At 36.6% G+C, this 57671-nt stretch carries 57 protein-coding genes and 4 tRNA genes (2 of these 61 running past the window's edge); 28 read left to right on the top strand and 33 right to left on the bottom strand.

Annotated features, from left to right (window positions below):
- The 3 genes from mhpD to HX124_RS07145 all read right to left on the bottom strand — a co-directional run.
- Window positions 1-189, bottom strand: partial view of a 2-keto-4-pentenoate hydratase gene (gene mhpD / locus HX124_RS07135; RefSeq protein ID WP_286382825.1) — the 5' end (the start) only. Its footprint begins 621 nt before the window's first position; 189 of the gene's 810 nt are visible here — the first part of the coding sequence; its start codon is at window positions 187-189; its stop codon lies off the left edge, out of view.
- 490 nt (window positions 190-679) lie between these two features.
- Window positions 680-1348, bottom strand: coding sequence for an HAD-IA family hydrolase (locus tag HX124_RS07140; RefSeq protein WP_286382827.1), 669 nt, complete (start codon window positions 1346-1348; stop codon window positions 680-682).
- Between the two features lie 298 nt (window positions 1349-1646).
- Window positions 1647-2597, bottom strand: coding sequence for an RluA family pseudouridine synthase (locus HX124_RS07145; RefSeq protein ID WP_286376008.1), 951 nt, complete (start codon window positions 2595-2597; stop codon window positions 1647-1649).
- Window positions 2598-3364: 767 nt separating this feature from the next.
- Between HX124_RS07145 and HX124_RS07150 the strand changes: the two genes are divergently transcribed.
- The 6 genes from HX124_RS07150 to HX124_RS07175 all read left to right on the top strand — a co-directional run bounded on the left by HX124_RS07150 (window position 3365) and on the right by HX124_RS07175 (window position 9842).
- Entirely contained in the window at window positions 3365-6919 is a 3555-nt protein-coding gene (locus HX124_RS07150) for an Rne/Rng family ribonuclease (RefSeq protein ID WP_286382829.1), read from the top strand.
- A gap of 208 nt (window positions 6920-7127) precedes the next feature.
- Complete coding sequence (locus tag HX124_RS07155) at window positions 7128-8969, top strand: long-chain-acyl-CoA synthetase (protein ID WP_107006879.1); 1842 nt, start codon at window positions 7128-7130, stop codon at window positions 8967-8969.
- A 193-nt stretch (window positions 8970-9162) separates the two neighbouring features.
- Window positions 9163-9238 (top strand) — tRNA-Lys (locus HX124_RS07160).
- A gap of 22 nt (window positions 9239-9260) precedes the next feature.
- A tRNA-Lys gene (locus HX124_RS07165) sits at window positions 9261-9336 on the top strand.
- 76 nt (window positions 9337-9412) lie between these two features.
- Window positions 9413-9488, top strand: a tRNA-Lys gene (locus tag HX124_RS07170).
- Between the two features lie 278 nt (window positions 9489-9766).
- Window positions 9767-9842, top strand: a tRNA-Lys gene (locus HX124_RS07175).
- A 19-nt stretch (window positions 9843-9861) separates the two neighbouring features.
- Here the strand turns inward: HX124_RS07175 and HX124_RS07180 are convergent.
- On the bottom strand, window positions 9862-10542 hold the full coding sequence (locus tag HX124_RS07180; RefSeq protein ID WP_286383665.1) for a hypothetical protein: 681 nt from the start codon (window positions 10540-10542) through the stop codon (window positions 9862-9864).
- Window positions 10543-10853: 311 nt separating this feature from the next.
- On the opposite strand from HX124_RS07180, the gene HX124_RS07185 reads away from it, so the two are divergent.
- Window positions 10854-11120 (top strand): PspC domain-containing protein, encoded by a 267-nt coding sequence (locus HX124_RS07185; RefSeq protein WP_107006881.1) that lies wholly within the window; start codon window positions 10854-10856, stop codon window positions 11118-11120.
- Window positions 11121-11201: 81 nt separating this feature from the next.
- Here HX124_RS07185 and HX124_RS07190 read toward each other — a convergent pair whose 3' ends face one another.
- Complete coding sequence (locus tag HX124_RS07190; RefSeq protein ID WP_286383666.1) at window positions 11202-12302, bottom strand: HPP family protein; 1101 nt, start codon at window positions 12300-12302, stop codon at window positions 11202-11204.
- A gap of 220 nt (window positions 12303-12522) precedes the next feature.
- A complete protein-coding gene (locus tag HX124_RS07195) occupies window positions 12523-14001 on the bottom strand; it encodes an FAD-binding oxidoreductase (protein ID WP_286383667.1) in 1479 nt (492 codons plus the stop codon).
- A gap of 62 nt (window positions 14002-14063) precedes the next feature.
- On the opposite strand from HX124_RS07195, the gene HX124_RS07200 reads away from it, so the two are divergent.
- The 6 genes from HX124_RS07200 (at window position 14064) to glyS (ending at window position 18810) form a co-directional block, all read left to right on the top strand.
- The gene (locus HX124_RS07200) at window positions 14064-14522 is read left to right on the top strand and encodes a hypothetical protein (RefSeq protein ID WP_286383668.1); all 459 of its coding nucleotides are present in this window, start codon (window positions 14064-14066) and stop codon (window positions 14520-14522) included.
- A gap of 61 nt (window positions 14523-14583) precedes the next feature.
- Window positions 14584-14895, top strand: coding sequence for a 3'-5' exonuclease family protein (locus HX124_RS07205; RefSeq protein WP_286383670.1), 312 nt, complete (start codon window positions 14584-14586; stop codon window positions 14893-14895).
- A gap of 69 nt (window positions 14896-14964) precedes the next feature.
- Window positions 14965-15102, top strand: coding sequence for a hypothetical protein (locus tag HX124_RS07210; RefSeq protein ID WP_286383671.1), 138 nt, complete (start codon window positions 14965-14967; stop codon window positions 15100-15102).
- An 88-nt stretch (window positions 15103-15190) separates the two neighbouring features.
- Window positions 15191-15658 carry a hypothetical protein gene (locus HX124_RS07215; RefSeq protein ID WP_286383673.1) on the top strand — a complete coding sequence of 156 codons (468 nt, stop codon included), beginning with the start codon at window positions 15191-15193 and terminating at the stop codon, window positions 15656-15658.
- 90 nt (window positions 15659-15748) lie between these two features.
- A complete protein-coding gene (gene glyQ / locus HX124_RS07220) occupies window positions 15749-16741 on the top strand; it encodes a glycine--tRNA ligase subunit alpha (RefSeq protein WP_286383674.1) in 993 nt (330 codons plus the stop codon).
- Complete coding sequence (gene glyS, locus HX124_RS07225) at window positions 16741-18810, top strand: glycine--tRNA ligase subunit beta (RefSeq protein WP_286383675.1); 2070 nt, start codon at window positions 16741-16743, stop codon at window positions 18808-18810. Before glyQ ends, glyS begins: the two co-directional genes overlap by 1 nt.
- Window positions 18811-18867: 57 nt before the next feature.
- Here the strand turns inward: glyS and ptuB are convergent, their stop codons facing one another.
- Genes ptuB through HX124_RS07240 form a run of 3 tightly spaced genes read right to left on the bottom strand, consistent with a single transcriptional unit; the run spans window position 18868 to window position 22119 of the window.
- Window positions 18868-19587 carry a retron Ec78 anti-phage system effector HNH endonuclease PtuB gene (gene ptuB / locus HX124_RS07230; RefSeq protein ID WP_286383676.1) on the bottom strand — a complete coding sequence of 240 codons (720 nt, stop codon included), beginning with the start codon at window positions 19585-19587 and terminating at the stop codon, window positions 18868-18870.
- Entirely contained in the window at window positions 19584-21170 is a 1587-nt protein-coding gene (locus HX124_RS07235) for an AAA family ATPase (protein ID WP_286383677.1), read from the bottom strand. The genes ptuB and HX124_RS07235 overlap by 4 nt, the downstream gene beginning before the upstream one ends.
- A gap of 1 nt (window position 21171) precedes the next feature.
- The gene (locus HX124_RS07240; RefSeq protein ID WP_286383678.1) at window positions 21172-22119 is read right to left on the bottom strand and encodes a retron St85 family RNA-directed DNA polymerase; all 948 of its coding nucleotides are present in this window, start codon (window positions 22117-22119) and stop codon (window positions 21172-21174) included.
- A 314-nt stretch (window positions 22120-22433) separates the two neighbouring features.
- On the opposite strand from HX124_RS07240, the gene HX124_RS07245 reads away from it, so the two are divergent.
- Complete coding sequence (locus HX124_RS07245) at window positions 22434-22808, top strand: hypothetical protein (protein WP_286383679.1); 375 nt, start codon at window positions 22434-22436, stop codon at window positions 22806-22808.
- 21 nt (window positions 22809-22829) lie between these two features.
- Here HX124_RS07245 and HX124_RS07250 read toward each other — a convergent pair whose 3' ends face one another.
- Entirely contained in the window at window positions 22830-23258 is a 429-nt protein-coding gene (locus tag HX124_RS07250; protein ID WP_286383680.1) for a hypothetical protein, read from the bottom strand.
- Window positions 23259-23417: 159 nt separating this feature from the next.
- On the opposite strand from HX124_RS07250, the gene HX124_RS07255 reads away from it, so the two are divergent.
- Both HX124_RS07255 and HX124_RS07260 read left to right on the top strand, forming a co-directional pair.
- Window positions 23418-24020, top strand: coding sequence for a hypothetical protein (locus tag HX124_RS07255; RefSeq protein ID WP_286383681.1), 603 nt, complete (start codon window positions 23418-23420; stop codon window positions 24018-24020).
- Between the two features lie 401 nt (window positions 24021-24421).
- Window positions 24422-25081 (top strand): hypothetical protein, encoded by a 660-nt coding sequence (locus tag HX124_RS07260; protein WP_286383682.1) that lies wholly within the window; start codon window positions 24422-24424, stop codon window positions 25079-25081.
- Between the two features lie 82 nt (window positions 25082-25163).
- On the opposite strand, the gene HX124_RS07265 is transcribed toward HX124_RS07260, so the two are convergent.
- On the bottom strand, window positions 25164-25859 hold the full coding sequence (locus HX124_RS07265; protein ID WP_286383683.1) for a TetR/AcrR family transcriptional regulator: 696 nt from the start codon (window positions 25857-25859) through the stop codon (window positions 25164-25166).
- Window positions 25860-26151: 292 nt separating this feature from the next.
- On the opposite strand from HX124_RS07265, the gene HX124_RS07270 reads away from it, so the two are divergent.
- Window positions 26152-26538, top strand: a complete 387-nt coding sequence (locus tag HX124_RS07270; protein WP_286383684.1) for a hypothetical protein — start codon at window positions 26152-26154, stop codon at window positions 26536-26538.
- On the opposite strand, the gene HX124_RS07275 is transcribed toward HX124_RS07270, so the two are convergent.
- A complete protein-coding gene (locus HX124_RS07275; RefSeq protein ID WP_286383685.1) occupies window positions 26531-27793 on the bottom strand; it encodes a hypothetical protein in 1263 nt (420 codons plus the stop codon). The two genes, HX124_RS07270 and HX124_RS07275, sit on opposite strands and share 8 nt — an antisense overlap.
- Before the next feature lie 120 nt (window positions 27794-27913).
- On the opposite strand from HX124_RS07275, the gene HX124_RS07280 reads away from it, so the two are divergent.
- Complete coding sequence (locus HX124_RS07280) at window positions 27914-28693, top strand: class I SAM-dependent methyltransferase (RefSeq protein WP_286383686.1); 780 nt, start codon at window positions 27914-27916, stop codon at window positions 28691-28693.
- 23 nt (window positions 28694-28716) lie between these two features.
- A complete protein-coding gene (locus tag HX124_RS07285; RefSeq protein ID WP_107006900.1) occupies window positions 28717-29262 on the top strand; it encodes a hypothetical protein in 546 nt (181 codons plus the stop codon).
- Between the two features lie 79 nt (window positions 29263-29341).
- On the opposite strand, the gene HX124_RS07290 is transcribed toward HX124_RS07285, so the two are convergent.
- Both HX124_RS07290 and HX124_RS07295 read right to left on the bottom strand, forming a co-directional pair.
- On the bottom strand, window positions 29342-29749 hold the full coding sequence (locus HX124_RS07290) for a protease inhibitor I42 family protein (protein ID WP_107006901.1): 408 nt from the start codon (window positions 29747-29749) through the stop codon (window positions 29342-29344).
- A 117-nt stretch (window positions 29750-29866) separates the two neighbouring features.
- Window positions 29867-30442: a hypothetical protein gene (locus HX124_RS07295; RefSeq protein WP_107006902.1), complete on the bottom strand. Its 576-nt coding sequence runs from the start codon at window positions 30440-30442 to the stop codon at window positions 29867-29869.
- A 171-nt stretch (window positions 30443-30613) separates the two neighbouring features.
- Between HX124_RS07295 and HX124_RS07300 the strand changes: the two genes are divergently transcribed.
- Window positions 30614-31234, top strand: a complete 621-nt coding sequence (locus HX124_RS07300) for a class I SAM-dependent methyltransferase (RefSeq protein WP_286383687.1) — start codon at window positions 30614-30616, stop codon at window positions 31232-31234.
- Window positions 31235-31258: 24 nt separating this feature from the next.
- Here the strand turns inward: HX124_RS07300 and HX124_RS07305 are convergent, their stop codons facing one another.
- Complete coding sequence (locus HX124_RS07305; protein ID WP_286383688.1) at window positions 31259-31729, bottom strand: Holliday junction resolvase-like protein; 471 nt, start codon at window positions 31727-31729, stop codon at window positions 31259-31261.
- A 131-nt stretch (window positions 31730-31860) separates the two neighbouring features.
- Between HX124_RS07305 and HX124_RS07310 the strand changes: the two genes are divergently transcribed.
- The 4 genes from HX124_RS07310 (at window position 31861) to HX124_RS07325 (ending at window position 34923) form a co-directional block, all read left to right on the top strand.
- A complete protein-coding gene (locus tag HX124_RS07310; protein WP_107006904.1) occupies window positions 31861-32505 on the top strand; it encodes a ParA family protein in 645 nt (214 codons plus the stop codon).
- 105 nt (window positions 32506-32610) lie between these two features.
- Entirely contained in the window at window positions 32611-33732 is a 1122-nt protein-coding gene (locus tag HX124_RS07315) for an AI-2E family transporter (RefSeq protein WP_286383689.1), read from the top strand.
- Between the two features lie 112 nt (window positions 33733-33844).
- Window positions 33845-34402 carry a superoxide dismutase family protein gene (gene sodC, locus HX124_RS07320; RefSeq protein ID WP_107006906.1) on the top strand — a complete coding sequence of 186 codons (558 nt, stop codon included), beginning with the start codon at window positions 33845-33847 and terminating at the stop codon, window positions 34400-34402.
- Between the two features lie 236 nt (window positions 34403-34638).
- Window positions 34639-34923: a DUF3817 domain-containing protein gene (locus tag HX124_RS07325; protein WP_286383690.1), complete on the top strand. Its 285-nt coding sequence runs from the start codon at window positions 34639-34641 to the stop codon at window positions 34921-34923.
- 99 nt (window positions 34924-35022) lie between these two features.
- Here HX124_RS07325 and craA read toward each other — a convergent pair whose 3' ends face one another.
- The 3 genes from craA to HX124_RS07340 form a co-directional block, all read right to left on the bottom strand.
- A complete protein-coding gene (gene craA, locus HX124_RS07330; RefSeq protein WP_286383734.1) occupies window positions 35023-36252 on the bottom strand; it encodes a chloramphenicol efflux MFS transporter CraA in 1230 nt (409 codons plus the stop codon).
- Between the two features lie 335 nt (window positions 36253-36587).
- Window positions 36588-37466 (bottom strand): pirin family protein, encoded by an 879-nt coding sequence (locus HX124_RS07335; RefSeq protein ID WP_286383735.1) that lies wholly within the window; start codon window positions 37464-37466, stop codon window positions 36588-36590.
- Between the two features lie 38 nt (window positions 37467-37504).
- Entirely contained in the window at window positions 37505-38269 is a 765-nt protein-coding gene (locus HX124_RS07340) for a nucleotidyltransferase domain-containing protein (protein ID WP_286383691.1), read from the bottom strand.
- A gap of 228 nt (window positions 38270-38497) precedes the next feature.
- Here HX124_RS07340 and HX124_RS07345 point away from each other — a divergent pair, with 228 nt between their 5' ends.
- The gene (locus HX124_RS07345) at window positions 38498-39793 is read left to right on the top strand and encodes a tetratricopeptide repeat protein (RefSeq protein ID WP_286383692.1); all 1296 of its coding nucleotides are present in this window, start codon (window positions 38498-38500) and stop codon (window positions 39791-39793) included.
- A 51-nt stretch (window positions 39794-39844) separates the two neighbouring features.
- Here HX124_RS07345 and HX124_RS07350 read toward each other — a convergent pair whose 3' ends face one another.
- The 3 genes from HX124_RS07350 to HX124_RS07360 form a co-directional block, all read right to left on the bottom strand.
- Window positions 39845-40219, bottom strand: coding sequence for a hypothetical protein (locus tag HX124_RS07350; RefSeq protein ID WP_286376031.1), 375 nt, complete (start codon window positions 40217-40219; stop codon window positions 39845-39847).
- An 81-nt stretch (window positions 40220-40300) separates the two neighbouring features.
- The gene (locus tag HX124_RS07355; protein ID WP_286383693.1) at window positions 40301-41113 is read right to left on the bottom strand and encodes a DMP19 family protein; all 813 of its coding nucleotides are present in this window, start codon (window positions 41111-41113) and stop codon (window positions 40301-40303) included.
- A 142-nt stretch (window positions 41114-41255) separates the two neighbouring features.
- Entirely contained in the window at window positions 41256-42665 is a 1410-nt protein-coding gene (locus tag HX124_RS07360) for a D-2-hydroxyglutarate dehydrogenase (protein WP_286383694.1), read from the bottom strand.
- 350 nt (window positions 42666-43015) lie between these two features.
- Here HX124_RS07360 and serA point away from each other — a divergent pair, with 350 nt between their 5' ends.
- Both serA and HX124_RS07370 read left to right on the top strand, forming a co-directional pair.
- Window positions 43016-44248 (top strand): phosphoglycerate dehydrogenase, encoded by a 1233-nt coding sequence (serA, locus tag HX124_RS07365; RefSeq protein ID WP_286383695.1) that lies wholly within the window; start codon window positions 43016-43018, stop codon window positions 44246-44248.
- A gap of 98 nt (window positions 44249-44346) precedes the next feature.
- Window positions 44347-45237, top strand: a complete 891-nt coding sequence (locus HX124_RS07370; protein ID WP_286376034.1) for an EamA family transporter — start codon at window positions 44347-44349, stop codon at window positions 45235-45237.
- Window position 45238: 1 nt separating this feature from the next.
- Here HX124_RS07370 and HX124_RS07375 read toward each other — a convergent pair whose 3' ends face one another.
- Both HX124_RS07375 and HX124_RS07380 read right to left on the bottom strand, forming a co-directional pair.
- A complete protein-coding gene (locus tag HX124_RS07375) occupies window positions 45239-45952 on the bottom strand; it encodes a metallophosphoesterase (protein WP_286383696.1) in 714 nt (237 codons plus the stop codon).
- Window positions 45945-47405, bottom strand: a complete 1461-nt coding sequence (locus tag HX124_RS07380) for a tetratricopeptide repeat protein (protein WP_286383697.1) — start codon at window positions 47403-47405, stop codon at window positions 45945-45947. Before HX124_RS07380 ends, HX124_RS07375 begins: the two co-directional genes overlap by 8 nt.
- 162 nt (window positions 47406-47567) lie before the next feature.
- Between HX124_RS07380 and HX124_RS07385 the strand changes: the two genes are divergently transcribed.
- Entirely contained in the window at window positions 47568-48437 is an 870-nt protein-coding gene (locus HX124_RS07385) for an EamA family transporter (protein WP_286383698.1), read from the top strand.
- A 54-nt stretch (window positions 48438-48491) separates the two neighbouring features.
- Here HX124_RS07385 and HX124_RS07390 read toward each other — a convergent pair whose 3' ends face one another.
- The 10 genes from HX124_RS07390 to HX124_RS07435 all read right to left on the bottom strand — a co-directional run.
- The gene (locus HX124_RS07390; RefSeq protein ID WP_107006916.1) at window positions 48492-48950 is read right to left on the bottom strand and encodes a hemerythrin domain-containing protein; all 459 of its coding nucleotides are present in this window, start codon (window positions 48948-48950) and stop codon (window positions 48492-48494) included.
- 152 nt (window positions 48951-49102) lie between these two features.
- A complete protein-coding gene (locus HX124_RS07395; RefSeq protein ID WP_107006917.1) occupies window positions 49103-49870 on the bottom strand; it encodes a sulfite exporter TauE/SafE family protein in 768 nt (255 codons plus the stop codon).
- A 24-nt stretch (window positions 49871-49894) separates the two neighbouring features.
- Window positions 49895-50800, bottom strand: a complete 906-nt coding sequence (gene truB / locus HX124_RS07400) for a tRNA pseudouridine(55) synthase TruB (RefSeq protein ID WP_286383699.1) — start codon at window positions 50798-50800, stop codon at window positions 49895-49897.
- A 330-nt stretch (window positions 50801-51130) separates the two neighbouring features.
- Window positions 51131-51502 carry a 50S ribosomal protein L19 gene (gene rplS, locus HX124_RS07405; RefSeq protein ID WP_107006919.1) on the bottom strand — a complete coding sequence of 124 codons (372 nt, stop codon included), beginning with the start codon at window positions 51500-51502 and terminating at the stop codon, window positions 51131-51133.
- Between the two features lie 172 nt (window positions 51503-51674).
- Window positions 51675-52424: a tRNA (guanosine(37)-N1)-methyltransferase TrmD gene (trmD, locus tag HX124_RS07410; protein WP_286383700.1), complete on the bottom strand. Its 750-nt coding sequence runs from the start codon at window positions 52422-52424 to the stop codon at window positions 51675-51677.
- 42 nt (window positions 52425-52466) lie between these two features.
- Complete coding sequence (rimM, locus tag HX124_RS07415) at window positions 52467-53015, bottom strand: ribosome maturation factor RimM (RefSeq protein ID WP_107006921.1); 549 nt, start codon at window positions 53013-53015, stop codon at window positions 52467-52469.
- A 28-nt stretch (window positions 53016-53043) separates the two neighbouring features.
- Window positions 53044-53301, bottom strand: a complete 258-nt coding sequence (gene rpsP, locus HX124_RS07420; protein ID WP_107006922.1) for a 30S ribosomal protein S16 — start codon at window positions 53299-53301, stop codon at window positions 53044-53046.
- 146 nt (window positions 53302-53447) lie between these two features.
- Window positions 53448-53876 carry a type IV pilin protein gene (locus HX124_RS07425; RefSeq protein WP_286383701.1) on the bottom strand — a complete coding sequence of 143 codons (429 nt, stop codon included), beginning with the start codon at window positions 53874-53876 and terminating at the stop codon, window positions 53448-53450.
- A 2-nt stretch (window positions 53877-53878) separates the two neighbouring features.
- Entirely contained in the window at window positions 53879-54304 is a 426-nt protein-coding gene (locus HX124_RS07430) for a type IV pilin protein (RefSeq protein WP_286383703.1), read from the bottom strand.
- Window positions 54304-57671 carry the 3' portion of a pilus assembly protein gene (locus HX124_RS07435; RefSeq protein ID WP_286383704.1) on the bottom strand. The gene runs 94 nt beyond the window's last position, so the window shows 3368 of its 3462 coding nt (coding positions 95-3462); its start codon lies off the right edge, out of view; its stop codon occupies window positions 54304-54306. Before HX124_RS07435 ends, HX124_RS07430 begins: the two co-directional genes overlap by 1 nt.

The raw sequence follows: 57671 nt of genomic DNA on the forward strand, positions 1-57671 counted from the left end.
CAAGCGGCGTCCTTCCTTCAGCGCACGTTGTGTATTGACTTCTTGTACAGCATAAGCAATATCAACATCTGCATTTTCAGCATCTAATTGTGGACGAACAGGTGCAATTGCAACTTTTGACAATTCAGCTTCACGGAGTGCCAAGGCAACCGATTCAACACTTGTTTTAACAACAGCAGAATTCGACATCATCTTTCCTTAAACTACAAAAATGGACTCAATACCGTTTTCATGAATCAGACCAATCTTTGCAGTTCCACTGCATCTGAACTCATCTATAAAACATGTACTTTTATGAACAGTTTAAGCATCAGGAAAATGTCATTTTTGTGCCAATACTTATTTTATGTATGGCAATAGTTAGAAGCTATAAATGCTTATTTGCATAGAGAAAAAGTTAAATATTTTATAAATTTCAAAATAAAATAATCAGAAATAGAGAAAATAAATTCATGATTTATTTTTGAGCAGATGATGTTCTACGACTAAAAGACAATAAAATGCACGACAAAATAAAGCACAAAAACTGCCGTTAATTTTTGTATTTTATGGATCAATTCGCATAAATATTCAGAAGAAAATATATGAAAGAATTAATTTGCCTAATCTTTAAACAAAAACTTAGCAAACAAAAATCTAGACGAAATTAATTCTTGATTTTAAAAATATAACAAGACGACTAAATTGCGTCTTGAAGCTGATTTTGTCGTAACAAAAACTGATGCAAAGCCTGAACATCATCAGCGATGGTTAAAGGTGCAAACTGCTGTAAAGTTTCAGGTGTATGTACACCGTAGCTCACGCCTACACGAGGCATGGCAATGTTTTGCGCCATTTCCAAATCATAAGACGTATCACCAACCATAATCGCACGATCAGCTTTTATGCCTGTGTATTGCAAAATTTCTGTCAGCATCAATGGATCAGGTTTAGATTTGGTTTCACTTGCCGCACGAGTCACACAAAACACATCCTGACTTTGGGTCTGCGCCAATACACAGTCTAAACCACGACGACTTTTTCCTGTTGCAACAGCGAGTAGAATGTTCTGACTTTTTAAGTCATGCAACATTTCAGCAACACCTGTAAACCATTGATCATCCTTGGAATGCTCCACATAATGATCGCCATAGCTTTTTAAAATATCAGTGTGCAATTCAGGCACATTCGGAAATAAAACCTGTGCCACTTCAGGCAAGCCCAAACCAATAATACTTTTTGCTGCGTCATCAGTTAAAGGCTGATCAAATTGCTGTGCAGCAAATTTTAAACTCGCCACGATCTGCCCGACAGAATCAAATAATGTTCCATCCCAATCAAAAATAATCAGCTCTACAGGTTTTTGCATTTTTCACTCTTAGTTCAATAATGCACAAACATCTTATTCACAATCAAATCTGATACACGGAAATGTCATCCGCAACTGTTTGAGACAGGACTACAATGAATAAGTAATGTTTTTGCGAAATATTAATCAAAAATAGGTAGTGAACGAGTTTTGCGGTGAGGAGCAAGGCTCTGCAAGATGGTTTTCTTGCGAAGCTTAGCTTCTCATTTTGCCGAAACAAAAGTAGGTCGAACCGAAGGTGGCTTCCAATTATATCAACTTAATTGAAAAGACTCCGTTATGCTCTATTCATTACATTTTATATCGTTGGCTTATCCGCCTTCTGCGCTCTTAACTGCGCCACCAAACTTTGCATATCTTCAGGTAATGGTGCTTCAATCGGCTCATAACCCGGAATTTCCAAACGCATCGCATGCAAACACAAACGACGTGGATTTGGACCACGATATTCAGTTTCATGCCCGTATTTATCATCACCCACCAAAGGATGTCCGATACTTAAACCATGCACACGAATCTGATGGGTACGCCCTGAAAGCGGTGAAGCATAAACCAAAGTCGCATGCATAAAGCGTTCAGCTACCTTCCATTGTGTCTTAGATTCTTTACCATCTTTTGACACACGAACACGACGTTCACCATTAGCAAGTTCATAACGCAATAAAGGTTGATCAATCAGTTGATCATCCAAACTAACCTGACCTTTGGCAATGGCTGCATAAGTTTTACGAATTTTATGCTCACGCAATAAATCTTGCAGTGTTTTCAATGTGCTACGCTTTTTACTGATCATGACCAAGCCAGAAGTATCACGGTCGATCCGATGAATCAGCTCCAGATATTTTTTACCAGTCGCAGCACGCAAGCCTTCAATCAATCCATATGCCACGCCACTACCGCCATGTACCGCAATACCTGAAGGTTTGTTTACAACCATTAAACCTTCATCTTCATAAACCACACGACTCAGTAAACTTTGTGCGACCTTATCTGAAACAGGTACAGCAGATTCATCTTTTTGTTCAAAACGAATCGGAGCAACACGAATTTGGTCACCAATCGCCAGCTTAGTTTCAGCTTTTACGCGCTTTTTATTGACACGAACTTGACCTTCACGAATCAGTCGGTAAATACGGCTTTTAGGCACGCCTTTTAAACGACTGAATAGAAAATTATCAATACGTTGACCTTCTTGATGTTCGTCGACTTCAAACCAGGTGACACTTTGCCAGTCTTGTGTAGAATTCATACAGTTACGATGACCCAATAAAAACGAAATTTTGATTAAAAACTGATCACTTAGACTATACTTTTCATACAAAATAAATGCATAGCCCATAGGCAGATGATGTAAGGTTTGCTATAGTCAGCGCACGGATACCACCGTAAGTGAAATTTATTGTGACATTTTCAAGACTTTTGAAAATTAAACACATACAAAATTCACCATAAACTCGGAAAGGTCCCAAAAGAATATGCCGACGCCGAAGGCTTTATTATATCGGCAAAAAGACAAACTGTTGCGTTTAATTGTATTTAAAGTACAGAAATCAGTTTGTTTAAAAATATATGTCGCCAACCCAGACGTTGGTTTTTAAACATAAACTGATACACGCCAGACAAGTCGCTTTAGAGTGTTATTCAGGACATAAGTGTTTGAGGCATTGGAACTGCATATTTTGTAAAGATACGACGATAATTCCGTATCAAGACGCGCTCACAAAAAACTGAGCTGCTCTTCGAGCAATATGTCAGTGAAAGACGAATCAAATCAGTCATCCAATGCACCACTTTCAGTACCAGTGAAAACCTCAGAACTTTAATTGTGCAAAGATTAAAGAAGTATTGCAGCATCAATACAGGCATCAAATCCAAACTTGTTCAAAACAAGCTGGTAAATCACTCAAGTTATTAGAAATGATTTTCAATAATTTGAGCATTGATCCAATATTAAGATGTTCGCTTCACTTATAGATAGCGAGTTGTTGGTGTGGATCACTATTAGGTGTTACACCCATGAAACGTATGTTGATCAATGCAACACATGCCGAAGAAGTTCGCGTTGCACTTATCACTGGTCACCGTCTTTACGATTTCGATCTTGAAAATCGCACGCGTGAACAAAAGAAAGCCAATATCTATAAAGGTCATGTGACTCGCGTAGAACCTTCTCTAGAAGCTGTATTTGTAGAGTATGGTGCAGGTCGTCAAGGTTTCTTGTCGATGCGCGAAATTGCCAATTCCTACTATAAAGCTGACCCACGTCAAACTTCAAATATTCGTGAACTCATCACTGAAGGCACTGAACTTTTAGTTCAAGTTGAAAAAGAAGAACGTGGTAATAAAGGCGCTGCCCTTTCTACTTATATTTCCCTTGCAGGTCGTTATTTAGTTTTAATGCCAAATAACCCAAAAGGTGGCGGTATTAGTCGTCAGATTTCTGGTTCTGTTCGTGAAGAACTAAAAGAAATGTTGGCTTCTTTAAATACTCCTCGTGGCATGAGCGTCATTGTTCGTACTGCGGGTATTGGTCGTACTCAAGAAGAATTACAACTTGACTTACAACATTTGTTAGACCTTTGGTCACAAATTCAAAGCACAGCAAGTTCTGGTCCATCTCCAATGTTGGTTCACCAAGAAGCTGGCGTTGTGACTCGTGCCATCCGTGATTATCTACGTGATGATGTTGCAGAAATTTTAATTGATTCTGAGCAAGCTTATAACGAAGCCTATAACTTTGTAAAAGCAGTGATGCCAAACCAATTAGACAAATTAAAAACCTACACCTTAAATGAACCATTATTTGCTCATTTCGGGATTGAAAGCCAAATTCAAACGGCTTATGAGCGTGAAGTTAAACTGCCTTCAGGTGGTTCGATTGTCATCGACCAAACTGAAGCATTGGTGTCTATCGACATTAACTCAGCAAAATCAACACGTGGTCATGACGTTGAAGAAACCGCATTAAGTACAAACTTAGAAGCTGCTGAAGAAATTTCTCGTCAACTCCGTTTACGTGATATTGGTGGTTTGGTTGTCATCGATTTTATCGACATGACCAAAGAACGTAACCAGCGTATGGTTGAAGCGAAACTTCGTGAAGCAACACAAAGTGACCGTGCTCGTATCCAATTCGGTCAATTATCACGTTTTGGCTTGATGGAAATGAGCCGTCAACGCTTACGCCCTTCTCTTGAAGAAGCAACGGGTTATGTTTGCCCACGTTGTCATGGCACAGGCATGGTACGTGACTTACGTTCACTTTCACTTTCAATTATGCGTAAAGTTGAAGAAATTGCTCTTCGTGAACGTCATGGTGAAGTACAAGTCGAAGTTCCTGTCGAAATTGCAGCATTCTTATTGAATGAAAAGCGTCACAGTCTTGTTTACTTAGAACAAACCTCAAATGTACGTGTGACTGTATTGCCACATCCACATTTAGAAACGCCACATTACGAAATTTCATACAACCCTGAAGGTTTCGCACCAACAAGTTATGAGCGTACTGAAGCAACACGTTCTAGCGAAAAAGAATTGGGTTATGAATCTTCTGAATGGCATTTAGAAGAAGAACATGCAGCTGCTCAACACACAACTGCACCAACTCAAAACAATAACAACAAAGTATCTAACAACCATAAAAAGCAAAATACTGCGCCAGTGGTACAAGCAACTCAACAACCACAAGTTGCTAAAACACCAACCGCAACGACAAGCCCATGTGCATGGTTAGAAAACTTGTTTGTCCAAAAACAAGCAAGCACGATTGACCAATCCCGCACAGCAAATAATGCTGCGGCTGCGATTGAACAAATGGTGAATGGTGGTGCTGTTAGTCGTGGTCAGTTTGGTCATGTCAATACAACAGCAGTTGCTGCACCTCAACAACCTGCACTTGTTGAAACCAATGCTTATTTAGGTCACGCTCCTGCTGCAAAAAATGAGCAACGTGATTACGCTGAAAAAGTGATTGAGAAAGAAGAAAAATCTCAACGTAATAACAAAAAGCGTAATAACAACAATAAGCACAAAGAAACACGTGAACAATCACATGATCAACATCATCAAGTGATTGAAGAAGTTGTCCAAGCTCCACGTCAAGAACAGCGTGAACCTCGTCAAGAACAGCAACGTGAGCCTCGTCAAGAGCAACAACGTCGTCAGCAAAAACCACAACGTGTTCAACATGAACAATCTGCTGATACACATGACAGTGTTCCACGTCGTGACCGTAACAACCAGCAACGTCCAAATCGCCCAAATCGTCATCGCGATGCGAGTGTATTTAATGATGAGCAAAATTCAGCACCTCCTGTTTCTGCACCAAGAGAAAACAAAGCTGTTGAAAAAGCACCAAGCATCAAAGTTGATTTGGTTGAAGCACCACGCAATGAAACAATGACAACTGCTTTAGTAGTGAATGTTGACCAAGCGCAAAGTGAAATTATTGCTTTAGCACCTCAGCAACATGTAGCTGCGAAAAAAGAAGTTGTTGCTCCAGTTGCAAAAGTTACAGCAAATAAAGCTGCAACAACAACTGAAACACCTCAAGCAACCGCTAAAGTTGAGCCTATCATCATTGAAGAGCAACCTGTTGCACAAGCAACTCAACCCGTAAAACGTGCAAGCAATGACCCACGTCAACGTCGCCGTCAACAACGTGAGGCTGCTACAACTACACCTGTAGTTGAAGTTCCTAAACTAGCCCCTTCACAAATCCCAACGTTAAGCCAATATACCATTGGTAGTTTAATTCGCCATGTATATGGTGAAGACTGTGCTGTGTTGATTGAACAATTTGGTTTAATTCCAACGTTCAATCGTGCATTACAAAAATTCTCTGACGAGTATGCAGCAACTTTAAAAGTTGAAAAAACTGTAGCGCCTGTTGAGAAAAAAGCAGTCACACGTGATGTTGCTATTACCAAAGCAGAGCCTGAAGCAGAACCTGCACCAGTACTTGATCTAGTACCGCCAAAACCTGTTTCAGACAACCGTGTTGCAAATGACCCACGCGAGCGTCGTCGTTTAGCAAAACTTGCTGCTGAACAAGCGAAGCAAGCACATGTTGAACAGAAACAAGTTGCTGAACCTGCTGTTACAGAGGTCGTTGCTGAAGCTGTTGAGCAAGCTGAAAAATCTGTTGAAAAATCACAGGAAATTGCACCAAGTGCAGTGGCAAATGCAGAAGTAACAGCACAAAGTGAAATTGCTCTACAAACAGAAAATGTTTCTGTTGCTGAGTTAACTACAGCTGTTGAGCCTGTTGCTCAAAAAGAAGATCAACCTGAAGTAAAAACCATTGCCGAAGTTGAAGTGGTCGTGACTGAGCAAGCACCTGCTGAAGAAAAAGCTGTGGTTGAAACTGCAAAACCAACCAAAGCACAAAGCAAAGCCAAAGCTCAGCCAAATGCTGCAACTGAGGCGCAAAGTGCAGAGGCTGTAACCAAAAGCACTAAAAAGGCTGAACCAACCGAAGACTCTGAGAAAGTAGATGGTGAAAAACCAGCACGTCCTCGTCGTCCTCGTGGTCGTCCACCAAAGAAAACAACACCACCTGCAGCAGAATGATTTGCTGAATTGCGGGTGATTTAAGAGAACCTAGCCATTTCGATGGCTAGGTTTTTTTGTTATTTTTAATGGTATTTTTATAAGTTTTGTCAAATTAGGTTGATTGCACTAGAGCACTACCGTTAAAAGGACAACTGTAAAATCACTGTAAAGTAAACTCGCAGACAAAATAGACCATATTGGATTACGAAAAATAAATAGGATGCTTATGAGCTCAAATACACAGAACGATCTTATCGGGATTGCTGATGTCGCAGCGCGACTCCCTCAATTTATCAATAAAGTCCCTAATTTACTCACTGGCCTAAAACAAGCCTATTTACGCACACCCAATACACCTTCTGGTTTAGGTTTAGCATTTGAACGCGCTGTAAAACGCAACCCTTATGGTGATGCTTTACTTTTTGAAGACCAACGTTTCAGCTATAAAGAACTCAACAATTGGGCAAATCAAATTGCACACTATTATCTTTCATTAGGTGCATCCAAAGGTGATGTCATCACGGTAATGATTGAAAATCGCCCTGAACTGATTGCTACTGTGATTGCACTAGCAAAAATTGGGGTAACTTCTGCTCTTGTGAATACTTCTCAAGTTGGAAAAGTGTTAACTCATAGCATCAACCTCGTTAATCCAATCGCGATTATTGTAGGGGAAGAATGTCGTGCCGCAGTTGATGAAATTCGCCAAGATTTAAATATTGCAGCAGATCGCTTTCATTGGTTTGCAGATCAAGAGACTTTAAAAGATATCGGTCAAGCACCTGAAGGCTATACCAACATTGCCCAAGTCATTGATGATTTTCCAAAATTTAATGTACCAACGACCCACAAAGTCACAGGTAAAGACGGTTTATTTTACATCTACACATCAGGTACTACAGGTTTACCTAAAGCCGTTATTTTTACGAATAGCCGTTGGATGCTGGCTTTTGGTACTTATGGTCATGTGCTCAATCTAAACGAAGATGATGTAATGTACTGCACACTCCCTCTCTACCATGCAACAGGAATGGTTGTGTGCTGGTGTGGTGTACTCGCTGGTGCAGCAACATTGGCGATTCGCCGTAAATATTCAACATCAGCATTTTGGACAGATGTTAAAAAGTTTAATGCTTCTGCTATTGGCTATGTCGGAGAACTTTGTCGCTATTTAATGGATGCGCCTGAATCAGCAGCAGATCGTGACCATCGTGTAACAAAGATGATTGGTAATGGTATGCGTCCAAATATTTGGAGCAAATTTAAACAACGTTTTGGCATTAAAGAAATTTTAGAGTTGTATGCTTCAAGTGAAGGTAATGTCGGCTTTAGTAATATTTTTAATTTTGATAATACAGTCGGTTTTTCACCCATTCCTTACGCAATCATCCAATTTGACAAAGAAAAAAATGAAGCTGTACGTGATAAAAAAGGATATTGCATTAAAGTCAACAAAGGTGAAGTTGGCTTATTATTAGGAAAAATCACCAAACGCTCACCTTTTGATGGCTATACCGATCCTGAAAAAAATAAATCTGTGATTATGAAAGATGTCTTCCAAAAAGGAGATTCTTATTTTATTACAGGTGATTTAGTCCGTGATATTGGCTTCCGTCATGCTCAATTTGTTGACCGTCTAGGCGATACATTCCGCTGGAAAGGCGAAAATGTTTCTACAACTGAAGTTGAAAATATTGTTAGCGAATATAGCAAAATTACTGAAGCTGTTGTTTATGGTGTCGAAATTCCAAATACGAATGGTCGCGCAGGAATGGCAGCAATTACGCTAAGTGAAAATGAAACGCTGAATGAACAAGATCTAACCAATATGGTTACGGAGTTTAAAAAAGGACTTCCTGCTTATGCTATTCCTGTATTTTTACGTATACAAGAAGCAGTAGAAACGACTGGAACCTTTAAGTATCAAAAAAATAAGCTCAAAGAACAAGCTTATGATCCAAAGAAAACTTCTGATCGCTTATATGTTTTTTTACCGAGCACCAACTGTTATTGTGAAATGACAGATGAAATTTACAAAAATATTGAGGACTATAAATATCGTTTTTAAGCCAAAACGAAGCGACAAAAACACAATTTTAGAAAATAATTGCTAAAATTGTGTTATTTATAACCGAACGTTGCAAACTTTATTAATTTTTACTTGCGCTCTATCAATAAATTGCTAAAATACGCTCCATCAAAACAAAGTAGTGTTTAATTTTATTTTACACTGCGTATTTAAGGTAAAACTTAGATATAGTGGGTCGTTAGCTCAGCTGGTAGAGCAGCGGACTTTTAATCCGTTGGTCCCGCGTTCGAATCGCGGACGACCCACCACTTATTTTGATCACCTTTAGATGGGTCGTTAGCTCAGCTGGTAGAGCAGCGGACTTTTAATCCGTTGGTCCCGCGTTCGAATCGCGGACGACCCACCATCTTATTGTAAAAGCCAATTTTACAATACCTGCTCAGGATAGTTTATCCTTGCTCAGGATAGTTTATCCTTGCTCAGGGTCGTTAGCTCAGCTGGTAGAGCAGCGGACTTTTAATCCGTTGGTCCCGCGTTCGAATCGCGGACGACCCACCATTCTTTCTTAGGGCTTCTTTCTTTAATACAGCAGTGTTAAAACAGAAACGAAACCTACAAACGATCCGACCAAGACCAAACATCTACAACTAGATGCTTCGCCATTCTCGATTTTTTGTTAAATTTACCTATTCAAGATATAAATTTGATATTGTATTTCAAATATTAAATCTGAAAATAGTTAGATGGCATATGTAATCTAGTATTCAAAACTACATACTGCGTCTATCTTGTAAAAATTTTAAAACGATATTTTAACGTGTTTTAAAATTTTCTCAGGGTTGTTAGCTCAGTTGGTAGAGCAGTAGACTCTTAATCTATTGGTCGTGGGTTCGAACCCCACACAACCCACCATATCTTTCAAATTTAATTTTTAATTCTTGGTTTCTAACTTTTTCAATACATAAGCTTTAGTTGGAACATAAGTACCATCAATCAATTGACCATTTTCAACTTTATTGTTGGCATAGATGCTGTCAAGATCAATAACCAAATTACCCTCTGGGTTAACGTGATAATAAAAGTTTACCCCTTCTTTTCTTTTAACTTCAATCTGATGTGTTTTAGGATTAAATGTCCATGTATTTTGCTGATAGATGTGGCTTGAGAGTTTTGATCTCGCTTCATGACTCATTTTACCCAAATAAACAATGGTACGATGCGATGTGCCATCTGCCAATAAACTAATGACAAACTCTGCTTTCCCTTTATCACATAAAGCAAATTTTTCAGAACAATCAATAATTAAGTGATAACGCCCCACATAGGCTTGCGATGCCTTTGAAATCATTTTTTTAGAATGAGCAATAGATTCAGGTTCTGTTAAACGTGGCAAAGCCGTTCTACCTGCAACTTCTGTAAGACGCTTCCCATCTTCGATATCTACCGTATTTTCTTGTGCTGAGTCTGCAACAACCTTCACCGACGCCACATCACCCTGCGAACTGGTCGTATTTTTTGTTTGTGTTGAAGAATCACAAGCCCCTAACAATAAACAAATAGCCATTCCAACATATTTAAAGGAACCGATTTGAGTATATTTAAACGCCATCATATGAATAAACCAATGTTTATTTTAAATAAACTTACATATTTTAATAGTTAAGCTATGATATTTTATTTTCACTTAAACTATAAATTAATCCCCCCTGATTGTTACAAAACTATATAACAATATAATAAATCTAAACATTTAGAGAAATTAATTCACCTTTTGGTGAAAATTAACTTTTTAATTCATGATCAATTTTTTATTTACAAAAGTATACAAACCACTTCCCTCACATTCTTTAAATTTTAGAATAAAACCCAATATAAAGATTAAAGGTATTTTACTTTTGATTTAAATTTTAGGAGAAATTATTCATGACCAAATCTGGTTTATATCGTTCTAGCCGACAAAACATGATTGCGGGTGTGATGGGCGGTATTGCTGAACGTTTTGGTTGGAATGTAACATTACTTCGCATCATTTTTGTTCTTGTATCATGTATGAGTGCTGCATTTCCTGGAATTCTGGTTTATTTAGTTTTATGGCTGTTAATTCCTAAACAAGATTTGCAACTAAATTCACCGCATGCAAATCCGTATCAGCAATCTATTCGTACGGTGCATGAGGAAAAATATAAATAAACTTATCGTTATAGATTACTTTTTTACCGCTACGACAGCGTCCCCCTAGACTGTCGTAGCGTTTTTTTATGCGCTAAAACCTCATGGAGTACGATTTAATTGTTGTTGCATGGCTGCAATCATATCTGCACGGCTAATAATACCAACCAATTTGTGTTGTTCAACGACAGGAATATAATTAAACGAGCGCTCTACAAAATAAGGCACTAAATCTTGAATGGGTTGTAATGGCTGTACAGTCACGACTTTACGATTCATAATCTGTTTCACCAGATGCTCCCAAGAAGCACGTGGATCTGCAGCTCGCTTAAACCATTCTACCACCTCATAAAGTGCAAGCGTCCCAACTAACTTATTTTCAGTATTAACGACAGGCAAACTCATTAAATTAACATGTTTAAATTTATCTAAAGCCTGATGAATATCATCTTGCTCAGACAAACTAATGACATCTTTACTCATAATGTCTTGGCATAGGTATTGACTAATTGCTCTTGCATTGGCTTTTTCCTGCGCTTCTAAAATAATTTTTTGTAGATCGTATTCACTGATATCAAGTAATTGGGTTTGATGCTCTAAAACTTCCTGAATATCTTGCGGTTGAATCGTCACTTTTTGCGTTGGCGTTGGGTCTTTAGAACGCGTATTGACTTGAGCAACTTGTGGATATTGCTTACCAAGTAAACGGTTAAAAATAATTGCCACAGCCAAAAGTAAAACAGAATTTAATAAAACAGGATAGAAAATAAAGTGATAGCCTAATTCATGAACTGATTCACCACCTAACACCGCTGTAATGGCAACTGCACCACTGGGCGGATGTAATGAATCTGTACTCATCATCAGGAAAATTGCCAAGGCAACAGCAAGACTAAAAGCGACAGTCTGATTCGCAATAAACATTGCACATGTCACACCAATAAAGCCTGCAATAGTGTTGCCAACAATGATATTCCAAGGTTGCGAAAGTGGACCTGCAGATACTGCAAACAAGAGTACAGATGATGCCCCCATCGGTGCAATGTACCATGCATTGAAATCACCTAAGACATACCAACTGATTAATGAAGAAATTGCGAGTCCAATTAAAGCCCCAACTCCACATAATAATCGTTCTTTAAATGGTAATACTTTAAAGTTAGGTTTTAAGGTATTCAGCCACTCAAGTTGCGTATGAAACATTGAAGTCCTTCGCTTTTGCACAAATGAAGTGCAAATTATACGTGGTTGTTATGATAAGGTGTATGTATTATCTATTTTAACGAGCTAAAAAAGACACTACTTTTATCACATAATGATTTTTATCAAATACAATCAAAGAATTAAACTTATATTAATCAGCACTATTATTGTTCAAATATAACCCAATCATGCCTAAAGTACACGCATCTGATCATAGTGGTTATTGATAATGGACATAAAATTGATTATTGAAAATTTCATCTGCATCATATTTTTTCTTTAAATCAAAAAAATCATCTGCCTGCGGATAAGCCAAACGCATTTTTTCACGGCTGATATGCAAACGATACGGCAAATAATAAGTTCCTTGATGCTTTAGTGCAGCATCCACAAGTTGATTGGTCAATACTTGCATTTGTTGTTCCTGCTCTGGTGTTTTCTTTTGATTGAATAAAAATACAAGCCCAAAAACATCTTCACGTGCATAGTTCATAAAAGCATCCTGATCATGACGTACTTCCCGAATAGTGATATTCAGCAAGTCGATTTTTGATGCTGTTAAAATTGGTTTTAAATCCTGAATAAAAGCTGCCAACTGCGATTTTGGAATAAAATATTCATGTAATAAATCAGTTGATTTTGGATCTTTATTTGCAATAAGACTGGCTTTCTCATTCAAAATTTCATTGCGACTAAAACTGGTATAAGGTGAAACCTGATTTAAGCTGCTTTCTAGATCCCAACGCAGTCGTTTGCCATATTCATTGTCAACTGAACCTCGAAAAACAATCCGTTTCACTTCCGCATTTTTATTTTGCTGTTGTTTCAATAGCAACGGTTTTTCATCAGTTTTGATAAAATAATTCAGGCTTGCCTGCTCCAAGCGATGTTTATCTGAAATACGCAAACGTCCATAAGCAAACTGGACTTGTGGATTGTTCGTAACGAGCTGCTGATAAGTTTTTAGGTAATCCTGCGGATCAAGCGAAATCGAATTAAATTTTAAAGCCACATTATCAACGACTTTAAGTTTGACATCCAAAATAATCCCAAATAAACCATAACCACCAATCACCAGTTTAAAGAGTTCAGGATTTTCATGACGACTACAATTGACGATTTCTCCATTTGCCTGCATTAAAGTCAATGACTGCACACTTGAGGAAATAGGCGCTGCATTTTGTTGCCAACCATGACCATTAACACTGATTGAACCACCAATGGAAAAATCACTGAAAGATTGCATGACTGCAATAGATTTACCAAAACCATCCAGATATTGCAGTGCCTGTTGCCATGTTGCACCTGAACCAATGCTAAGAATATTGGTCTTTTCATCCAAATGCATGTGATTGTACGGCAACATATTTAAGGCAATGCCATCGGGGTAAATGGTATGCCCACCCATGCTGTGTTTTGCGCCTGAAATTGACACTTTTAAATGATTTTGCTGTGCATAGACCAACAATTCTTTAAGTTGCTTTTGCATTGCCTGTGGTTCTGTTTCCACATCCACAATTTTTGCAACTTTGGTTTTATTTAAATGGCTTGCATCATCACGATAACCTGTCGGGAGTTGCTCAATATTTTGATGTTCATTGATTTTTGTACGAATTAGATGAATTGCTGGAATTGAAACTACAGCAAATAAAATCAGAAAAATGCTGAGCCAAAGCGAGGTTTTATGGTGTTTTTGCATACCCATTTATTTTTAATATCATGTATATTTATTTAACAACTTATAATCTATAAATCAGAACAATGCAAAAAGCGTATCCAAACGTCATTATTCTACGAAGTTTATTGCTCGCGCCTTTACCCGTTCTTTTTGGTTGGATGGTTTATCTCTGTTGCCAACCGACTTTTTTTGATCATTATGAAGGATTTAACAATCTAGCCTTACTAATCAAACTTTCTCTAGTCGTGTATTTGATCTATATTTTTATCATTGCTCCATGTTTATTTATAATTTTATATTTTCTCAACCGCACTAAACACATTCATTTGTTCACCCTGACCTGTATTGCTTATTTTTCAACAATTTTACTGACTTTATTGGGGAATTATTTTAAAGACCATGACTTACCCAATACCCTCTTTGAATTTAAAAAGATTTTTATTTTAAACCCTCTGTTGCTTTGGACAGTTTCAACTGCTATTGCTTTTTGGCTCTTTTTAAAATGGCATGACTACAAAAATCGTTCAGATCTAAATGCTTAATGTTATATCCTATAGGGATGACACATTTTAAAATAACATGAAGCATATAAAAGGAAAATAAATGGCTTATATCATGGTTGACATCGAAGCTGATGGACCCATTCCCAGCGATTATTCAATGATTGCATTGGGTGCTGTACTTGTAGATGAAGATTTAAATCAGCAGTTTTACGGTTTACTTAAACCTATTTCAGAAAATTATATTCCACAGGCGTTAGCGGTTTCTGGTTTTAGTCGTGAGGAAACTTTAAGTTTTAACAACCCTGAGCATGTGATGAAAGACTTTGCCAAATGGATCGCCAAAGTCAGCAAAGACCGCCCAATTTTTATCAGTGATAATAACGGTTTTGACTGGATGTTTGTCTGTTGGTAATTTCATCATTTTACAGGAAGCAATCCATTTGGTTTTAGCTCGCAAAATTTAGGCAGTTTGTATAAAGGTTTGACCAAAGACACGTTTCAAAATTTTAAACATTTGCGTAAAACTGCGCATACCCATAATCCTGTTGATGATGCCAAAGGTAATGCAGAAGCATTATTGGCATTAAAGAAAGATTATGGATTAAAGATTAAGTTTTAAATGAATATAGAAAATAACTTTTGAAAAAATCATGGTAAATATATTAAGAATATTCAATACTTTAAAAACAAAGCAAAGGTCATAAATATTGAAAAAAACAAAGCATCATTTCACTGTTAAAGTGCTTTTTCTAAAACTTCAGGTCAATCATTCTCAAATCAAAAAATGTTTAACGATTGCACCTTTTTATCCTTTGGCTTTCTATTATCTTTTGACTAATTTAGCACTTCTGATCCAAACACAATTTGCGTTAGAAACCTTTGGCATGTTCATCATGTTATTACCTTTTGTTGTAGGTGCTTTAATTTTTTACTTCATTCTCATTTATGCTTTTATCTATGCTATTCAACTTTTTTTACACAAGTACTTGTTTATCAACTTTTGGACAATTCTTTTTTCAGCAATTCTCCTCTCCGCTACTTTTATTTTGCTCGGCATTAAGGTCTTACACTTAGAATTAAATGATTTATACTATCTATATTTATTCTCAGTTCCAACAGCGATTGGTTACTGGTTTTTACTCTTAAAAGAACATCATAAAAACACACATGCTTAAATGACAATTTTATAGACTAACCTTTGCCACTCTCCTGCAAAATCCTTATACTTAGAACCAATTTTTTCTAATACTTATAGTGGATGCTGCATGAGTCGCGCCATATCGCATATTGATACATTCCAAGGCTTAATTCTTGCCTTACAAAACTACTGGGCTGAACAAGGTTGCGTCGTGTTACAACCTTACGATATGGAAATGGGTGCAGGGACATTCCACACAGCAACCTTCCTTCGTGCGCTTGGTCCTGAAACATGGAACGCAGCATACGTACAACCATCACGTCGTCCAAAAGATGGGCGTTATGGCGAAAACCCGAACCGTTTACAGCACTATTACCAATTCCAAGTGGTACTTAAACCAAACCCAGACAACATCCAACAGCTTTATTTAGATTCACTCAAAGCCATCGGGATCGACACACTTGTTCACGACATTCGCTTCGTAGAAGACAACTGGGAATCTCCAACACTCGGTGCTTGGGGCTTAGGTTGGGAAGTTTGGCTCAACGGTATGGAAGTGACTCAGTTTACTTACTTCCAACAAGTCGGTGGTGTTGAATGTTACCCTGTGACGGGTGAAATCACTTACGGTTTAGAACGTTTGGCAATGTACCTACAAGGTGTAGATTCAGTTTACGATCTTGTTTGGACCAAAGGTCAGTTCGGTACAGTGACTTATGGTGATGTATTCCATCAAAATGAAGTTGAGCAATCGACCTATAACTTTGAATATGCGCCTGTTGAAAAAATGTTTGAGCTTTTCGACTTCTATGAAGCAGAAGCAACGCGTTTAATCGAGGTAAAACTGCCACTTCCTGCATACGAACAAGTGATTAAAGCATCTCACTGCTTTAACTTGTTAGACGCTCGTGGCGCAATTTCTGTGACTGAACGTCAGCGTTATATTTTACGTGTACGTACACTTGCTCGTGCCATTGCACAAAGTTATGTTGCCGCACGTGCCGAGCTTGGTTTCCCAATGGCTGAACCACATTTACGTGATGAAGTATTGGCACAGTTAAAAGCACAAGTTGAAGCAGAGGCAAAAGCTGAGAAAGTTGAATCTAAGGAGAGCAAATAATGTCTAAACATACAGTATTGTTCGAATTAGGCTGTGAAGAACTTCCACCAAAAAGCCTCAAAACTTTACGTGATGCGTTGACTGCTGAAACTGTAAAAGGTTTAAACGATGCAGGTTTGGCTTTTGATGCGATCGAAGCATATGCTGCTCCACGTCGTTTGGCTTTAAAAATTGTCAATGTCGATGGCGCACAAGCAGACACACAAAAACGTTTTGATGGTCCTACAAAACAAGCTGCATTTGATGCTGAAGGTAAACCAACTAAAGCCCTTGAAGGCTTTATGCGTGGTCAAGGCATCACTGTAGATCAAGTTTCAACTTTCCAAGCAGGTAAAGTTGAAAAAGTGTGTTACCTAAAAGACGTGAAAGGTCAAAGCCTTGACGTTTTACTTCCACAAATTTTACAAACTGCGTTGGATAATCTGCCAATCGCAAAACGTATGCGTTCAGCAGCAAGCCGTACTGAATTTGTACGTCCTGTAAAATGGGTTGTGTTACTTAAAGATAATGACGTGGTTGATGCAACCATTCAGGATCATAAAGCAGGTAACGTGACTTATGGTCACCGTTTCCATGCGCCTGAAGCGATTACGTTGGCAAATGCAGATGCTTACTTAGATGCACTGCGTAAAGCGTATGTCGTTGCAAACTTTGAAGAACGCCAAGCAATCATTGACGGTCAAGTCAAAGCTTTGGCTGATGAAGTGAATGCTATTGCGATTGTACCAAGCGACCTTCGTGACGAAGTGACTGCATTGGTTGAATGGCCTGTTGCGCTTCGTGCAAGTTTTGAAGAACGTTTCCTTGCTGTTCCGCAAGAAGCGCTCATCACCACGATGCAGGACAACCAAAAGTATTTCTGTTTGGTGAATGCGGACAATAAACTTCAACCTTACTTCATTACCGTTTCAAATATTGAGTCTAAAGACCCAACTCAAATTATTGAAGGAAATGAGAAAGTTGTACGTCCTCGTTTGTCAGATGCCGAGTTCTTCTTCTTACAAGATCAAAAGCAACCGCTTGCCTCTCGTAAAGAAAAACTCGCCAACATGGTATTCCAAGCGCAACTCGGTACGCTGTGGAATAAGTCTGAACGTATTGCAAAATTGGCTGTGGCATTGTCGGCAATCATAGGTGCAAACCCTGCTGATGCTGAAAAAGCGGCACTGCTTGCAAAATGTGACTTAACATCTGAATTAGTGGGTGAATTCCCTGAACTTCAAGGTATTGCAGGTACTTATTACGCACGTCTTGAAGGTGAAAATAATGAAGTTGCAGAGGCTTTAGGTGAGCAATACCTACCGAAATTTGCTGGTGATGTTTTACCGCAAACCAAGACAGGTACAACCATTGCCCTTGCGGATCGTTTAGATACGCTCACAGGTATTTTCGGGATTGGTCAAGCACCGACAGGTTCGAAAGACCCGTTTGCACTGCGTCGTTCTGCGATTGGTATATTGCGTTTGGTGACTGAAAACAATCTTGATGTTTCGATTGAAGAACTCATCAAACTTGCTTTAACTGCGTATGGCGATGTTGTGAAAGATCACGACAAGACTTTGGCAGATGCTGTTGCATTCCTTGAAGGTCGTTACCGTGCTAAGTATGAAGACCAAGGTGTTGAAGTTGATGTGATTCAAGCCGTTCAAGCGCTTTCTCCAAAATCACCTTTAGATTTTGATAAGCGTGTGAATGCAGTGAATCATTTCCGTAACCTGCCTGAAGCGGCTGCACTTGCTGCTGCAAACAAGCGCGTTGCGAATATCTTGGCGAAAGAAGCTGCGCCTACAGGTGAAATTGTTGAATCTAAATTGGTTGAAGATGCTGAAAAAGCACTTTACGCAGAGATTCAAAAAGTTCTTCCTGTGGTTCAACCGCTTTTGGCTGCGAAAGACTATACCGAAGCCTTGTCTAAATTGGCTGCTTTGCGTGCGCCGATTGATGCTTTCTTTGATAACGTCATGGTCATGGCAGAAGATGCTGAACTGAAAGCAAACCGTTTACGTATTCTTGCGCAGTTACGTGGTTTGTTTACGGCTGTGGCGGATATTTCGGTGTTACAGCACTAAGCTAAATTATTGAAATAAAATAAAAACCCTGCTTAAATAAGTGGGGTTTTTTATATTTTAGTAAGAAACATAATCAAGCTTACAAGTATAAAATTTCATATTGGTAGCTGTTTCTCCCAACAATGCTTCTTTCAAAAAATCTAATGCTTCGTCCATAGTTTGCCCACGCTGTATTAAATTATCTAATTGCGTTGCAATTTCTTGTCTTACAGCCTCTCGAGCCTTCATTAAATAACTTTCCTCATTTAAATTAAGCTTTGAAATTGACTGCTGTGCTAAAACTTTTAGATTTTCTGGACATTCGGATGCAACAACTATCTCGCCATCCATATTAAAAGTAAAAATTTTTTCATCCTCTGGGATATGTAGAGGATTTAATATCTCCTCAACCCATACATTATCTGCCTTGATAGCATCACAATGTAAATTGGGATTTGTATAACGATTATCATCGATGTAATTCATTGAACCACCATGACAACAACCAAATAAATTACTCCATGTAAGATGAGCATTCTCTTGAGTATTAGGTAAATGAGTTTCTGATTTTGGATAAAAATGTTCTACTCGAAAATCTTTAATGGAACTCGTATTAGATATTTCAAAATCAGTTTCACAATAGCAGCATATACCTAATTGATCTTCTTTAATTAGAGTACATACAGCCTTATAAGCTACTTGATCTTCATTCTTAAAGTTTTCCCATTTAGCAGTAGGGTTTTCATTTAGATATTTGATTAAGTCTAAAGGTGCTTCAGATTTAGATATATGCCTCATTTTTTTGATCTTTTAAATTTTCTTAATGAAATTTCAACATCAATTCTATCTAACTCGGTTTCTTTATTTTTCCCCCACTCATCTAATTTTTGACGGAGTTTAGTACCACGCTCAGAATCCCACTTATCTTGGTTCACTAAACTAATATACTCTTCAAGTAATTTAACTTCTTCTACTTCTTGTGGTCTCGGATTCACATAAAAGACATCTTCCAGAACTACATTCGACTCTGCACCTTTTGTAAATTTAGGTATCTCATATTTAAATGTATTTGTTTCATTATCTATGTATATAGAACGAATGCATTCATGTTCAACAGTCGTTATGACATGAGGGCTATGCGTTGTCATAATAAATTGAATATTTGGAAAAGAATCACGTAAGATTAGAATAACTTTTTGTTGCCAACTTGGATGCAAATGCAATTCAATTTCATCAATTAAAACAATACCACTACCCTTCAAAGGTTCACTTGTAGCAGGATTTAATAGTATTAATCGTCGTGCAATATCCCCTATTAAACCAAATAAAACTCTTTGACCATCAGAAAATTGATGTAAAAAAATCATTTCATGTTCAAAAGATAAAGCTATTTTATCTTCACCATCATCATCATTAATAAGTTGGATTTTTTTCAAATCTGGATAAATATTTCTAAATATTTTCTCAATTTCCCCTACTACTATTTCAGTTTTTTTCTTAACCTCATCTTCCGGATACAATCTTAGTACAGATAATAGATCCTCATACAACTCATTTAATGGGCTATTCTTATTATCAGCTCCAACATCTTTCAATGTATTAATTTGCGAAATAATTTTAAGCTTTTCAGGTGTGTCTATATTAGTTGTAGAAACTTTTAATATCTTAACTAGCCAATCTATCAAATTTTCAAAAGTCACTTTTGATTTTGATGAACTATCATATCCATTTAACTGATAAAAAATGTTTTCCTGATGACTTTGACTCTTTCTATTCTCATCTAATTTCAAACGATCTATATCGTAAAAGGCAAATAAGGGTAGACTTACTTCTTTATATGCTATTAATTGACGAATATTTTGTCCAAACTTACGATAATTTGTGTATACACTTTTTAAATCCGTAGTAACACCTTTCGGCTCACGAACAAGTTGCCCATCAATTCTATTTTCTGATCCAATTCTAAAACTACAATTAATGTAAGCTACTTCACCATTTTTCTTAGCTTGATTATTGATTTCAGGATCTACAATGCGCTCTCCATTCGTATTTTCTTTTAAGATGAAAGCTGAAAACCATGATAAGTTTTTTTGTATTGCTCGTAATAAACTTGTTTTCCCTGCTCCGTTCTCCCCAATAAATACTGTTAAATTTTTATGCAAAATAATCTTTAAATCTAAGATTTTTTTAAAATTAGAAATATTTAACTCATTTAAATAAAACTCAGAACTAAGAATATCACGAATATTTTCAAAAGCTGCTTGTGAGTATTCTTCACTCTTTTCAAAGTCTAGTGCACCATCTCTATAATTTAAAAATACTTGAACAGCAGCTTCTAAATTCCCATTTTTCGCATTATTCAATAAATGACGTGCACTCATATCAACTTCCTAATCGAATTTTTTGGATTACAGTTTGAGTATATTTTTTTTCAAGCGATATTAAAAAATTTGGCTCAACATATTTTACAAAACCGAGATAACCTCTTAAATAGTTTAAATCGTCAAGAGAAATTTTTTCTTCAATATAATTGTGAACTAAATGCTTAATGTAACGCTTTTTAGCTCTCCCTATTGAAAGCTCATCATTGTTGGTAATAGTAATACCTGTGACATGACGATTATGCTTTTTAGATGAAAAAACTGTTTTCAAATGATTAATTTTTATAGCGTTACCATAAAACTTAATCAATAGCCCTCTTACTTGCTCAGGTAAAATAAACAATGAATTTGGAATATTAGTTGAGAAAGTCATGTCATCTGCATAACGTGTATAAGTAATACCTTTATCCTCACAATACCTAGTAATTTCATCATCAAATGAATACATAATAAAGTTAGATATGAAAGGGGAGCTTGGTGCTCCAATACTTAAAATCAACTTTTTTGAATATTTACTTGGTTTCCAAAAAATTGCTTTTTCTATTACTTCTTTTTCCAACCAATCAAACTTTAAGTCTGATCTTTCACAAGCCTTCCAAAAATTGTTTGGCGTAATGGAATTAAAAAAGTCTGTAAAGTCCATTTTCAAAAAATAAATATTCTGAGAATGAACTTCTGCATTACTCTTTATATCTTTCCCTTTGACATATGCCATAGATGAACTATGAATGGGAAAATAATGCTGAAAAAGTTCGATTAAAGCTCTTTGATAATCTTTTAATTCACGAATAGGCTGAGCAATAGTACGCGTACCTGATGTTCTTTTAGGGATCTCATATCTTTTATATTTCTTAGGCGCTTCGCCAAAAAACTGAAAAAATTCCTTTTTAGATTCAAAATTATGAATTTTTTTTGATATTAAGTATTCAATAACATCAACTTTTGACATACTTTTTCCTAATTAAAAAGCTCAGGAAATGTCCTTCACTGAGCTTAACACTCTTTACTTTAGAGCAAAAGTTTCAATTGTTTGCGAACAGAGTGAGCGAACAATTTAAACTTTTGTTCTCCAATGTGATTCATCAATAAGTTAGAGTCTGGCTAAACACCCGACTAGACTGTTAAGTCCTAAAGCTAAAGAGCTCTTATATAATAAGCCAACGAATTACTTTGCACAATCCAAACACTTTTCAAAATATTTATACTTGATCTATCACTATATTTTTTAGATAGTTATACGAACTTCTATCAAATGTAAATACCATGAAAATACCCCTATTAATTCTAACAACTTTAGCCCTCACCGCTTGCTCAACCACGCCTACCAACCCCAACGCCCCTGTCGTGCTAGAACAACACAAAAACATTTCTGCTGAACCTTCAACAAAGCACAACCTCGCTCGTCTCATTCAGCAAAAAGACAACTGCGTAATTGAATTTACAGGCAACTTTGAAACAGGCAAAGCCACAGAACATTGGATATTTAAAGGAGATCAACTTATTTCCGCATTTTCAAATGTAGATGCCGAAGTAGAAAACAAACAAACTGTTTTTGACCCGAACGATGCTGAGAAATTGAAAAATTTTGCAGCCTTACAAAAGAATTTTAAAGCAACAAACTTAGAAAAATGCCAATAATCATGACAGAACTACTTTAAATTAAACCTTTGAAGTAGTTCTTTTTCCATTCATCTTTAAAACATAAAGAATTGGATAGAACCACAAAAATAGTGCAAATATTCCCACGACAAAAATCACAAAAAATGGGGGTATAACATCTCGAATTTGATCATAAATTTTCATTAAACCTAAAGTGTCTGTATTAAATAATACCCCTATCATTAAAAATAAAATCATATGAGGAACAATAAAATGAACAATTTTTAACGATAAAAATTGATAAAATTTTACAAACCACAAGCTCGGTATGAAATAAATGAATAAGATGATTAACCATATTATCCACGTTAAAATTTGATAACTAAGGCTTAAAGAATTTTCCCCACCACAACCACAGGCAAAGCTCGGTTGTAAAAATAAAATCGGGACAATCAACCAAAATACATTTAAATATTTAATTTTTATCATTTTAAATTTCTCAATGATCTTCTTATACATGTAGACTATACAACAGCTTTGTTTTTACTCTGTATCACTTTGCTTACAGAACCCATGTCACTACTTTTTTCACAGTATGATACTAACTAAACACGCTATGAGCCTCTACATATAAAGGAAGAAGTCACAATGAAAAGTATTAAAATTCTGTCTTTTGCTACTGCCATTTTGGCAACATCCTCAATTTATGCAGAAACAAAAACACCACCACCTTATGGTGATAACCCAAATATTTTCAAAGTTTTAGCACATAAAACGGGTGAAAAAGTTCAAAATACTGCTGAACGTGTGGGTGCTGCTGCTGAACGTGGTGTAGAAAAAATTAAACCGAAAGTAGACAATGCATGGGAAGAAACAAAAACCTTTTCAGAACAACAAACTGAACGTGCAAAAATAGGTGTACAAAAAGGTGCAGAAAAGGTGACAGAAACTGCGAATAATACCCGAGATGCTATAGTCGGAACAAATAAAGGAACTGTTCCTATTGAACGCGGGCATTTAAGTCAGTCTGCTACAACAATCGTGATGCCGCAAATAACACCGACTACGAGCAATCATTCCTCAGTAACAAACCCAGCGACCACACCAACAACGACACAAATCTCAACAGAAACCGCGGTTACCATAGACCCAACTCAGCAGCATTTAAATGAACCTGTAGAACCCGAGGTCAGTAAACTTTCTTTGCCAATTCCTCAATCAAACAAAAATAAAGAAGATATTCCACAATAATTAGTTAGAGCAAAATGATCATATTTATTTAATATTTATAATAGTTTTAAGTAAATATGATCATTTTTAATGTTTTGTTTTAAGGGTCATACAATCGTTTAAAAATAAAACAATAACGATACAAAACAATAGGTTAAATAAAACAGCATCACATTAATAAATGTAAACTTATGTAAATTTCAAATAAAAATATAAAGCCAATAAAAAATATAACAATATGAAAATAAATAAATTATCTTATTAAAAACATCTTATAACCACCTTATACTTATGTAGTCTTATTGTGGTAAAGATGTATCATTTTATCTCTTTTTCACACTTAGAAAGAGCTTGGTTTTAACATGCCCGCCTTATTATTGGAGTACGTTGTCAGTACTCCTCACATTGAGGAAAGTCTTATCATGAAAAGCATAAAAACAACTTTAGTCGCTGCAAGTGTATTGGTTTGTGTTCCTGCTTTTGCTGAAACAACTACAACACCTGTAACTAAAGCACAAGTTGCAGTTCAAAATACTCAAGCGAAAGCTGAACAAGTTCAAACTGCCGTTGTGACTAAAACAGTAGAAGCGAAAGATGCGACTGTTGCTAAAACTGCTGAAGTAAAAGACGCGACTGTTGCTAAAACTGCTGAAGTGAAAGATGCGACTGTTGCTAAAACTGCCGAAGTGAAAGATGCTGTTATTGCTAAAGCTACTGAAGCGAAAGACGCGACTGTTGCTAAAACTGCTGAAGTAAAAGACGCAACTGTTGCTAAAACTGCTGAAGCAAAAGACGCAACTGTTACTAAAGCTGCTGAAGTAAAAGATGCAACTGTTGCTAAAACTACTGAAGTAAAAGACGCAACTGTTGCTAAAACGACTGAAGTAAAAGATGCTGTTCTAACTGAAACAACTGAAATCAAAGATGCTGTTGTAGAAAAAGTAGAACAAACAAAAGAAGTTGTAAAAGACCAATCTGAAAAAGCACAAGGTTTCTTTTCTAGATCATGGGAAAAAACAAAGAACTTCTTCCGTGGTACACCTGCAACTACAAGCGAAAAAACTGTAAAAGCGGGTGCTTAATATCCTTCAAATATTTTGATTGATATCATAAAAAATCCTTCATTTCATTGAGGGATTTTTTATACATGACTTAGATCTAGATTTAACCTTCATCCACCGCTAATAAATAAGCATTATCTTTTAAAGCAGCCAAGTAACTCATCGCAATTCGATAAGATTCCTGAATAATTTTTTCAGAAATATAATTTTCATTATAATAACCATGTTTCATACAGGTAAATACCAACTCCATAAGAATCGTTAAGCTATCTGGTTGCTGTGGTACATAATGATCGACTTTAATCATTTCTAATGCCTTACGTACGCCAACGCTCACTTTTTTCAATTCAACTTGATATTCTAAATAAGCTTGACGTGTAAACGGTCCACTTAAAATAATTAAACTCGCCACTTCAGATTCATTAAAAAAATGTGCAGTCGTTTGAATCATACTTGCAGATAATTTTTGCCCATATTCATCAATTGAAGCTTTAGGATGTTCACTTAAGACTGCAACTGCTGCATGACCTATTCGTGTGACGAGAACATTTAAATGCATCAAAGCAATATGACGTAATAAATCATACTTTGTAGGAAAAAACTGATAAATACTGGTGCGAGGTATGCCCACAGCATTTGCAATTTCTGGAATAGAAATACGTTCAATACCCACAGCTAATAATAACTCTTGTGTGGTTTGAATGACCATTTGCATACGCTTTTGAGTACGTTCTTGCTTAGGTTGCGTTGTTTTTTTTCTTATTTTTTTTAATACTGAAGTTGCCTGCGCCTTAATCATAGTGATTTCCTTAACTTTTTTGCATTCAATATTATTGTGTTATCTGCCATTTCCTATTGGCTATTTCACAGTCATTCACTGAAATTTAGTGTATGTAAAATATTTAAAATTTATCGTTATGATGTACATAACAGCATACAATCTTTATAAAATTAGATCATGCTTCATCTAATATAACATAGTCCCATCATGTGGATAGTTTACAAATAGATCATCACATCATTCTCTTTTTTAAAACTACATCATATCGGAATTTATAGTGACTACACAGCAAAAATATAGGCTCTATTTAATGATTTTAATGTTATCAAGCTCAGTGTGTTATGCAGAAAAAGTTTTGCAATCTATTGATAATATTGAATTATACCCAACTACCGAAGGCAATCAATTTAAACTCTCTCAGCTTAAACAAGGCTGTAAAATTGAAGCACATTTTTTTGGTGAAACGGGTAAAACTCAAGAAAATTATACTTTTAAACAGCAAAATTTACTTTATGCTGCACGTTACGAATATCATTACACCAAAGGTGGCTTAACAAATCTATCGGAAAATAAAGGCAATTTTAAAATTCAACGACAGCGTATTGAGTTAAACCCTCAATCCTCTCAAACCATTGCTGACTTTCAGCAATATCTTGCCTTATTTTCACCGCTAAAACTTAAAAAGTGCTTTAGATAATGGTATATTTTTCAGTATCCTGCACACTTTCAGCATCAAAATAACAGTTACCTGCTTCATCACAACGCATATATAGATTTTTATAGCTCAATACATAAAAATCTGCACATTTTTTAATAACAATCGGATTCATATCCAAAGATAAAGCATCATCGTATTTAAATAATTTAGTCACTCGACGGTCATTCATACAAATTAAATAGGTTTGCTTTTTAACTTCAATTTCGACTAAACCACTATTTTCAACATTCAGTGGAATAATATATTTTCCATTTACATCAATAACTTGCTGATTATAACTTTCAAGTTTTTGGGTAATAACATTAAATACAATAATATTGCCAAAACAGTCCTGTAACTGAGTTTTTTCTTCGAAAGGCAAGTTCACTTGAATGCCAAGCTTTTGTAAATCTTGCTCATCAACACGTTTATTGGTTAATAAAATACGGGTGATGGTCTGTTTTAAATTCGCATCAAAAAACGTGCTATCAAGCTGTAAATCAATCCCTTTTAATATTTTCCCTAACGCTTCATTATGTGTACCCAAAAGATGAGCAATCACACTACGATAGTAAAATTTACTGTTCTTTTTGACTTCACGAATTTGTTTATAAAAATAAGTCTGATCATAAGGATATTCAATAAAATCATGCAATAACGCTGAGTTTGCTAAGACAGCAATTGCATCATGTCCTGTATAAGGCAAATGCAACGTATGCAATTGTGGAATCCATGGTTTTATTTTTAAATAATGCTCTTTATCATTTTCAAAATACGGATCGTAAACAATAATATATTCACAGTTTTCGACAATATCCTGTGCCTGAATACGCATGTCTGCATTTAATTCAGCATCATAAAAGTCGGTATAACGCTTATCTTCAACTTCATTCGGATCAATCGAATATTGTGGCACCATTGCCACGACACGTGTCATTTGCAATGGTTTGGAATATTTAATCGCAGCATAACCGCCCATTGAACCGCCATAACCCACGATTTTTTTAAATTGTTTTAAAATAGGCTGTAAATGCACGAATAGCGCATTCATGCTTGAGGCAGGGAACCATGATTTTTGTTTTGGCATAATACCAACAACACTATAATCATATTTCATTAATGATTTTTCAGCATTAATCGACAAGCCTTTAGCACGAGTAATTAAGTCACCAAATGACAATACCAAAGTATCTGTTGAACCTTGTAAATAAATTGCTCGAATGTGATCGTCTTCAAAAATGATTTGCTTGTCCATTGCAATACCGAAAAACGGCTCTCTTATCTTTAGTTAAAATTAAATAAATAGATAACTTGCCTATTCATCGTATTCAATGTCATATTTTATAGAGTCTGCACAGATAAAAAAGCGCAAAATATGACACATTCTTTACATCCTGCCGCACAAAAAGGCTTTAGTTCTGCTGCTGAACTATATCAACAAGTTCGTCCAAATTATCCATCTGAAATTGTTAATTGGCTAATTGATGAGCTGAAAATCCAATCTAACTCGACTGTGGTTGATTTAGGTGCAGGAACAGGTAAGTTTTTGCCTTATTTAAAGCAAGTAAGCCATCAAATTATTGCGGTAGAACCTGTGGCAGAAATGCTTGCTCAACTAAAAACAAGCCATCCAGATGTCCAAACCTTACAAGCAAAAAGTGATGATATTGCACTTGCCTCAGAAAGTATTGATGCCATTTTATGTGCTCAGTCTTTTCATTGGTTTTCAAATATTGAAACTTTAAATGAAATGCATCATTTATTAAAACCACAAGGTCATCTAGGTCTGATTTGGAATCAGCGTGATGAAAATGTGCCATGGGTTAAAGCATTAGCAGACTTAATTGCATCCTTTGAAGGAGATACGCCTCGTTATCATAGCGGTGATTGGAAAAAAGTTTTTGAACACCAATTTTTATTTAAGCTAGAAAGTTTAAAATTATTTTCACAAATTCACAAAGGAACAGTTGAAAATGTAGTCAGTAAGCGGCTATTGTCAACGAGCTTTATTGCCGCTATGCCTTCCACACAACAGCAACAACTAAAACAACAATTTGAAGCTATTATATTGGAGCATACAGGTAAATATGCACATGATGAGATCGAGTTTCCTTACATCACTTATGCTTATCATTTTAAAAAGCAAACCCTATGAATATTTTAAGGAGTTTTAGTTTCATGCACCTTTTACGCCCTTTGACTTATATTTCAGTACTCCTAAGCGCTGTCCTGATTGGTGCATGTTCATCGGAAAATGATCCTAAAAATAAGACCGACCAGACCACGAAAAGTTCTGATGCCGTCATGACCGAACTCAAAACTAAACCTATCCAAAATTTCCCAAGTACGCCTAAAGATGCAGCAGACATTACTTTACTTGATGAATATCAAGAAAAATATGATGCCATGAATGAAGCCTTAGAAGCTGATTTAGAAAAAATGGATGCTGAAGGTACATTAACTGAGGAAATTGACCAACAACGTAAACGAGATAGCATTCAATCTGCTTTAAATATGTTAAAAGACTTGGATTTAAAAACTGAACAAGGTCGCTATATTCAAGGCTTACTTTATCAATACTGGGAAAATCAAGCCAAGACCTTTGACCAAAAAGCTGACAAATCAAATCAAGATGATGCTTCCCTTGAGTCAGTACGTGGCATGAGTGATTTATTGACGGCAGAAGCTCAGCTTGATAATTGGAAAACCAAAACAACCAAGTAAAAGTTTAACATTCAATATGTATTGTTTGATCTCAATACCGAGCTGCTGTCATCTTTGCCAGCAGCTTTATTTTTATATTTTAAGAAATACGAATACGACATTGCCACTGTTGATTGGGTTGTTGACTAGACTCCCAAGGGCGCACATGAATCAGCTCAATATAATCTTGCCCTGCTTTTAAAGCAGTAAAACGAAATACTTTTGTACCACCTGCACCTACAGTTCCTTCTTCAACATCATTTTGTAAAAAAGTTTCCTCTATTTTAAAGTTTTTTAAAGGCTGTACTAATTTCCATTGATAACCAGTACTTGGATTTTCAGGCGCAGAAAAAACCAAAGTTTCCCCTGTATTCATTTCCATTAAAGTTGGGCAACTTTGTTTTACAGTGTATTGATGGGTTTTACCATCTACTGTGGGGCTTGTACTTTGGCAAGCTGTTAAAGCACACCCCATAAATAGCACTGCAACCGCAAAAAAACCTTTCATTAACATTAACTCTTTTACATAACATGATTATTTTTCAAGCATAGAAACCTTAGCATTTTTCAGGATTTGTCTCAAACGATCATTCAAAAAAATTCATTTATCTCTCGCTTGATGTACTTATATATTTTGTTTTTCTACCCATTGAATTGAGTCAACACGAATTAACTTACATGCCCCATCACCTATTCCGTTCCAATCAAGTGCAGATTTCCAAACTAAATCTTTATCATTAATCTGTACCAAATCACCTGTTAAACGCACAAGATCACCACGCTTTACTTTCTTAATTTCTTGGGCAATTTTTGGATTGGCAGGAATAATATGCATATTACTCACCATTTGTGTGGCAAGTTTTGGTGGGATAGGTGGACGTGCCATTTTCCAATTTAAATAACGATCATATTGGTTAATAGAAATTTGACGGGCAATTTCAGGCTCAGTAAAAATGCCACGTGTCACAGCATAATCAATAGGCGAAAACTTTGCTTGTTCATCATCTTGATATTCTTTAGATCCTAAAATACGAAACTCACCATGAAAAGGCTCAAGCACAGAAATTTTTTGATCTTTAATAATAGGCGCTAAACCATTGGCAATATTATATTCAGCAGAGTGAGATTCAACGGATTGAGAGGCATTCACAGCTGCTGAACATAATGCCAAAACTGCTGCACACCATAAATTCCGTGTCATAAATGCCTCCTAAAAAATACATGTTCAAATTTAAGCTTTAGTATCCCCCATGAAAATTAAAATAAAATCGACTTTAAGTAACAAAATATAGAAATTTCGTCACTTTTTTGTCTTATATTTAAGTCTATATTTTCGTTAGAATATTTTTTTAATAATAAAACTGTGAAAGCGATGATTTATAAATTTTATCAACAACGGATTTTTCCACATTTACTCAATCAAATCATGCAAACACCAAGCATGATGGATGCACGTGCTGAATTACTCAGAAAAGTCAAAGGACAGGTCTTAGAAATAGGTTTTGGGACAGGTTTAAATTTACCTTTTTATCAGGTAGAGCAATTAATTGCTTTAGAACCCAATACTGATCTTTACCAATTAGCTCAAAAAAATGTCTTAGATGCCCCCTTTAATGTGCAACATATTCAAGCAAGTGCAGAAAAACTACCTTTTGCCGATCATTCTATTGATCAAATTGTAAGTACATGGACTTTGTGCAGTATTGCAAATTTACAACAAGCCTTAGCTGAAATTTATCGTGTTCTTAAACCTGAAGGGACTTTTCATTTGGTTGAACATGTTCAATATCACGACCATCCAACACTAAAAAAGTTGCAAAATATTTTAACACCTATGCAAAAAGTGATTGCTGATGGCTGTCATCTCAATCGTAATATTGAACTTGATTTGTCCAATGCAAATTTTAAATTTATAGAAAAATATTATTTTGATGCAGATGAGCTACCTAAAATTGGACGCCGTATGTTGATGGCACGAGTACAAAAAGTCTGAGTTTCATCCGCTTAGCTTCCCCGTTTATATGTCCTCAAAATCAATACGAATGGTTTCAAAACGAACTCGTCCTTCACGAATCGCCTGTGCAATCGCTTGTTGCCCTTTGGTCAAGCGAGCGCCTCCACTTTTTATGTCCACCAATATCACTTCAATATTATCAGCATGCCCTTCACCATCTCTGAACTCGCTATAGCCATTAAAAATGACATAATCGACAGGATCACCCAAAAACTTTGCATCACTTGGTAAATAGTGAAATTCAGGCATAATCGGAGCAAGTTGTTCTGCCATTTTTCCCTTTAAAACAGCACGACTGGTATTTACACTTCGTTTTTTTGCCATTGCTAAAGCTTGCTGGTGTTCTAACTCTAACTCAGCGATATAACGCTCATACTCCGCTTTGATTTTGCCATTTCGCGTATTTGATAACACTACAGTTGTTATCACAACACCTATACAGACACCTATTAATATGGCGACCCACAATGACATGATCAAACTCTACTTTTTTGCTGTTTTTCCAATGTAAACAACTCTAAGACTTTTGTCATGTGTAACCTACTGTCTAAAAAATAATGCTAAGCTAGTGAAAGGACGGGCTTGGATGAATCAAATTAAAAATCATGAAAACAATTCTCATCGCAAATCAAAAAGGTGGTTGTGGAAAAACGATTACAGCTATTACATTAGCTTCGGCATTAGCCCAAAAAGGTTATAGTGTAGCTCTTGCAGATGCAGACAATCAGAAATCTGCTTTACAGTGGTTAAAACACCGTCCAAGTGATGCCAATGAAATTCAAAGCTTAGACTGGCGACATGAAAAATCCATTGGTGATACACCTAAAAATGTTGAATATTTAATTATTGATGCACCAGGCGCATTAACAGGTGCTCATGCAGAACAATTGATCAGCGAATGTCATGCTATTGTGACACCTTTGCAGCCTTCTTTTTTTGATATTGACAGTACTAAGCGTTTTTTAAAACACATCCAAGAAATTAAACGTATACGTAAAGGTAAAGTAGAGATTCTACTTGTCGCAAATCGCGTAAAAGCAAATAGTTCAAGTGCTAAAGATATTCAACAATTTTTTGAAAAAATTGAGCAACAACCCTTGGCTTGGATTTCCGAACGCAGCGCTTATGGGCAACTGGCAATGCAAGGCTTGTCTATTTTTGATAAAAATCAAAAGAATTTTCTACAAATTCAAACGCAGTGGCAACCGCTTCTGGATGCTTTAATTGATGATCCGAGCGATTGGTTCTAAGTCAGTTTTTCAAAAAATAATAACTGGCAATGTATTTAACATTGCCTGAACCTATTTTTCAGTTAATATTAACTGAACGATAATTAATTAAACTTCGAGAAATTAGTGTCAGATTTCACTTTCACCTTGCAGCGTATTTTATTATTTGGCTTATTATTTATCCTGATTTTTTTGGGATTTGATATTATCAAATACTTCATTGTCCCTGTGCTTTGGGCGTGCATTATCGCCTATATGACATGGCCTTTGTATAAGCGTATCTTAAGAACATGTGGTGAACATCGACCGACATTAAGTGCCTCGATCATGATCACGCTTGTCGTACTTGTGATTGGTATACCTTTAGTCTTTGCTATTTTCATTTTACAGCATGAAGGGCGTAATCTCTATTTTGACCTCCATCGTCAGTTGGCTTCTGGGCATTTAACAGTTCCTGACTTTTTACGTCAACTCCCGATTATTGGTAAAGAATTTTCTCGCATCATTGAGGAAATTAATTCAAATCCAACCAATCTCTCACAAAATATTGGCGTTTGGATTCAAGGGCATTTAAATTATGGCAAGTTTGTTTTAAGTGAAATTTCTAAAAACTTAGTCAAACTCTGCTTTGCAATTATGTCATTGTTCTTTTTTTATCGAGATGGGCAAACGATTTTACAGCAGGTCAGTAAAGCCTTAGAAATGGTTATTGGTCCACGTGTACATCATTATTTAGAAACGATTTCTGAAACCACACGTGCCGTTGTTTATGGTGTGGGTTTAACGGCTGTTGCACAATCCTTACTTGCTGGTGTGAGTTATTTTGTTGCTGGCGCACCCAATCCTATGGTGTTAACACTGATTACATTCTTGATGGCATTAATTCCATTTGGTCCACCTTTGGCTTATGGTGCTGTGTCACTGTGGCTATTTTCAAAAGGTATGACAATTGAGGCGATTGGTGTCATGGCATGGGGCGTATGTGTCGTCAGTACAGCAGATAATGTCATTCGTCCCTTGGTGATTTCTGGCGCAACTAAAATTCCATTCTTACTCATTATGTTTGGTGTTTTAGGTGGTTTAGCAAGTTTTGGTTTAGTTGGTTTATTTATTGGTCCTGTCATTTTAGCCATTTTATTGGCGATTTGGCGTGAGTGGTTACATGAAACCAGTGTTGCCGAACAAATGCCTAAAGCAACTTTAGCATACGATATAGAAGAAAATGATGATGTCATTTCACCAAAATAAATGACATCAATTTAATAAATTTTTACATTCAAATACTTATTCATTACTGTACAAACTTCTGTACTTTGTTTGAATACCCCAAGACATAACAAAACTTAGGATATTTCATCATATGCATGCTTTTTCTATTTTTAAACTTTCAGCGCTAACTGCATTTATTACGCTGACTACGGTTGCCTGTACCACGACAAGCTCTCAAAATACGGCAAAAACAGCACAGAAAACTGTTGCAGTACATGCTGTTACTGCTGAAGGAGTCGGTGAGAAAATTGGTTCTATTCAATTACAAGACAGCAGTAAAGGTTTAGAAATTAGCACTGATCTTCAACAGCTTCCTTCAGGCTTTCATGGCTTTCATATTCATGAAAAAGGCTCATGTGAACCTGCTGAAAAAGATGGAAAAATGGGAGCTGCTTTAGCGGCTGGTGGGCATTTTAATCCAACACAAGCAGCAGGTCATGGCACACCTAATGATGGGCATTTAGGCGACTTACCTGTGCTCAATGTAGACACTGACGGCAGTGCGAAAACAACGGTTTATGCTCCTCGTTTAAAACTTGCAGATGTACAAGGCTTAGCCATTATGATCCATGCAGGTGGAGATAACTACTCAGATCAACCTAAGCCTTTAGGCGGTGGCGGTGAACGTATTGCTTGTGGTGTGATTTAATACCGCAGTTTATATTTTTTAAAATATTAGGGTGAGCAAAGTATAAATATTATTGCTCACACTTTCATTCAAACAGTGAAGAAAATCTATTTTTAGTTACGTTTAAAAACCGAGTACGTAACTTGGTTTAATTTTCAATAAATTCAATAATTTAAAGCAACTATAATGCATATTTAATTTGCTTTAATCATCAAATTGTTTACACTCAAACTATTATATTCAATACAGTATCTACGATGAATTTTAAAACTTTAAGACTGGTTGGCTTACTCGAAGGTATTTCATTTTTATTGTTACTGTTCATTGCAATGCCGATGAAATATATGTTTGATAATCCTATTTTGGTGAAGTATGTTGGCATGGGGCATGGTGTACTTTTCATCCTATTTTTATTGGTTTTATTTATTGTTTGTGAAAAAGAAAAGCTTTCTTTAAAAGTATTTTTAATGGGATTAGTTGCTTCAATTTTACCATTTGGACCTTTTGTCTTTGATCATAAGCTGAAAAAATTAGCGCAATAAAAAAATGCTCTGCTATTTCACATTGTTCAAATAACATAAGCTAAAAATTCTCCCTTTAAAAACATCCCTCCTTTCAGGAGGGATATTCGATTCAGTGAATTAAAACTCACCATTTGCCTGACGCTGTTGCATGATTTCTTTTAATAATTTACGGGGAATCGTAAACCATAAAGCGATCAAGGTAAAACATGCCAAAGCATATGCCCATAAATGAAAATGTTCATACATGATGCGAATAATCTCAATCACAAAGAAAAAGATAAACATCATCAACACTGAAACTGCCGCAGCAACCGTTCCTTTAGACACATCTGACGCCATCAATGCAAAACGGTAAAGTACTGAAAAGCTAATCCCTTCACCAAAGCTGACCAAAGTCATGCCTAAAATGACGCAGTAGAGAAAATATTCACGCCAAATCACTCCCAGTAAGATGATTGCAGTTCCTAACAGCATCAACGGTAAGCCCATTAAAACGGTTTTACCTAAGGCTAAACGGTCAATCATTTTAATCAGGACAATATTACCCACAATTAAACCGCCCAAAATAGGAAACTGTGCCAAGCCATATTGCATACTACTGAGTCCTAATTCCTCAACCAACATGACAGGTGAAAGTGCAATCCATAACATCAATGGCATCGCCACCATAGGCAAGCCTAAAGTCATGCCAATAAAGGTTCTATTTTTCAGGACTTTTTTATAATCATCCCAAATATAACGCAAAGGCTGCTTAGGAATACTCACTTTAGACTCAGGCATTTTGGCTTTCAAACCAAACCAACTTAAACATGCAAAAAAGGCAATCCCAATAAAACCCCAGTGCCAAGACACATGGTCAATGAGAAAAGCCCCTAAAACAGGTCCAATTAAAGGTGCAAGCAAAGAGATATTTGCCATGAGAGCCATGACTTTAATCGCATCACGCTCTTCAAAGGTTTCTTGAATTGCGGCATAACCCACTGCTGCAATGACGGATAAACCAAAACCCTGTAAAAAGCGTAAGGCTAAAAAGCTTTCAATATGATGTGTGAATAAGATGAGTAAACAGGTCATCACAAAGAAAATTACGCCTGCCAAAAGGACTTTTTTACGTCCTAAACGGTCTGATAAGGGACCCAATAACCATGCGACACAGGCACCACCCAATAAATAAAAAGACATGGATGAAGGCGCCCAAGAGCTACTAACACCAAACTCTTTAGTAATCGCTAACATCGCAGGTTGTACTAAATCATTACCAATATAGACTGAAAATTCAAACAAAACTAACGCCAATGGAAACATGAATGTTGCACGGCTCAAAGTCGTCATCTGCTCTTTTTGCATTACATTTTGTGCATTATTTTGCATTGTTTTCTACATATCATAATGGCTTGCAGGTCTACGCTTATTTTTCAGTAAATAAACGTCAGCCCAATGACAAGCACTGAGAATTTAAAATAAATTTAGATTTGCTTTAATCAAGCGAGATCAACACCGTATTCACAAGGTGTCTAAATCAGGTAAAAATAGAAAATAGAGTGAGATAGATCTGCGTCAATGTTCACTTGAGTCCTACAGACTCACGTTGAAACAGGGTACAACCAAACACAGAATGCTGAGTGTAACACAGGCTTTTTTTGAGTGAAAGTTATCCATTTGTTATGAATGTAACGTATTGACTACTGCTGAATAAATCTCCCATTTTTCAGGTCGTCATAAGCCTGTAAAATTTCTGTGTAAGTATTCATCACAAAAAAACCTTTGGCATTGATCGGTTCATTCAGTGGTGCAGCACTCAGCAATAAAAACTTGCTGTCACGCAAAGCAGTTACTTGAACCTGCTCACCATGACTCGACATGACTGCAAGTGCCTGATCTTCCAAAATATCATCATTCAATGCCTCATCTTCTTGCTGAAATTGCAGTTGCCCTGTTCTGAGAAAAATTAAAGTGCTATCACCCACTTTGGCAGGAAATGTCGCTGTTTGTCCTGCTTTTAAATCTATATCTAAAACCATGATGGGCGTATGGGTTTTGGCAATACCGTGTTGCCCTGCATATTCACCTGCAATGATGCGTACTCGACCTACATCATGTTCAAGTTGTACCACAGGAATATCGGCTTTTTTCAAACTCTGATAACGGGCAGGATTCAATTTATCTTTGGCAGGTAAATTGACCCACAATTGCACAATTTCAAATGCACCGCCTTGTTTGGAAAAAGCTTCACTAAACAATTCTTTATGAATCACGCCTGAGGCTGCGGTCATCCATTGCACATCCCCCTCTGCAATGATGCCACCGCCACCAGTCGAGTCACGATGTTCAAGTTCTCCCCGAAACATCAAAGTTACCGTTTCAAAACCACGATGCGGATGTTCTGTGACCCCTTTGCGTAAATGTGTCGCTTTTAAATAACTCGGTCCTAAATGGTCTAGCAATAAAAAAGGTGAAACGGTATTACCCAATTCATGGTGAGAAAAAATAGTTTTAACAGGATGAAAATCTCCAACAGAAAATATCGTGTCATTACGTTGGATAAAAGCGAGCGTCTTCATCATGTTATATTCCTTTTTTAATTGCTGTTTTTAAAGCATCAACCATAAAAATGCTGTTTGAGATGAAAGCTATATTCGGTTAAATATTGCTGAAGCTGTGCAACATCATTGGTTGGCTCAATTGCACGCAAATTTAAAGCTTCAATTTTATCATTTAACAATTTTAAAATCTGTGCCTGTTCAGGTGCAGGAACTTGAGCTTTTTCTTTCTGTTGTTTTTTAATTTCCAGATAATCTTCTGCCCAATGGCGCAGTGGATCATTTTCATCAATTTGGGCAAATAAGTTGGTGATCAGGAGTTCAGGCATGATTTCCTGAGTTGCAAGTTCGGCTGACATTAGACCTCGAATCGAGTAAAACACTTTTTTGTAGGTAAAATTATCTGCTGTCTGCATCACATGCATACCGCCTTTGGCAAGCGATAAATAATGATAATACAATGCCTTATAATCTATACGCTCCAGCAATCCATCTCTGAATTTTTCCCATTCAGGAAATTGGTTAAAGTAAATAATATGCGCACGTACCCATTCCAAAACAGTGGGATTGCTTTTAGCAAGTAGACCAAACATTTTATTGAGATCGAAAGAAACAAAGTCAAAATCACCGTCCATGATTTCGATTAAATCACGATGCTTTCGATAGTCGTAATATTGGGCTTTGGAAGGCAGGTGAAAACCACGCACATCATAGTCACTGTCAGGACTTGCCATGCCCCACAAACGGCTGCCACTTTCAATATAAAACAGCGGATACTCATCTCGGTTTTGGAATAGATTTTGGATTTCTTGTTGGATGTTCATTGTTTTCACGTTTGAGGTCGTTCTACAGGTTTTATATCATTAATTTTGGTAATATCAGGATTTTTTTCACATCTTTAAAAATTATATTTTTCAGACATTTAAAACTTACTCAACTTAACACAGTTGGAAAGTAATTTTTGCTATAAATACTTCACGAAATTCAATCATATATTTTAACTAAAAATGAAAAAATCACTTCTTACACTCAGTCTTTGTAGCGCTGTTTTAATGTCTGTTGCACCATTACAAAATGTATTTGCGACTAAAAGCCCAAACATACAACGCACCATAAAACATAACACGCCTTCGCCTGTACAACACCCCCCGATCTTTACTGAATTTCACCAACTCAATGGCATCGATTCATTTAACCAAATCTTATGGGAAGACTACTTAACTGATCCTGAAAATGATCAATCACTTTCTCGTATGTTTGCAGAACAAATTAAAAATAACTTGCCACAAATTGAAGCAAGTTCAAACATGAGTGAGGAAGAAAAACAGAAATATCGCGACATGGCAAACATTCGTGAACCTGATGAAAATGATATGAATATCTATAAAAAATTGCTTGAAGCTCAAAAATACGATTTGGGAGAAGGTGTAAAAAAAGACCAAAGCAAGGCGAATGATTTAATTCTTGAAGCTGTTGATTTAGGCAGTCTTGATGCTATGGAACTGATTGGTATTCGTGTCATGCATCAGATTGGCTATACGCAGCTTCAAGAACAAGGCATTGATCTACTTTCTCTTTTTGCTGACCATCCTAGTAATACCAACAGTATAGGCGCATATTGGGCATACGTTGCATATAGCTATGCTTACGGTGTTGGACGACCTGAAAATCAAGAAAAAGCACTGCAATATTGGAAAAAAGCCAATCATTTATATTCGATGCAAATTGACCCGACAGGCTTTATTGCCTACATGATGGGAAAAATGATTGAAGATAAAAATATGAATAATCAACCGATTGAAGATGCGATGCAATATTACAAAATGTCTGCTAATAAAGATAATATTGCAGCACAACAAGCTGTTTTAAAACTATTAAATAGCAATAAAAAATTTGAAGACTTAACCTATGAACCTGAGTTATTTATGGCAGAACATAAAGCTGCAAAAAAAGAAAAAGATGCTTTCTATACACTCTCAGAACTGTACGCACAAAAAGAGTGGAAAATTTATAACCCTAAAAAATCTATTGCCTATCTAAATCAAGCCATTGCACTTGGACATGATCGGGCATTACTAGATTTAGCACGTTATTATGAACATGGCTATTTAGTAAAAGCAGACCCTGCCAAAGCCGCAGAACTTTATAAAAAATCACTGCAACAAGGCAACCCAACTGCGGGTATTTTGCTTGTGAACTTATATGAAAATGGCAGTAGAACTTTTAAAGCCGATGCCAAACAAGCCAAAATTTGGCGAGCTAAAGCGACAGCATTGTACAAAGAACTGGGTTATGGTGATGTTTTACCAAAAGCAGATGAAATACGTTTATTCAATCGTATGTACTAAATTTAACTTACGAGATCGCTCATCTCGTAAGTCCACTAAACGACAATGAAATTAAGAGCATAACTGTGTTTGAAATTCTCTCGAGTTACCACGTCTACATTGATAAGTCTTTTTAGTTTCTTGTAGTTTCCATGCATTTTCTACACGTTTAAAAATATAATCAGTACGAATCGCATTCACAGAATCATCCAATAAATTTGAGTCAATTACTGCGATTTGTGCTGCTGTTGGATTTTCTACACGGTTAAATACTTGACGAACAGACATACTATTTTGATTTTTCAGAATCGATGGTTGAGCTTTTATCACCTGTTGCATAGGTGTATCTGAACCACCAAAACTCACTTTACTGGTTAACTTTTCAGTTGTTGCACAACCTGTCAATGCTGCAAAACACAGTGCAGAAATAGAAAATAAACGAATCATTTTATTAGTCCAAAACAAAGAGATAAGCCTATGATGCAATAACTTAGCTCATGATGCTGTTTTAAAACTGTGACTTGATGATTATTCTTCTGCTAAATGAGACACGTCAATGGAACTCACTTGCTGCTTAGATTCACTAAACATCAAAGCTTGATCACCTAAGTCCAACATATAAAAATGCCCAGCATCTGTAAAAAAATGCCATTCAATCACAGAATTTCCTTCATAGATGACAGGACTCCCTGCCGTAATTTGTTCTAGAGTCTGATCTACACTTTGACATAATGCTTCAATTACTTTGAAATATCTTGGACGATTTTCCAATGCTTTTTGTTTACGTTCCGCTAAATTCGGTATCTTGGTAATAATCTGATCGAATAATTCATCTAAATCATTTTCATCGACAAGTTGTAATTGAGGATGCGATTTGAGCCATTGGCTATTCATTTCAATTAAATCGTCAGAATCATTTAGGGCATAAAATTGGTCATCAAATTTATTCAGAATATCTCGCTGTTCATTTTCACCAAAATATTCCCCCTCTAGAAACTGCTCAAATTGTTCATGGCTAAATTGCTCAATAAGATCAGCACTTTGCCCAAATAAAGCAGCATGTTGAGTCGCATTCATTGCTTGTAAACCTTCACGCACATGTTTAACTACGAACGCATCCCAATTAGTGTTATAGACAAATTGCGAAAAACCACCGTTATTGACCTGAGCCAGATAATAATCGACAAAATAACTATATAAAGCAGCGGTAGATACTTCATTGTATTCAACATAACGCTCAAATAAAGCATTTAAATTATCAATATTTGAATAGATGACATCATAAGCATCATCACTATCTAAACTTTGTTTTGAAATAATAATATTTGGGCTAAGTAACATGTCATATTCCTATTTATCTATTGTTATGGAAAAATAATATCTACCCTAAAATAGCAAAATCAGAAGAAAACTGAGTTGCAAGTATGTAATTTAACAATAAAAAAACGCTCCCGAAAGAGCGTTTTAATTTTACTTTAAATGATTAAAGATCAAATAATTTACCCGGATTCATAATCCCGTTTGGATCGAATACTTTTTTCAAGGCTTTCATGTATTCGATTTCTTCAGCAGTACGTGTATAGTCTAAATATGGCTTTTTAGTCATGCCTACACCATGTTCAGCTGAAATTGAACCGTCATATTTTTTCACAGTTTCAAACACATATTTGTTTACAACCTGACATTTTGCAAAGAATTCATCTTTACTCAAATCCGCAGGTTTTAAGATATTTAAGTGTAAGTTACCGTCACCAATATGACCGAACCAGCAAATTTCAAAGTCAGGATAGTTCTCTTCAACAATTGCATCAATTTCTTTAATAAACGCAGGAACATGTGTAATGAGTACAGAAATATCATTTTTATATGGAATAAATGGCGCGATAGATTCTGAAATATCTTCACGTAAACGCCATAAATTATGAACTTGCTCAAGGCTTTGACTCATTACACCGTCAAGTACCCAACCTTGTTCCATACAATGCTCGAAGATTTCCATCGCAGCATCCATGATAGGCTCATATGGTGCTTCAAACTCAAGCAAGACATAGAATGGACATTGTGTTTCAAATGGACGTTGTACATGACCATTGTCTAACACTTTTTGCATTGCCAATTCACCAAAGAATTCAAATGCAGTGAGGTCAATTTTCTTTTGGAATGCATGTAACACAGGCATGATGGCATCAAAATCAGGCACACCAAGCACTAAAACCTGTAAATCATGCGGTTGACGCTCAAGCTTAATTTCGGCTTCAGTCACCAAACCTAAAGTGCCTTCACCGCCGATAAATAAATGTTGCATCGCATAACCAGTCGCATTTTTAATCATGCCTTTGTTTAAGCGAATTACATCTCCCTTACCTGTCACCACAGTCAAACCCAGAATCCAGTTACGCGTCATGCCATATTTAATGACTTTAATCCCGCCTGCATTGGTTCCGATATTACCGCCGATTTGCGATGAACCTGCCGAAGCAAAATCGACTGGATAATACATGCCTTGTTCTTCAGCATAATTTTGTAATTGTTCAGTCACCACGCCTGCCTGAACACGTACCATACGATCTGCTGGGAAAAATTCCAGAATCTGGTTCATTTTGTCAAAACTAACAACAATTTCACCATTTGCAGCAACAGCACCTGCGGATAAACCTGTACGACCACCTGACGGCGTTACTGCGACATTAAATTGATTGGCAATTTTAACAATGGCTTGTACTTGCTCAGTGCTCGATGGAAAAACGATGACCGATGGATTTGGATCAAAATGTTTAGTGTGATCACGCCCCCAGTTTTGGAGACTGTCGTTATCGGTTTTTATGCGGTTTTCACCGACAATTTCAGTTAATTGGGTCAATAACTCAGGTGTTAAAGCGACTGGAGCGTTCATCGTTTGCAGACCTAGCAGAAGTAAACAAGTAGAAAATGTCTGGCAGATATTCTATCGTGACAGGCACAATATTATATATTTTCCAGACAACGGTAAGATCGAAAGCGATATATGGATATCAGCAATTCTTACAGGACAACATTATAAGCCATTTTTGCCTAAAACCTGTAGAAATTAGCATTTTGATCAGGTCACTTTTAAAATTACACAGTTAAATAGACCATAAATGACAGATTTTGACTCATATTTCGCCGAAATACCCACAATCATCGTCATAAAGGAAATGTAAATCAGGCTGCGTCCTATGTTATTATATCGGCACTAAATTTGGCCTTTGTAGCGGAGCCGTAATGAGCCAACATCTTTCACTGCCTAAAGATAAAATTCGTTTCTTGTTGTTAGAAGGCGTTCATCAAAACGCAATCGACACACTAAATGCTGCCGGATACACCAACATCGACTATCGTAAAACTGCGCTTGAGGGTGAAGCGTTGAAAGAAGCGATTAAAGATGCTCACTTTATTGGGATTCGTTCGCGCACTCAACTGACTGAAGAAGTTTTTGAAGCTGCGAATAAACTGATTGCTGTGGGTTGTTTCTGTATTGGTACAAACCAAGTGAATTTAAATGCTGCGATGATTCGTGGTATCCCTGTTTTCAACGCACCATATTCAAATACACGTTCAGTTGCTGAACTTGTACTTGCTGAAGCGATTCTTTTGCTTCGCCGTGTACCTGAAAAATCAACAGATACACATGCTGGTGGCTGGAATAAATCAGCAGTAGGTTCATTTGAAACTCGTGGTAAAACTTTAGGTATCGTGGGTTACGGCTCAATTGGCTCACAACTTTCTGTACTTGCAGAAAGCATGGGTATGCACGTCATTTATTATGATGCCGTGACTAAATTACCATTGGGTAATGCACGTCAAGTTGGTTCTATGGATGAATTACTTGCGACTGCTGATGTCGTATCTATTCATGTACCAGATGTACCTTCTACACGCAACTTCATGACCAAAGAACAGTTTGCAAAAATGAAGGAAGGTTCTATTTTCATTAATGCTGCACGTGGTACATGTGTCGTTATTGAAGATTTAGCTGATGCCCTTAAATCAGGTCATATTGCAGGTGCTGCGGTTGACGTATTCCCGAAAGAACCTAAAGCGAATGGTGAAGAGTTTGTTTCTCCATTACGTAACTTACCTAACGTGATTTTAACACCGCACGTTGGTGGTTCAACGATGGAAGCACAAGCCAACATTGGTTTAGAAGTTGCTGAGAAATTTGTTGCTTATTCTGATAAAGGTATGACTTTATCTGCAGTGAATTTCCCTGAAATCGCACTTCCATTGACTGAAGGTAAACACCGTTTACTTCACATTCATAAAAACGTACCGGGTGTACTTTCTAAAATCAACAACCTATTCGCTGAACATGGTATTAACATCTCTGGTCAATCTTTAATGACTAAAGGTGATGTTGGTTATTTAGTGATGGATGTTGATGCAACTGCATCTCAAGAAGCATTAGATACACTTCATGAAGTTGAAGGTACAATTCGCGTTCGCGTATTGTTCTAAGTTTCAACGGATATAAAAACCACAGGCTTTGGTCTGTGGTTTTTTATTGCTTTACTTTTATGTGCTTCATGCTCAAATAAGAGACAATCCTTGCTTTCATGCTGAATTTTAAAAATAAGCCTTATTTACATGCGTTGATCTTACTTTTTATTGCCATGATCAGTATGCAAAGTAGTGGCTCACTTGCCAAAATTTTATTTGATCAGTTTCCTATACTTACCGTTTCCGCTATGCGGTTATTATTAGGTTCTGTCATTTTGGCAGTTATTTTTAGAATTTGGCGTATGAATATAAAAGACGTTCATTGGTCTGCGCTCATCAGCTATGGTCTAGCTCTTGCAGGTATGAATGCCTTATTCTATTTATCGATTGAAAGACTTCCGCTCGGTATTGCTGTTTCTTTTGAGTTTATTGGTCCACTCAGCGTGGCACTGTTTTATGCACGACAAAAATTTGATTTTATTTGGATTATTTTAGCCATTTTAGGCTTAATTTTACTCTTTCCTTTTGATCAAACTGCACAAAGCTTAGATCCAATCGGAATTATTTTTGCTTTAGGCGCAGGTTGTTGCTGGGCAATGTATATCATTTTTGGGCAAAAACCCTCTGGTATTTCTGGCAATCATACCGTTTGTCTAGGTATGTTTATTGGCATGTGTTTTTTAATGCCTATCGCGCTCTTTTCAGGTTTACCATTACATAGCTTTCAACCTGAAAATTTAATACTTTTCACAGCATTAGCAATTTTAGCAAGCGCATTACCCTTTAGTTTAGAAATGGTTGCTTTACGCCGTTTAAGTCCTTTTGCTTTTGGCACACTCACCAGTTTAGAGCCTGCTATTGCCGCTCTTTCAGGTTTTATTTTTTTACATGAACAATTATTATGGACACAATGGCTCGCATTGGCTGTCATTATTGGTGCTTCTATAGGTTGTACTTATACCACCCAACAAGCAAAAAAAGAGGTTGAAGCCAAACTTAAAAAATGAGTCATTTTATAACATTTAACTGCTGCTCTATGGCTAGATTTTTATCAATTTCTAACACCGTCAGTTGAGCACCAAAAACTGCTCCTGTATCAATAAAATAGCAATTATGTCGTTTGGTCACTAAATCAACTATGGTATGCCCTAAAAAAACATAATCAATCCCAGTGATCACATCAAATTTTTTTCTAGCTGAATTACGAATACGTGAACGTCCCCATAAAATAATTTCACGTGATTGATGGTCATTGATCTGGGCTTTAAAAGTATTCCAATCATGATGCTCAATATCACCATGCACAAAACCGTAGTTTAAACCTTGATATTGCACTTCCAACACCAGCGGCAAGGTTTGGCATTGTTGAATGACTTTGTGTTGTTCTGCTAGTGGAAGTTCATAAAACCATTCGCCACCATGTTGAGCATGCAAGTCAGCCATTCCCACATCATGCTGACCCAACATACACATCTCTTCATGGTTGCCTAAAATTGATTTAAACCAAGGCTCTTTCGTTAGGTTTAAACACTTTAAACTTTCAGCCCCACGATCAACCAAATCCCCTACAGCAATCAATAGATCTTGTTGAAAGTTGAAGTTAACGCGTTGAAGCTCTTGCATCAACGCATCATAACAACCATGTAGATCTCCCACCACAAACAAACGCCCTTGTTCATGGTGGTAATATTCGACTCTATTGATGTCTAAAGGTTTAGCCATATAGCTCTATCGCACATGCTTCAATATGTTGATTCTGCTTAGCTAAATCTAAATATTTAACAGCATTCTTTTTATTTTTACGAATACCTAAGCCCTGTGAGTAAGCTTGATATAATTCAAAATAAGCATCTACATCGCCACGCTCAGCAGCTTGCGTAAGTAACGCAACACGCTGTTTTAGATCAGCTTCCACACCTTGACCATTTCCATACATTTGAGCCAATAAATAATAAGCCCGTGCTGAATCAGCGTCTTTTGCCAAATCTAGCCATTGTAAAGCTTGTCCAAATTGCTCTTTTTGTTGCTCATGAACAGCCATACATAGCATCGCTTGTACATGTCGATTATTGGCTGCGGCTTGTAATAATGCTAAATGTTGGGGATGTTCCACAGCAATAAGCATAGCTAACTCAAACTGTGCATCTGCATTATTATTTTGTGCAGCTCGCTCTAACCACTGTACACCATGTTCAAAATTTTTCTCTGTACCAATACCCGTTCTTAAACACTGTGCATAAGAATATTGTGCAGGAATATAGTGATTTAGAGCTGCATACTCAAAAAATTTAAAAGCTTGTTGTTTAAGTTCTTGTTGCTTAGCACCTTCGTTCATCTCATCTGCTTTACGTAAGTTTTGTGCAGCAGCCCAATAAGATGCATCAATATGACCAAGTTGTGCGGCTTTAATTAAAAACTCATGTACAACATCTGGATCGCTTTTTGGATTTTTTTCTTCCATTAAAGCACGGACATAACAACCATAAGGGTTATTTTGTTCTTGTGATTTTTGTGCGTAGTGAAAGGCTTTTTTATCATTACCTTGTTGAAAATATTGAAATGCAAGTAATGCACTTGCATAGCTATCATGTTGTGCAATTTCTTCTAACTTTTGATTTACTACGTTTTGATCAAATGCAGAATGTTCAATACAAGTTTTTAAACTATTTTCATGCTGATTTTGTTGGTAATTATGCATGAGTAAATTTAAAGCAGCTTCAGGATTATTTTCTAAAATATGCAATGCTGAAGCATAAATAGCCTCTGGATGATTTAAATCAACTGATTTTTTTAAGTAATCTAAACCTTGTTCATTACTAATCGTCGCACTTAAACCTTTTAAACCAATATATGCTAACTCGACCATTGCTAAAGCATCGCCTAAGTTTTCTGCATGTTTAAAAAATAAAATTGCTGATTCAATATCTTTAGGCACATAATGCCCAATTAAATGCCATTGACCTAGACACGTACTTGCAGCAGCAAAATTTTCATTTGATGCATGAATTAACAGATCAACACGACGCTGAGCCTCTTGATTCGTTTGTGCTATACCTTTTTTCTCTAAATCTACAACATATTGATAGTCTTGTGCTACTTCATCACCATCATCAACAATCGACATTGATTTTAAATTTTCTTGCACTACTTTTTTGTTTATTTTAGTTTCTGACATCTTCTATACCTATAAATTAAATAAAATCCTAAAACCATATAATATTGCGAGGGTAATTATATCAAACAATATAAAAGAATGTATGCATAGATCATAAAGATTACCGCCCATTTTGAAACAATAAAATGCTAGAATTGGTTGATATTTACTCTTGATTGCACCATGCAAAATACTCAACTACTTGCTGTTTTTTATATGATTATGTCGATGGTGTCATATCAAATCAGCGCCTCATTTGCCAAACAACTTTTTCAGGTTTTAGACCCTTTAACCGTCGTTACACTACGTTTATGCTTTGCCTCTGTTTTAATTTTTCTCATGTTTCGTTCATGGAAAATTATTCATCGTTTAGGACATTTACAATGGAAAAATCTACTATTTTATAGCGCTTCCGTTTGTCTGATGAATGTTTTGTTTTATGCATCTTTAGGAAAATTACCTCAAGGCATTGCTGTTGGTTTAGAGTTTTTAGGACCACTTACACTTGCCCTACTCTCAATAAAACGCAAAAGTGATTACATTTGGGTCGGTTTAGCGATTTTAGGCATCGCACTCATGGTGCCATGGCAAGATGCAACTCAACATAATTTTTCTTATTTAGGCGCAGCATTTGCACTCGGTGCAGGAGTTTGCTGGGCGACTTATATTTATTTTGGACAAAAAGTTATACGACAAAATATTGGAATGCATGCCTTAACCATCGCTATTGCTTTATCTGCTCTAGTGATGTTGCCTATTAGCGCAGTCCACAACCCTGAAGCGCTGATGCAAACTCAATATTGGGGTAAAGCACTCATTATTGCCTTATTAGCTACAGCGATTCCTTATGCACTTGATTTACTTGCGCTCAAGCATCTTAGCAAATTAAGTTATGGTACTTTATCAAGTTTATCACCTGCTTTAGCTGCGGTTGCTGGTATGGTCTTACTCAAAGAACATATCAGTATTTGGCAAAGTATTGCTTTATTATGTATTATGGTGGCTTCTGTAGGCGTCACCTTAAAAGCAAAAAAAGACGCTATTTCATCATAAACATCATCGTCCTAATGCATTAAAAAAGGAGCTGAAAGTTCAGCTCCTAATCTTTTAAGTTAAATGATCCTTATCTTTGGCTTTATATTTTGCATACTCCACTAAATATTGCTGCGCCAAACTACGCTTTTCGACATCATTCAAAATTTTACCAGCCTGTTGAAAAAAGCCATGTTCTTCCTCTTTTAAATGATGATGCACAAGCTCTGATAATTTTTTTGCAAGCACTAACCAATGCGGATGACTCATTGGCATTTCAGTTAACTTTTCTAATAACTCATCCATTTGATGATGCTCTGCCAAAGCATGACGACTAATATTAAGTCCTGAATCAGTCATCATTAAAGGTAAATATAAATAACGATCCTCGCCAACGGCATGAGCAAATAATTCATTCTTCAATAACTCAAATAAGGTCTGCCGTTCTACATTTTCACCAGATGTTTGTATGAGTTTTTCAGCCAGTTCTCTTTGAATTTCATGACTTTCTCTTAATGCTTCAAATATATTCATTGCAACGAACCTCAATAACTTTCGGTTTTAAACAAAAAAATAATTTCTAGATTTCAGTGAACTTAAACATCTTTTATCATAGAAAATAAAAAGAGCTGACTGTGTCAGCTCTTGCAATGATTTGTATAAAAAGCTTTAGTTATGTAAGTCAGTTAAGCAATAAACATTTGATATGCTAAACGACAAATTAAAATACTCACTAAAATTAAAAATAAAATACGTATAAAACCACTGCCATATTTTAATGCCATTTTTACACCGACCACAGAACCTGCAACATTTGCAACTGCCATCATCAAACCCAGTTGAAATAGCACATGTCCAGTGGGAACAAAAAAGCTCAAAGCTGCAAAATTCGTCATGAAATTACCAATTTTAGACAAAGCAGAAGCATGTAAAAAATCAACTTTTAAATAGCGAATAAAATAGAAAATAAAAAAACTACCTGTACCTGGTCCAAAAATACCGTCATAAAACCCGATTAATAAACCACCCACACCCGCAAGAATTAAAATTTTACGTGTCACTTCTTGCTGAATATGCACTTGTCCAAATTGCTTTTTAACCAAGGTATAAATAGCAATGACGATCAGCATAAACAGCACAAAAGGACGTAAAATTTCTTGTGGAATCAAAGAAACACAAGCTGCACCACCAAAAGAACTAATAAAAGCAGTGATACCAATAACAGCCAATAATTTCCATTGAATTTTAACTTGGCGCAAATATGAAAAAGCTGCTGAAGCTGTACCACAAATTGAAGCTAACTTATTCGTTCCAAAAACAGTTGCCGTTGGATAATGAGGCAATGCACCCATTAAAGCAGGAATTTGAATTAACCCGCCACCACCTACAGCCGCATCAATTGCACCCGCACAAAATGCAAAAAAGACCAAGCTGAGTATCAGATCAAGTTCCATCACTTATCCTTTAAATCTTGCGTATTACAAATTTAAAACCCGTTTTGGTACTAGACGCTTTCGATCAGTAATCTCAGCCAGACCTAGACATTTTTCACCATCAAAAACAACAACTTGCTCCTCTGCACAATGATCTATATTGCTTTCCATTCCTCGGCTAAAATATTCTGACCGACCTTCTGGAACTTGTATTTTTGGAAAATGATCAATTGAAGCATATACAGGAAGTAATAATTGTTCTCTTTGTTGTTCAGTTAAACTTTCTAAATATTCAATGGTATAACTTGGATTTAGCTCAAAATGCCCTGTCTGAATACGATGTAAATACGTCAAATGACCATATGTTCCCAAAGCTTTCGCAATATCTTCACCTAAAACACGAATATACGTTCCTTTAGAACTGGTGATGTCCAAGGTCAAACTATTTTCAGCAAAAGACAACAACTGAATATCATAGATATGAATTGGGCGTGCTTCACGTTCGATTTCTATTCCTTTACGTGCCAACTCATATAAAGGACGTCCTTCTTTTTTTAAAGCTGAGTACATTGGAGGAATTTGCTGAATATCTCCTATAAATTGCGTCAATACCTTTTCAATCAAAGCCTCATCCAACTTTGGTACAGCTTTTTCTAACAGTACATCACCCTCAACATCACCTGTCGTTGTACTCTGCCCCAAATGAATAGTTGTTTGATAACGCTTTGTTGAGTCTAATAAAAAATGAGAAAATTTAGTCGCCTCGCCCAAACAAATAGGCAATAAACCAGAAGCCAATGGGTCTAACGCGCCAGTATGTCCACCCTTTTCTGCACGAAATAACCAGCGAACCCGTTGCAAGGCAGCATTAGAACTAATACCTAACGGTTTATTCAATAAAAAAATGCCACTGATATGACGACGTTGAATTTTTGGCGATTTTACAGACATAGTAAGGAGATCAAAACAATGTATGACTATTCTAACAAATCCATTTATCTATTTTTATAAATTTGCGCTTTAGAAATTAAAATTTCATCTTCGACTCTTCAGCCCATGATAAAATTCAAAAATTAACTATAAATAAATCAATTACTTAATCTTTAAAAACCCTACTTTTTTGCCATAAAGAATCAAGAAAACACTGCACCAAATAAATGACACATTGGTCTAAAGTCAGCTTATACAGAAGAAACCTATATTTTATCTAATTCAACTTACCTCAAGATACAAATAAAAAAATGCGCCATAAGGCGCACTTTTTTAGTCACGTAAAACGTATTATTTCGCTTTACGAGCTGGTAATTTTTCACGAATACGTGCAGCTTTACCAGACAATTCACGTAGGTAGTAAAGTTTAGCACGACGAACGTCACCACGACGTTTCACTTCGATACCAGCAACGATTGGTGAATGCGTTTGGAAAACACGTTCAACACCAACACCGCTAGAAATTTTACGTACTGTGAACGCAGAGTTCAAACCACGGTTTTTCTTCGCGATTACAACACCTTCAAATGCTTGAAGACGCTCACGGTCGCCCTCTTTTACTTTTACTTGGACAATTACAGTGTCACCTGGTGCAAAAGCTGGGATGTCTTGTTTAAGCTGTGCATTTTCAACAGCTTGTACTAAAGGATGCTTACCGCTCATGGGGTATCTCCGATATATGTGGGTCAGAAGAGGTCTGAATTCCACTGGGTATAGAGGCTAAAGCGCATAGACCCGATTATCTTTCTCTTTAAGATTGACCACTTCAATGCTTAAAAAGCCTATTAATGACTCTAAGTAAAATACTTAGAGTAAATCTGCTTAGACAAATGAATTAACTCTTTTGTCCTTGCGAATCTTTTAGCCATTTTTTTTGCTGCTTGGTCAATGTGACTTGCTCAACCAATTCTGGTCGACGTTCAAGTGTACGTTGATAGCGCTGCAAAAACCGCCATTTCTCAATATTTGCATGATGCCCAGATTTAAGTACCTCAGGCACATCCAAACCTTCAAAATGATCTGGCTTGGTATATTGTGGGCAGTCTAAAAGACCATCCACAAATGAATCTTGCACATGAGATTGTTCATCAGACATGGCACCCGGAAGTCTCCGAATAATACTGTCCAATAAAACCATCGCAGGGAGTTCACCACCTGATAAAACGTAATCACCAATTGACCATTCCTGATCAACATATTGCTGGATCAAACGCTCATCGACGCCTTCATAACGCCCACACAATACAATCAATCCATCATAATCAATAAATTGTTGTACTGCTGGTTCATCTAAGGTTTTCCCTTGTGGTGACATATACACCACAGGAACGTTCACTGCACCTGCTTGTATTGCAAGTTCTTTGGCACGATTGATTGCTTTGCTTAAAGGCTCAGCCATCATCACCATGCCTGGACCACCACCAAATGGACGTTCATCCACTCTTTTGTAGTTGCCCTCAGCAAATTCACGTGGATTAATGCAATGAATATGCACAATTTCGTTTTTTGCTGCGCGCCCGCTAATACCGTAGGCTGTAATCGCTTCAAACATTTCAGGAAAAAGCGTAATGACTGCAAAAAACATCGCAGACTCCTCTATTTTCCTGCTGCGTTTATCCTATTCGGATTAATAATCTACGCCCCAATTCACGTAAATACGACCAGCTTCTAGATCAACGCGTTGTACCACATCTTTATGCCATGGAATCATTCGCTCTTCACCATCAATGCTTGCAGCAGTTGCGCGAACCACCATTACATCATTGGCACCTGTTTCAAACAGTTCATGGATTTGACCGAGATTAACTTCTTGTTCTTCATCATCTAGACCTAACACAGTTAAGCCTTTTAAATCAGTCCAATAATACTCGTCCACGCCCGCTTGAGGCAGTTGCGATTTAGAGATCCAAACATTTGCGCCAACTAAATTATCTGCTGCGGTACGATCACTCACACCTTTTAGCGAAACAACTAAGCCTTTGCCATGTGGTTTCCAACGTTTTACATCGACAATTTGCCAGCCTGCTTTGGTTTCAATGTACCAAGGCAGGTAGTCAAAAATGTTGCTCATCGGTTCTGTATTGGAATAGACCCAGAGCCACCCATTTAATCCATATGCTGAACGTAACTGTCCAATCTGAATACGATCTTCGGGAACATTCTGTGTTGGTGTCATGGGCAATCTACTACTTAATTTTCAAAAATTATGCAGTAACTGCAGCTTTCTTAGCTTGAGTAGCTAAAGAAGCAACACGTTCAGAAGGTTGCGCACCTTGTGAAACCCAATGAGCAAAACGGTCAGCATCTAAACGAAGTTTTTCTGCTTTACCTTGAGCTGTAGGGTTAAAGAAACCAATACGTTCGATGAAACGACCATCACGTGCATTACGGCTATCAGTCACAATGATTTGATAGAATGGACGTTTTTTAGCACCACCGCGTGCAAGACGAATAACAACCATGATAGAACCTTATAGTTTTTACGGATTATCTTATACCGACCATCGATATAACTCAAACCCCTTTCATAGAGGGCAGTATTTTACGTTATCTTTGCAATGAATGAAAGATCAAATTTTTTAGTTATCCACAATTTTGAATTTAAGTTTTATTTACCATCCCATGGTTCACAAGTACCTGATGTTTTTTCCCAGCATTGTTTACCTGTAGAATCTAATGTCAAACTTCCTGTATTTATCATTGAATTTACTGGTGTTGCCTTTATCAACCAAGTACTATTTTTTGTCGTCGCCGAATAAGTTTTGCCATCAATATCTGTAATGGCAACAGTATAGTTAGTCGTACCTGACAGTGGTATTTTAGTGCTTATTAAATTTGATGCTACGACGTTTTGAAATGATCCATTAGCAACTTTATATGCAATTAGTTGTTGCGACATCTCTTGCATTAAAGTCTGTGCTTCGACTCTTTTTGTACGTTTTGAATATTGTGTATAACTTGGATACGCAATGGCTGATAAAATTGCAATGATGACAACTACTATCATCAATTCAATTAATGTAAAACCTTTTCCCATTATTATGTCACCTTACAACTTGCAGGTACTATACACGTATCTGTTTCATTCCATTGACAAGTTGTACCATCACTATTGAGTGCAAAATTGCTATATTTTGCTGCATCTTTTAAATCTTTATTAACACAGGCTGTTAACAACCACTTTTGAAATATCGATGTATCAACTGCAATATTATATTTGACATCTGCCCCGGTTTTACCCTTAGGTGTAACCTTGTCTGCATCTGCCAAAGTAAATCCTTTATAACTAAAATTAGTACTTTTCTCTTCTTCAAGTTTTAAAGCAATTTCTTGCAGTTTTTGCTCAGTGATTTTTTCATTATTTTTACGGTTATAATGATGGTAACTTGGCAGCGCAATGGCTGCCAAGATTGCAATAACCATAATAGCCAACATTAATTCAATTAATGTAAACCCTTTAGCCATTATTTTGCTCCTACATAAGGTGTCATATCATACCAACGTGTAGGTAATAACTTATTTGTGGTCGTATATTCTATAATATTGGGTGTACAAGCTACACCTTTACATGTTTCAGGAATTTTATTGAAAATTAATTTTCGAGAACCACCTGTAGAACCTGGTCCTACATTAAGACCAATAATTCCCCCACCTAAGTCACCTACAGTTGTAATTGCAGTATCTGTTCCACACTTACCAAATGGTAAACATAATTTAACCGCCGTACTTACCCCAACAATACCCCCAGAACAACTGGTACTCGTACTATTACTACCATTATTGGTTTTACTTGGATCAAAGATTGAATAATAAAGATCACTATCTAAAGCAACACCTTCGGATAGTCCTCGCACTTGATAGGATTTACTATTACTAGTCGTGATTGGCAAACGATAATACCAACCACCTGTTTTATCTGTGGTTGGATTTGCCTTATAAATTTCATTCATATTTGACAAATCTACTGTCGTTGTCACAGTAGATGTTATTGCTGTCACACCACTATCATAAAAACCAAGAATCATATCTTGTGCAGTGCTATCAGACTTTAATGGACTACTTCTATCCCCTGAAGCTAATGAAATGACTGCATATTTTTTACCTGCACTATTGGTATGAATGGTAAAGGTTGGTGCTTCATAAAAACGGGGAGGATTTTTTCCTGATTCTTGGACACTTGCAAATGTAAAAGCATTCGTCACAAATTTTTTAGTCTCATCGTCTGCTTTATGATTTGGATTTAAATCGATACGGAAAACTTTACCACCCAAATCTCCAACATATAAGTGATCCACCAAACCATCACTGTCTCGATCTACAGCTTTTATTCGAGATGGAATACTACTGACCATACCATTGATTGCAGTTGATGAGCCACCATCTTGAGTCCCATTCGCATTCGATGCGCTTTTACTGCCCCACCAGAGCAAGTTTCCATTTTCAGCATCAAAGATATATACACCATTTCCTTTTACACCACCTGTTGTTGAATTGGTAAAAGTGGGATCCTCATATTTTTCATCATAACCACCACCGACAATCATGGCGAGTTTGCGTTGACCATTCCATTTGATATAAGCCAGAGTTGGTTTAGACCAACTTTGTCCCATATGTGACAATGCACCACTAGTGGTACTGTCAGGGTCTATATGGAACATCAGTTTTGGTTTAGTCATATCAGATAAGTTTAGTGCATAGTAGCTACGTCCACCCATGCGTAAACCACCATATACATATTGGTGACTATTTTTCCCGTCTGCTTTTACTTGTAGACCATCACGTTCAACAGTTTTTCCATCAACTGTAGCATCATAAAAATTAGGTTCATACACTGTATGCGCAGTCCAAGGACCATCTACACCATAGAAGAAACCGCCACCTGAATTTTTATCCTTACTTTTATCCATTGCCATAGACTCGAAAAAACCATTCTTTTGTTTCGTCAGCATTTCTTTAGGTACAAAAGTAAACTCTTCTGTTCCACTTCCTGTGGCTACAGCACTACCATCTATTACTTGGCTATTTTGCGTACCTGATTTAACCACATGTAAAACACCCTGTGTTGTCCCAAAGAGGACATAATCCTCACGATCTACTGAACCCAATGAGCCAGTGTCCGCAACAATTGCACCTTTTTGTGTAAGTAGAATTGGTGAAGAATGAATAATTGAACCAAGTTGGTAACCTTTTGATGCATCTTTAGTTTTTAAATAAGTTAATTGATCTGCATAAGTCGTTTTTGATGCTAATGCTGTTAAATCCGCGGAAGTGAGTTTTGAATAACCAAGAAGACCATATAAGTACTCTCGATTCGTCAAAGTTCCATCTTTAAGTATAGTTTCTGCAGATTTTAAATCCCCAACTGAACTATCATTGTTTATAAATACGTTTCTTTGAAATACCAAATTATTAGAGCCATCTATTTTTGGCATTTTAGCGCCCAATAGCTGACTTAAATTACCACCATAGCTAATCACTTGGTCTGGATGCACAGCAGAACTATTAAACCAGTAGTCTTTCAGGTCACTATTAAAATCTGTGGCGTTTTTATACACCAAATTCTTATTCACATCATACAACGTACCACCTATGACATTGTATTTTTTAAGATTCCCTGCCCATAACTGATCTTGTGTTTCAATTAGTGGTTTAAACATCGGGAAATAAGCAAAAGGTTGTAACTGATTGGTATTTAACGCATCTACTGGAATAGTACTACTACCGATGGTTGAACCTTCAATAGGGACTGTTGTTTCGGTAATAAAGGATTTTAAGCTTTCCACCAAATCGGCTGAAGATTGAGCTGTATAAAAACCACCCTCTCCAAAGCCTCCCACATTAGTACGATTGGGAATAGTTTTTGCACCCCACTGGCAATAATTCCGATGATCTGAATCAGCCGTATCAACCAAGGTACAATCAAAATACTTCTTATCTCCTATTGTAATATTTGCCTGCGTTTTTTGAGTAGCTGTTAAATAATACCCTCCCCCAAAACCAACAGTTGCAGTTTTTATTTTATAATTACTCTTAAGTAATGATTGTGCATAGTTTCCAATTTTTCCCCAATAAGCGGTTTGAGAACTGCCTAATGTATTGGTCGTTACTTTCGTTATTCCGTCATAATCAATACTATAATTAGTATCGCCTTGAGGCTCACCATCAGTTAAAAAATAAAGTCCATTCCCAGTACATGCTTCACTGGTATTAGAACTACTAGATTGACTTGTAAATTTTTTCCCAGCAGTGTTATAAGCTTTTGCAATAGGTGTTCCCCCACCAGCAGTAATTCCTTGTACATACCCGATAAGAGTACCTTTATTCGATGTTTCTGGATCCATTGCAATAAAATTGGTTTTATTCGTAATCGCATTGCCTGAATAAGTCCCTAATCCAAACTGAATATCTTTACCAATCGTTGGGTCAGCAATAACGTCTATCAACCCTTTTCTTAAATTTGTAATTCGCGTATAGCAATTGAATTTATTTGAATCCGATGTTGCAGTACAGGTATCTTTAATTTTATTTTTATAGGCAGTATCATTTTTTACTTTGTTATTACTAAGATCCACCTTACAATAGACATCTGACCATTTTTTTGCATAAATATGCCCTGAAGTCATTAAATCATTTGGCAAATCTTCTTGAACACAAATATTAGCACTATCATAATAATAATCACGCCATCTATCATATGCATATTGATATGCATAATCTGTAGCCAAAGACATATTACCCATACTTCCCGAAACATCTAGCATTAGATAAATTTTAGTTGTTCCAGTCCCGCCTGCCTGATAAATATCAATATCACTTGCCTGAATTTGCACAG

The organism is Acinetobacter sp. 226-1, from assembly GCF_030329325.1.
GTDB lineage: Bacteria > Pseudomonadota > Gammaproteobacteria > Pseudomonadales > Moraxellaceae > Acinetobacter > Acinetobacter sichuanensis.

Coding starts and splice junctions, on each gene's coding strand:
- rpsP (WP_107006922.1), bottom strand. CDS start 53,301: ATGGTTGTTATTCGTCTTGCACGCGGTGGTGCTAAAAAACGTCCATTC.
- HX124_RS07300 (WP_286383687.1), top strand. CDS start 30,614: ATGATTTATAAATTTTATCAACAACGGATTTTTCCACATTTACTCAAT.
- HX124_RS07280 (WP_286383686.1), top strand. CDS start 27,914: ATGACACATTCTTTACATCCTGCCGCACAAAAAGGCTTTAGTTCTGCT.
- serA (WP_286383695.1), top strand. CDS start 43,016: ATGAGCCAACATCTTTCACTGCCTAAAGATAAAATTCGTTTCTTGTTG.
- rimM (WP_107006921.1), bottom strand. CDS start 53,015: ATGACACCAACACAGAATGTTCCCGAAGATCGTATTCAGATTGGACAG.
- HX124_RS07390 (WP_107006916.1), bottom strand. CDS start 48,950: ATGAATATATTTGAAGCATTAAGAGAAAGTCATGAAATTCAAAGAGAA.
- glyQ (WP_286383674.1), top strand. CDS start 15,749: ATGAGTCGCGCCATATCGCATATTGATACATTCCAAGGCTTAATTCTT.
- HX124_RS07350 (WP_286376031.1), bottom strand. CDS start 40,219: ATGATTCGTTTATTTTCTATTTCTGCACTGTGTTTTGCAGCATTGACA.
- HX124_RS07205 (WP_286383670.1), top strand. CDS start 14,584: ATGGCTTATATCATGGTTGACATCGAAGCTGATGGACCCATTCCCAGC.
- HX124_RS07155 (WP_107006879.1), top strand. CDS start 7,128: ATGAGCTCAAATACACAGAACGATCTTATCGGGATTGCTGATGTCGCA.
- HX124_RS07275 (WP_286383685.1), bottom strand. CDS start 27,793: ATGGACAAGCAAATCATTTTTGAAGACGATCACATTCGAGCAATTTAT.
- HX124_RS07140 (WP_286382827.1), bottom strand. CDS start 1,348: ATGCAAAAACCTGTAGAGCTGATTATTTTTGATTGGGATGGAACATTA.
- HX124_RS07325 (WP_286383690.1), top strand. CDS start 34,639: ATGAATTTTAAAACTTTAAGACTGGTTGGCTTACTCGAAGGTATTTCA.
- HX124_RS07185 (WP_107006881.1), top strand. CDS start 10,854: ATGACCAAATCTGGTTTATATCGTTCTAGCCGACAAAACATGATTGCG.
- trmD (WP_286383700.1), bottom strand. CDS start 52,424: ATGTTTTTTGCAGTCATTACGCTTTTTCCTGAAATGTTTGAAGCGATT.
- HX124_RS07360 (WP_286383694.1), bottom strand. CDS start 42,665: ATGAACGCTCCAGTCGCTTTAACACCTGAGTTATTGACCCAATTAACT.
- HX124_RS07310 (WP_107006904.1), top strand. CDS start 31,861: ATGAAAACAATTCTCATCGCAAATCAAAAAGGTGGTTGTGGAAAAACG.
- HX124_RS07150 (WP_286382829.1), top strand. CDS start 3,365: ATGAAACGTATGTTGATCAATGCAACACATGCCGAAGAAGTTCGCGTT.
- HX124_RS07235 (WP_286383677.1), bottom strand. CDS start 21,170: ATGAGTGCACGTCATTTATTGAATAATGCGAAAAATGGGAATTTAGAA.
- HX124_RS07385 (WP_286383698.1), top strand. CDS start 47,568: ATGCAAAATACTCAACTACTTGCTGTTTTTTATATGATTATGTCGATG.
- HX124_RS07180 (WP_286383665.1), bottom strand. CDS start 10,542: ATGATGGCGTTTAAATATACTCAAATCGGTTCCTTTAAATATGTTGGA.
- HX124_RS07355 (WP_286383693.1), bottom strand. CDS start 41,113: ATGTTACTTAGCCCAAATATTATTATTTCAAAACAAAGTTTAGATAGT.
- glyS (WP_286383675.1), top strand. CDS start 16,741: ATGTCTAAACATACAGTATTGTTCGAATTAGGCTGTGAAGAACTTCCA.
- HX124_RS07255 (WP_286383681.1), top strand. CDS start 23,418: ATGAAAAGTATTAAAATTCTGTCTTTTGCTACTGCCATTTTGGCAACA.
- ptuB (WP_286383676.1), bottom strand. CDS start 19,587: ATGAGGCATATATCTAAATCTGAAGCACCTTTAGACTTAATCAAATAT.
- HX124_RS07370 (WP_286376034.1), top strand. CDS start 44,347: ATGCTGAATTTTAAAAATAAGCCTTATTTACATGCGTTGATCTTACTT.
- HX124_RS07270 (WP_286383684.1), top strand. CDS start 26,152: ATGATTTTAATGTTATCAAGCTCAGTGTGTTATGCAGAAAAAGTTTTG.
- HX124_RS07345 (WP_286383692.1), top strand. CDS start 38,498: ATGTCTGTTGCACCATTACAAAATGTATTTGCGACTAAAAGCCCAAAC.
- HX124_RS07260 (WP_286383682.1), top strand. CDS start 24,422: ATGAAAAGCATAAAAACAACTTTAGTCGCTGCAAGTGTATTGGTTTGT.
- HX124_RS07305 (WP_286383688.1), bottom strand. CDS start 31,729: ATGTCATTGTGGGTCGCCATATTAATAGGTGTCTGTATAGGTGTTGTG.
- HX124_RS07380 (WP_286383697.1), bottom strand. CDS start 47,405: ATGTCAGAAACTAAAATAAACAAAAAAGTAGTGCAAGAAAATTTAAAA.
- HX124_RS07335 (WP_286383735.1), bottom strand. CDS start 37,466: ATGAAGACGCTCGCTTTTATCCAACGTAATGACACGATATTTTCTGTT.
- HX124_RS07290 (WP_107006901.1), bottom strand. CDS start 29,749: ATGAAAGGTTTTTTTGCGGTTGCAGTGCTATTTATGGGGTGTGCTTTA.
- rplS (WP_107006919.1), bottom strand. CDS start 51,502: ATGAGCGGTAAGCATCCTTTAGTACAAGCTGTTGAAAATGCACAGCTT.
- truB (WP_286383699.1), bottom strand. CDS start 50,800: ATGTCTGTAAAATCGCCAAAAATTCAACGTCGTCATATCAGTGGCATT.
- HX124_RS07395 (WP_107006917.1), bottom strand. CDS start 49,870: ATGGAACTTGATCTGATACTCAGCTTGGTCTTTTTTGCATTTTGTGCG.
- HX124_RS07285 (WP_107006900.1), top strand. CDS start 28,717: ATGCACCTTTTACGCCCTTTGACTTATATTTCAGTACTCCTAAGCGCT.
- HX124_RS07340 (WP_286383691.1), bottom strand. CDS start 38,269: ATGAACATCCAACAAGAAATCCAAAATCTATTCCAAAACCGAGATGAG.
- HX124_RS07375 (WP_286383696.1), bottom strand. CDS start 45,952: ATGGCTAAACCTTTAGACATCAATAGAGTCGAATATTACCACCATGAA.
- sodC (WP_107006906.1), top strand. CDS start 33,845: ATGCATGCTTTTTCTATTTTTAAACTTTCAGCGCTAACTGCATTTATT.
- HX124_RS07295 (WP_107006902.1), bottom strand. CDS start 30,442: ATGACACGGAATTTATGGTGTGCAGCAGTTTTGGCATTATGTTCAGCA.
- HX124_RS07265 (WP_286383683.1), bottom strand. CDS start 25,859: ATGATTAAGGCGCAGGCAACTTCAGTATTAAAAAAAATAAGAAAAAAA.
- craA (WP_286383734.1), bottom strand. CDS start 36,252: ATGCAAAAAGAGCAGATGACGACTTTGAGCCGTGCAACATTCATGTTT.
- HX124_RS07425 (WP_286383701.1), bottom strand. CDS start 53,876: ATGGGAAAAGGTTTTACATTAATTGAATTGATGATAGTAGTTGTCATC.
- HX124_RS07200 (WP_286383668.1), top strand. CDS start 14,064: ATGCAAAAAGCGTATCCAAACGTCATTATTCTACGAAGTTTATTGCTC.
- HX124_RS07240 (WP_286383678.1), bottom strand. CDS start 22,119: ATGTCAAAAGTTGATGTTATTGAATACTTAATATCAAAAAAAATTCAT.
- HX124_RS07195 (WP_286383667.1), bottom strand. CDS start 14,001: ATGCAAAAACACCATAAAACCTCGCTTTGGCTCAGCATTTTTCTGATT.
- HX124_RS07430 (WP_286383703.1), bottom strand. CDS start 54,304: ATGGCTAAAGGGTTTACATTAATTGAATTAATGTTGGCTATTATGGTT.
- HX124_RS07145 (WP_286376008.1), bottom strand. CDS start 2,597: ATGAATTCTACACAAGACTGGCAAAGTGTCACCTGGTTTGAAGTCGAC.
- HX124_RS07190 (WP_286383666.1), bottom strand. CDS start 12,302: ATGTTTCATACGCAACTTGAGTGGCTGAATACCTTAAAACCTAACTTT.
- HX124_RS07250 (WP_286383680.1), bottom strand. CDS start 23,258: ATGATAAAAATTAAATATTTAAATGTATTTTGGTTGATTGTCCCGATT.
- HX124_RS07245 (WP_286383679.1), top strand. CDS start 22,434: ATGAAAATACCCCTATTAATTCTAACAACTTTAGCCCTCACCGCTTGC.